The 52,562-nt window shown below is 40.8% G+C and carries 45 protein-coding genes; 25 read left to right on the top strand and 20 right to left on the bottom strand.

Annotated features, from left to right (window positions below; translation table 11 throughout):
* Positions 1 to 265 precede the first annotated feature (265 nt).
* The 5 genes from AAC000_RS21670 to AAC000_RS21650 all read right to left on the bottom strand — a co-directional run bounded on the left by AAC000_RS21670 (position 266) and on the right by AAC000_RS21650 (position 7,510).
* Positions 266 to 3,361, bottom strand: a complete 3,096-nt coding sequence (locus tag AAC000_RS21670) for an error-prone DNA polymerase (RefSeq protein WP_339725819.1) — start codon at positions 3,359 to 3,361, stop codon at positions 266 to 268.
* Positions 3,361 to 4,779: a DNA polymerase Y family protein gene (locus AAC000_RS21665; protein ID WP_339725818.1), complete on the bottom strand. Its 1,419-nt coding sequence runs from the start codon at positions 4,777 to 4,779 to the stop codon at positions 3,361 to 3,363. Before AAC000_RS21665 ends, AAC000_RS21670 begins: the two co-directional genes overlap by 1 nt.
* A 20-nt stretch (positions 4,780 to 4,799) precedes the next feature.
* A complete protein-coding gene (gene imuA / locus AAC000_RS21660) occupies positions 4,800 to 5,489 on the bottom strand; it encodes a translesion DNA synthesis-associated protein ImuA (RefSeq protein WP_339725816.1) in 690 nt (229 codons plus the stop codon).
* A gap of 87 nt (positions 5,490 to 5,576) precedes the next feature.
* On the bottom strand, positions 5,577 to 6,590 hold the full coding sequence (locus AAC000_RS21655) for an AraC family transcriptional regulator ligand-binding domain-containing protein (RefSeq protein WP_339725815.1): 1,014 nt from the start codon (positions 6,588 to 6,590) through the stop codon (positions 5,577 to 5,579).
* Positions 6,587 to 7,510, bottom strand: coding sequence for a diguanylate cyclase (locus tag AAC000_RS21650; RefSeq protein WP_339725814.1), 924 nt, complete (start codon positions 7,508 to 7,510; stop codon positions 6,587 to 6,589). Before AAC000_RS21650 ends, AAC000_RS21655 begins: the two co-directional genes overlap by 4 nt.
* 334 nt (positions 7,511 to 7,844) lie before the next feature.
* On the opposite strand from AAC000_RS21650, the gene AAC000_RS21645 reads away from it, so the two are divergent.
* From AAC000_RS21645 to AAC000_RS21620, 6 genes are all read left to right on the top strand, one after another.
* Positions 7,845 to 10,538 (top strand): TonB-dependent receptor, encoded by a 2,694-nt coding sequence (locus tag AAC000_RS21645; protein WP_339725812.1) that lies wholly within the window; start codon positions 7,845 to 7,847, stop codon positions 10,536 to 10,538.
* Positions 10,539 to 10,625: 87 nt separating this feature from the next.
* A complete protein-coding gene (locus AAC000_RS21640) occupies positions 10,626 to 11,585 on the top strand; it encodes a metallophosphoesterase (RefSeq protein ID WP_339725826.1) in 960 nt (319 codons plus the stop codon).
* Between the two features lie 2 nt (positions 11,586 to 11,587).
* Positions 11,588 to 13,537, top strand: coding sequence for a phytase (locus AAC000_RS21635; protein ID WP_339725811.1), 1,950 nt, complete (start codon positions 11,588 to 11,590; stop codon positions 13,535 to 13,537).
* A 316-nt stretch (positions 13,538 to 13,853) separates the two neighbouring features.
* Positions 13,854 to 15,395: a glucan biosynthesis protein G gene (locus AAC000_RS21630; protein ID WP_339725809.1), complete on the top strand. Its 1,542-nt coding sequence runs from the start codon at positions 13,854 to 13,856 to the stop codon at positions 15,393 to 15,395.
* Positions 15,371 to 17,476 (top strand): glucans biosynthesis glucosyltransferase MdoH, encoded by a 2,106-nt coding sequence (gene mdoH, locus AAC000_RS21625; protein WP_339725808.1) that lies wholly within the window; start codon positions 15,371 to 15,373, stop codon positions 17,474 to 17,476. Before AAC000_RS21630 ends, mdoH begins: the two co-directional genes overlap by 25 nt.
* Before the next feature lie 83 nt (positions 17,477 to 17,559).
* Positions 17,560 to 18,030: an EVE domain-containing protein gene (locus AAC000_RS21620; RefSeq protein ID WP_339725807.1), complete on the top strand. Its 471-nt coding sequence runs from the start codon at positions 17,560 to 17,562 to the stop codon at positions 18,028 to 18,030.
* 70 nt (positions 18,031 to 18,100) lie between these two features.
* Here the strand turns inward: AAC000_RS21620 and AAC000_RS21615 are convergent, their stop codons facing one another.
* The 3 genes from AAC000_RS21615 to AAC000_RS21605 all read right to left on the bottom strand — a co-directional run bounded on the left by AAC000_RS21615 (position 18,101) and on the right by AAC000_RS21605 (position 20,958).
* Entirely contained in the window at positions 18,101 to 19,849 is a 1,749-nt protein-coding gene (locus AAC000_RS21615; RefSeq protein ID WP_339725806.1) for a DUF885 domain-containing protein, read from the bottom strand.
* A gap of 25 nt (positions 19,850 to 19,874) precedes the next feature.
* Positions 19,875 to 20,207 carry a DUF1820 family protein gene (locus AAC000_RS21610; protein ID WP_339725805.1) on the bottom strand — a complete coding sequence of 111 codons (333 nt, stop codon included), beginning with the start codon at positions 20,205 to 20,207 and terminating at the stop codon, positions 19,875 to 19,877.
* 175 nt (positions 20,208 to 20,382) lie between these two features.
* Complete coding sequence (locus AAC000_RS21605; RefSeq protein ID WP_339725804.1) at positions 20,383 to 20,958, bottom strand: TetR/AcrR family transcriptional regulator; 576 nt, start codon at positions 20,956 to 20,958, stop codon at positions 20,383 to 20,385.
* 178 nt (positions 20,959 to 21,136) lie between these two features.
* On the opposite strand from AAC000_RS21605, the gene AAC000_RS21600 reads away from it, so the two are divergent.
* Positions 21,137 to 22,735, top strand: coding sequence for a M28 family metallopeptidase (locus AAC000_RS21600; RefSeq protein WP_339725824.1), 1,599 nt, complete (start codon positions 21,137 to 21,139; stop codon positions 22,733 to 22,735).
* Between the two features lie 78 nt (positions 22,736 to 22,813).
* Here AAC000_RS21600 and slmA read toward each other — a convergent pair whose 3' ends face one another.
* Together slmA and coaBC are read right to left on the bottom strand one after the other, a co-directional pair.
* Complete coding sequence (gene slmA, locus AAC000_RS21595) at positions 22,814 to 23,404, bottom strand: nucleoid occlusion factor SlmA (RefSeq protein ID WP_339725803.1); 591 nt, start codon at positions 23,402 to 23,404, stop codon at positions 22,814 to 22,816.
* A gap of 9 nt (positions 23,405 to 23,413) precedes the next feature.
* Entirely contained in the window at positions 23,414 to 24,628 is a 1,215-nt protein-coding gene (gene coaBC, locus AAC000_RS21590) for a bifunctional phosphopantothenoylcysteine decarboxylase/phosphopantothenate--cysteine ligase CoaBC (protein WP_339725801.1), read from the bottom strand.
* Positions 24,629 to 24,747: 119 nt separating this feature from the next.
* On the opposite strand from coaBC, the gene radC reads away from it, so the two are divergent.
* The 5 genes from radC to mutM all read left to right on the top strand — a co-directional run bounded on the left by radC (position 24,748) and on the right by mutM (position 27,545).
* On the top strand, positions 24,748 to 25,422 hold the full coding sequence (gene radC, locus AAC000_RS21585) for a DNA repair protein RadC (protein WP_339725799.1): 675 nt from the start codon (positions 24,748 to 24,750) through the stop codon (positions 25,420 to 25,422).
* Positions 25,423 to 25,696: 274 nt separating this feature from the next.
* Complete coding sequence (rpmB, locus tag AAC000_RS21580; protein ID WP_007625404.1) at positions 25,697 to 25,933, top strand: 50S ribosomal protein L28; 237 nt, start codon at positions 25,697 to 25,699, stop codon at positions 25,931 to 25,933.
* 11 nt (positions 25,934 to 25,944) lie between these two features.
* On the top strand, positions 25,945 to 26,100 hold the full coding sequence (gene rpmG, locus AAC000_RS21575; protein ID WP_158972543.1) for a 50S ribosomal protein L33: 156 nt from the start codon (positions 25,945 to 25,947) through the stop codon (positions 26,098 to 26,100).
* A gap of 155 nt (positions 26,101 to 26,255) precedes the next feature.
* On the top strand, positions 26,256 to 26,729 hold the full coding sequence (locus tag AAC000_RS21570; protein WP_339725791.1) for a hypothetical protein: 474 nt from the start codon (positions 26,256 to 26,258) through the stop codon (positions 26,727 to 26,729).
* A 3-nt stretch (positions 26,730 to 26,732) separates the two neighbouring features.
* Entirely contained in the window at positions 26,733 to 27,545 is an 813-nt protein-coding gene (gene mutM / locus AAC000_RS21565; protein WP_339725789.1) for a bifunctional DNA-formamidopyrimidine glycosylase/DNA-(apurinic or apyrimidinic site) lyase, read from the top strand.
* A gap of 19 nt (positions 27,546 to 27,564) precedes the next feature.
* On the opposite strand, the gene coaD is transcribed toward mutM, so the two are convergent.
* The 4 genes from coaD to AAC000_RS21545 all read right to left on the bottom strand — a co-directional run bounded on the left by coaD (position 27,565) and on the right by AAC000_RS21545 (position 30,500).
* Entirely contained in the window at positions 27,565 to 28,050 is a 486-nt protein-coding gene (gene coaD, locus AAC000_RS21560) for a pantetheine-phosphate adenylyltransferase (protein WP_339725787.1), read from the bottom strand.
* A gap of 81 nt (positions 28,051 to 28,131) precedes the next feature.
* Positions 28,132 to 29,163, bottom strand: coding sequence for a CDP-glycerol glycerophosphotransferase family protein (locus tag AAC000_RS21555; RefSeq protein ID WP_339725785.1), 1,032 nt, complete (start codon positions 29,161 to 29,163; stop codon positions 28,132 to 28,134).
* On the bottom strand, positions 29,160 to 29,555 hold the full coding sequence (locus tag AAC000_RS21550; RefSeq protein ID WP_339725822.1) for an adenylyltransferase/cytidyltransferase family protein: 396 nt from the start codon (positions 29,553 to 29,555) through the stop codon (positions 29,160 to 29,162). The genes AAC000_RS21555 and AAC000_RS21550 overlap by 4 nt, the downstream gene beginning before the upstream one ends.
* A 204-nt stretch (positions 29,556 to 29,759) precedes the next feature.
* A complete protein-coding gene (locus AAC000_RS21545; RefSeq protein WP_339725784.1) occupies positions 29,760 to 30,500 on the bottom strand; it encodes a 3-deoxy-D-manno-octulosonic acid kinase in 741 nt (246 codons plus the stop codon).
* 108 nt (positions 30,501 to 30,608) lie between these two features.
* Between AAC000_RS21545 and AAC000_RS21540 the strand changes: the two genes are divergently transcribed.
* Entirely contained in the window at positions 30,609 to 31,685 is a 1,077-nt protein-coding gene (locus AAC000_RS21540; RefSeq protein WP_339725783.1) for a glycosyltransferase family 4 protein, read from the top strand.
* 8 nt (positions 31,686 to 31,693) lie between these two features.
* On the opposite strand, the gene waaA is transcribed toward AAC000_RS21540, so the two are convergent.
* A complete protein-coding gene (gene waaA, locus AAC000_RS21535; RefSeq protein WP_339725781.1) occupies positions 31,694 to 33,004 on the bottom strand; it encodes a lipid IV(A) 3-deoxy-D-manno-octulosonic acid transferase in 1,311 nt (436 codons plus the stop codon).
* Positions 33,005 to 33,203: 199 nt separating this feature from the next.
* Between waaA and AAC000_RS21530 the strand changes: the two genes are divergently transcribed.
* The 7 genes from AAC000_RS21530 (at position 33,204) to glpG (ending at position 40,891) form a co-directional block, all read left to right on the top strand.
* Positions 33,204 to 33,659 (top strand): substrate-binding domain-containing protein, encoded by a 456-nt coding sequence (locus AAC000_RS21530; protein ID WP_339725780.1) that lies wholly within the window; start codon positions 33,204 to 33,206, stop codon positions 33,657 to 33,659.
* Positions 33,660 to 33,665: 6 nt separating this feature from the next.
* Positions 33,666 to 34,841 (top strand): TonB-dependent receptor, encoded by a 1,176-nt coding sequence (locus AAC000_RS21525; RefSeq protein WP_339725778.1) that lies wholly within the window; start codon positions 33,666 to 33,668, stop codon positions 34,839 to 34,841.
* A 3-nt stretch (positions 34,842 to 34,844) separates the two neighbouring features.
* Positions 34,845 to 37,310, top strand: a complete 2,466-nt coding sequence (locus tag AAC000_RS21520; RefSeq protein WP_339725776.1) for an EAL domain-containing protein — start codon at positions 34,845 to 34,847, stop codon at positions 37,308 to 37,310.
* Positions 37,311 to 37,424: 114 nt separating this feature from the next.
* Complete coding sequence (locus AAC000_RS21515) at positions 37,425 to 38,618, top strand: glycine C-acetyltransferase (RefSeq protein WP_339725774.1); 1,194 nt, start codon at positions 37,425 to 37,427, stop codon at positions 38,616 to 38,618.
* Complete coding sequence (tdh, locus tag AAC000_RS21510) at positions 38,618 to 39,640, top strand: L-threonine 3-dehydrogenase (RefSeq protein ID WP_339725773.1); 1,023 nt, start codon at positions 38,618 to 38,620, stop codon at positions 39,638 to 39,640. Before AAC000_RS21515 ends, tdh begins: the two co-directional genes overlap by 1 nt.
* 37 nt (positions 39,641 to 39,677) lie before the next feature.
* A complete protein-coding gene (glpE, locus tag AAC000_RS21505) occupies positions 39,678 to 40,007 on the top strand; it encodes a thiosulfate sulfurtransferase GlpE (protein WP_339725771.1) in 330 nt (109 codons plus the stop codon).
* A 23-nt stretch (positions 40,008 to 40,030) separates the two neighbouring features.
* Positions 40,031 to 40,891 carry a rhomboid family intramembrane serine protease GlpG gene (gene glpG / locus AAC000_RS21500; RefSeq protein ID WP_339725769.1) on the top strand — a complete coding sequence of 287 codons (861 nt, stop codon included), beginning with the start codon at positions 40,031 to 40,033 and terminating at the stop codon, positions 40,889 to 40,891.
* A gap of 10 nt (positions 40,892 to 40,901) precedes the next feature.
* Here the strand turns inward: glpG and AAC000_RS21495 are convergent, their stop codons facing one another.
* The gene (locus AAC000_RS21495) at positions 40,902 to 41,318 is read right to left on the bottom strand and encodes a flagellar basal body-associated protein FliL (RefSeq protein ID WP_339725768.1); all 417 of its coding nucleotides are present in this window, start codon (positions 41,316 to 41,318) and stop codon (positions 40,902 to 40,904) included.
* A 154-nt stretch (positions 41,319 to 41,472) separates the two neighbouring features.
* Between AAC000_RS21495 and AAC000_RS21490 the strand changes: the two genes are divergently transcribed.
* Both AAC000_RS21490 and ubiA read left to right on the top strand, forming a co-directional pair.
* Positions 41,473 to 42,054, top strand: a complete 582-nt coding sequence (locus AAC000_RS21490) for a chorismate lyase (protein ID WP_339725767.1) — start codon at positions 41,473 to 41,475, stop codon at positions 42,052 to 42,054.
* The gene (gene ubiA / locus AAC000_RS21485; protein ID WP_339725766.1) at positions 42,047 to 42,931 is read left to right on the top strand and encodes a 4-hydroxybenzoate octaprenyltransferase; all 885 of its coding nucleotides are present in this window, start codon (positions 42,047 to 42,049) and stop codon (positions 42,929 to 42,931) included. Before AAC000_RS21490 ends, ubiA begins: the two co-directional genes overlap by 8 nt.
* Before the next feature lie 65 nt (positions 42,932 to 42,996).
* Here the strand turns inward: ubiA and AAC000_RS21480 are convergent, their stop codons facing one another.
* Complete coding sequence (locus AAC000_RS21480; protein WP_339725765.1) at positions 42,997 to 43,242, bottom strand: accessory factor UbiK family protein; 246 nt, start codon at positions 43,240 to 43,242, stop codon at positions 42,997 to 42,999.
* Between the two features lie 147 nt (positions 43,243 to 43,389).
* Between AAC000_RS21480 and rep the strand changes: the two genes are divergently transcribed.
* Positions 43,390 to 45,405, top strand: coding sequence for a DNA helicase Rep (rep, locus tag AAC000_RS21475; RefSeq protein ID WP_339725764.1), 2,016 nt, complete (start codon positions 43,390 to 43,392; stop codon positions 45,403 to 45,405).
* Positions 45,406 to 45,421: 16 nt separating this feature from the next.
* Here the strand turns inward: rep and AAC000_RS21470 are convergent, their stop codons facing one another.
* Both AAC000_RS21470 and AAC000_RS21465 read right to left on the bottom strand, forming a co-directional pair.
* On the bottom strand, positions 45,422 to 48,040 hold the full coding sequence (locus AAC000_RS21470) for an EAL domain-containing protein (RefSeq protein WP_339725820.1): 2,619 nt from the start codon (positions 48,038 to 48,040) through the stop codon (positions 45,422 to 45,424).
* A 132-nt stretch (positions 48,041 to 48,172) separates the two neighbouring features.
* Positions 48,173 to 48,568, bottom strand: a complete 396-nt coding sequence (locus AAC000_RS21465; protein ID WP_339725762.1) for a c-type cytochrome — start codon at positions 48,566 to 48,568, stop codon at positions 48,173 to 48,175.
* 231 nt (positions 48,569 to 48,799) lie between these two features.
* Between AAC000_RS21465 and AAC000_RS21460 the strand changes: the two genes are divergently transcribed.
* Together AAC000_RS21460 and AAC000_RS21455 are read left to right on the top strand one after the other, a co-directional pair.
* A complete protein-coding gene (locus AAC000_RS21460) occupies positions 48,800 to 49,930 on the top strand; it encodes a PQQ-dependent sugar dehydrogenase (RefSeq protein WP_339725760.1) in 1,131 nt (376 codons plus the stop codon).
* Positions 49,931 to 49,965: 35 nt separating this feature from the next.
* Positions 49,966 to 50,982, top strand: a complete 1,017-nt coding sequence (locus AAC000_RS21455) for a pirin family protein (protein ID WP_339725758.1) — start codon at positions 49,966 to 49,968, stop codon at positions 50,980 to 50,982.
* 118 nt (positions 50,983 to 51,100) lie between these two features.
* Here the strand turns inward: AAC000_RS21455 and AAC000_RS21450 are convergent, their stop codons facing one another.
* Entirely contained in the window at positions 51,101 to 52,195 is a 1,095-nt protein-coding gene (locus AAC000_RS21450; RefSeq protein WP_339725756.1) for a mechanosensitive ion channel family protein, read from the bottom strand.
* Positions 52,196 to 52,562: the final 367 nt, after the last annotated feature.

Below are 52,562 nucleotides of genomic sequence, written 5' to 3'. Positions count from 1 at the left end.
TTTTGTCTGACGACCATAGCGATGCGGTCCCACCTGACTGGACGGCCAGCCCCGCATTCGATGCCCGGCCCATTCCGAACTCAGACCAGTAACTGGAAAGATAAAACACATCGGATGCCGCGTATTAGCGGCGACCGGTGACCGGCGCGGGGATAGTTTGGGGTTTCCCCATGCGAGAGTAGCACATTGCTGGAAGGCCAGCCCCGCAGCCACCCATTCTAAGAAAGGGCTATCCGTAAGGGTGGCCCTTTTTTTATGTGTTGGATTAATGAAAATTACGAGATTTTGTATTCAGCTCTGCCAATAGATGACTTAAGTCTATTAGTTTACCTGCAATTATGTGTAAAACGTCGCCGTCTCCTCGCTCTAATATTCCTTTTACCTGCAATATGGTTGATTTTAAGTAGGCCTGTTTTTGAGCTCTTGAAGTGGATAACCAAACGACTACATTGATATTTCCTGTGTTATCTTCAAGCGTTACAAAAGTAACACCTTTGGATGTGCCAGGCCGTTGTTTGCCTATGACTAACCCAATTACGCAAACATGAGTTTGGTGTGCTTTGAGGTGTAGCTGGTTTGCTTGAGTATGTTTAGGTAATAAGTTGGCCTTGTGTAATAACTCAATAGGATGTGTAGATAAACTCAAACTGGTTGCCACATAGTCTTCTAAAAGGATTTCTGTGGCGCTTGGGCAGGGAATATTAGTTGTTGGGTTTGAAGTTTGTTGATTGAATAGAGGTAAATCACTCTCTGCGTCCATTAATAACCAACGTGTGGCATAACGATTATCACAAATTGTATGAAAGGCGTTTGCGCTGGCAAGTGCTTCAACAATATGTCTAGGTAGTGTTAGTCGTTTTATGTGATTGATATCGGTATAACCAGTCTTTGGCCGCAGTTGGATAAGCGGTTGTATACTTGGTTCATTAATACCTTTTACTAAGCGTAGTCCCAATCTTATTGCCCAATCTCTATTTTGGTATTCTAAAGTATGGTCGTATTGCGAGGCATTGATGCATATGGGTAATACTCTAATTTTATGTCGCTTCGCATCTTGGATAAGCTGAGCCGGTGAATAAAAACCCATAGGCCAGCTATTTAATAAACCGACATAAAATGCGGCGGGAAAATAGTGTTTTAGCCATGACGAAACATAAGCTAATACCGCAAAAGATGCAGAATGAGACTCGGGAAAGCCATATTCGCCAAAGCCGCATATTTGTTTGTATATACGTTCTGCATATTCAAGGGAGTATCCCCTCTGTGACATGCCATTTATGAGCTTATCTTTAAAGTGTGTGAGTTCTCCGGTCTTCTTCCAACTACCCATTGCTCTGCGTAATTTGTCGGCTTCTCCGCCTGTAAAGCCGGCGGCTACCATGGCAATCTTAATCACTTGTTCCTGAAAAATAGGCACGCCTGAAGTTCGATCTAATACTTCTTTTAGTGCTTCTGATGGATGTTCAATTAGCGTTGGGTTCGCGCGGTGTTTTAAGAAGGGGTGTACCATTCCACCTTGAATGGGCCCGGGTCGTACAATGGCGATTTGGATCACTAGGTCATAAAAGGTGGTAGGTTTTAATCTAGGCAACATGCTCATTTGCGCGCGAGATTCTATTTGGAATACGCCTACTGTGTCTGCTTGTTGGATCATCCTATAAACTTGTTTATCGTCACCTAATGCGGTGATCTGAGCAATGTTAAAATCATGCTGATAATGCTTTTTGATTAAAGAAAATGACTTACGAATGGCGGTTAACATCCCTAATGCCAGCACATCAACTTTCAAAAGGCCTAGGCTTTCAAGGTCGTCCTTATCCCATTGGATTACGCTTCTATCTTGCATCGCTGCATTTTCGATGGGCACTAAGTGGTAGAGCGGTCCTTGGGATATGACAAAGCCTCCCACATGTTGTGATAGATGGCGGGGAAAGCCTTTTATTTCATTCACCAGACTGACAAATTGTTTACCTTGGGGTGATGAGGGATCGAAACCCAGTTCTGCAATTTGCGCTTGCCAGCCTAATTCCATATCACGGTGATTCATGTTTTTTATGAAAAAATCTAACTGACTTTCATTTATAGCAAATGCTCTGCCTATTTCTCGGATAGCGCTTTTATTGCGGTAAGTAGTGACGGTTGCCGCTATGGCGGTGCGCTCTCGTCCATACTTCTTATAGATATACTGAATGACTTCTTCGCGCCTTTCATGCTCAAAATCTACATCAATATCCGGCTCCTCTTGACGTTCTTTAGAAATAAAACGTTCAAACAGTACCGATATTTGCCTTGGATCGACGGCTGTGATTTGTAAGCAGTAACAAACGATGGAGTTGGCTGCTGACCCTCTGCCTTGATACAAAATTTGCTGTTGTTGTGCGAATTGCACCACATCGTAAATAGTGAGAAAGAAGTATTCATATTCTAACTCTTTGATTAACCTTAATTCTTTAACAATAATTCGCTTGATAGCAAAGGTTAAACTACCGCCTGTGGCAAAACGTAAATGCAGACCTGTGATAACCAGTTCTCGGAGATACTCTGAAGCCGTTTTTCCCTCAGGCACCAACTCACTAGGGTATTCATAACGCAAACTCCCCAGGCAAAAAGTACATAAGTTGGCTATGGTGAGTGTTTCTTCTAGCCATGCTGAGTTATATAAAGTAGTTAATTTATTGATTGGTCGCAGATAACGTTCGCTGTTAGGCAATAATTGACGGCCTAAAGCTGATATGGGTTTGCCTTTATGAATAGCGGTGAGGGCATGTTGCAAAGGTAAACGTTGTTGATGGTGCATCAATACTCCACCACAGGCGCAGATGGTTATTTGATGGTTGCTGCTAAGCTGTTCTACATGTTCTAAGTAGCGATGTTCGTTAGCCAGTAGATGCCGCTGATAACCTAGCCATACTTTGTGTTTATAATGTTTTTTAAGCCAAGCTCCCCAATAGTTATCTATCTCTTGAGTGCCTTTGGGTAACCAAATAGCCAAACAATGTTTGATCCCCAGTAAGTCCCACTTATTGATCTGGTATTCACCTTTGGGCGCTCGTTTGCGGGCATTAGTAATAGTTCGGCATAGCTCAGCATAAGCCTTTCTGTCGGGGCACAATAAAACTAATTCTAACTCTTGCTCAAATCGAAATAGACTGCCAATGATGAGTTTGATGTTTAGGTTCTGCTCTTTTATGGCAGTGTAGGCTCTTGCGACCCCAGCCACGGAACACTCATCGGTAATCGCAAGGGCTTGATATCCTAAAAAACTAGCTTGCTTCACTAACTCTTGTGGGTGGGATGCACCATATAAGAAGCTAAAATTACTTTGGCAAAACAATTCTGCATAATGCTGTTTTGTTGTCATTAACTAAACACCCCATGTAAATACCAATCACCCTCTGGCGTTTTAAATACCCAGTACCACCGACCCAATTGATTGCGGGCTATGAAGTAATCACGGGTGATAGGTTTAGCGTCCCACCAACCTGTTTCTATACGCTCTGGGCCATAAGCAATAGAGACTTTTTCTTGTAAACGTTGCGCAGGGGTTAATAAAAAGCTCGGCCGTAAGGGATAAAGTTGCAAAGGTTGTATCGGTTTCGCTAATGGTTTGGCATGTTGAATGGCCTGCTCAGGTCGATAATCATTGCTTAATGCTGGAGTGGATACGGCTTCTTCACCCAACTTTGCCTGGAGCAGTGATATCAACTGTAAACGCGACAGCCTCCCTTGCTTACCAGCAAACAAATCACTTTTGTCGGGGGTCCTGATATAGGTGTTTTCTGCTATTAATCGAATCGCAAAAACAGGCGCGCTGAGTGTGATGTTTTCTAATTTCAAAGAGATCAATACCGCCCAAGACTTAGCCAAATATTCGCCTTGCTGGGAATGAATTGTTAACTCAATAGATTTTTCATCCCTTTGCCTAAGGGTGAACACCAAGGTTTGGGTTAACAAGTCTCGCGCTTTTAAAAACTGCTGCAGACTTTGTAATAGTTGTTCTAATGGAGCCTGCAATACCTGAATGTTTTCTATGTCGTATAACAACTCAATATAGCGCTCAAAAGATTTCTTGGGATGAAAAAAACTCACGGGATGGGTTATCTGCGCAGTGAGTCTGCCAATATAAGTCGCGACTTCCATATCAAATCGTTTGGCAATATCGGCAAGAGGAATTTTCAGTAGTGCTTGTATAGTATGTACACCTACTCTTTGTAATTTTTCAACTGCCTTAGGCGTAAGATCTGTGTGCTGCAAAGCTGTATTATGAATGGCTTTTTTGATTGTATCTTCGTTATCGGTTACCTGATCCCAAGCCGTGATAGCCAGTAATCTAGCGGCTAGGGGAGAATGTCCTGTGGCGTAATGAAAACGTACCTGCTGTAGTGACAGTTGCTGCTGCACAACTTGCCAATAAGCGCTTAAATTTCCATATAGATTAAGCATATTATGCACCCGTAGTAACAAGCCATTTTTGTCAAAAAAGCTGATATCACTTGTGACTAAATATAAGCTTTGAGCTATGTCATTGAGTCTGCTTTTAGTGATTTCTGGTTGGTAAGCGATGACCTGCAAATCTCCACTTAACATGGCTGCGGTACCTAAGCCCATCTCTAAACGTATGCCTGCCAGATAAGCTGCGTGATTGAGCTGACATATCTGATTACTCTGTTCATCTAGGATCACATAAGCCTGTGAATGTATGTTTGCTTCGGGGTTTTGTTGCAATAGCGCATCTAATTGCAAATTCGGGAAATACAGATATAGCCAAATGTTTTGCATAATATAAGTGCTATAAGTGATTATCCCGCGCGAGATGCACGAGAGGGAAATGTCAGTATATTAGTGTCTTCTGCTTGACTGAGTTCAGGCCAATAAGCCCCCATATAGATGTTAAATGAAGTATTAGACCAACTGCCTTTGCGTTTGGTTATTTGCGCCTTGATACCCACCCTAGAAGGGCTGAGCCGTATTCCCAATGTGACGGGTAAAGAGATATGTTCTTGCCTAGGCTGACGTATGATAAAAAGTAAACAATGGCCTTTTTCTGCGGCGAGTTGTAGGCGTTTCACTTGCGTGACTGACAACGAAGCATGCCACAAAATAACGCTATGACAGCAGCCACTTTTAAGACTTTGCTCGGCGCTCCATAATACCTGCTGAGTTAATGCAGGTTGTACTACCATCACTTGATCAAGGGCAAAGCCAAACTCCGCTAACATTTCGCTATTAATAGACATAGGTGGTGCGATAAGTGTGACCAACTCGGTCTGTCTTTGTTGTTGTCTAGTAAGGATGCTAGGCAATAATAAACGCAACTCGCCAATGCCTAGTAAGCTGCGGATATCGATGACGCCATACTCAGGAAATCCTCCTTGCAAGGCGTTATCTAATTCCTTAAATCCGGTGTGCTGTCCGTTGTCACTCTGTTGAGTATGATGAGCTTGCCAAAGTAAATTTTTATGTTTGAGATAAGAAATAGTTGGGTGCATAAGATCACAAATATACTGTATTTATGTACAGTATATTTGTGATCTCTAAAGATGCAAGTTTTACTGATAAATCAGCTGTGAATAGCTTTATTCAATTAACCTCAATTGGCTTGGTGTTAAGCCTGTCCAGCGCTTGACTGAGCGCCGAAAATTAGGAATGTCGTTAAACTGCATAAGGTGGGCGCTTTGCTCATTACTAAATTGTTGAATTTGTAATAGGTAAGTCGCTTGTTGTTTTCCTAGCTCATCCTGTAATTGTTTAAAGTGAGTGTTATGTAATTTTAACTTACGTTTAAAGGTGGCAGGGCTGATGGAAAATTGTCTGGCAATGTTGTCTAAACTGGCTTGTCTGTCTTTGTTGATTTCACTACGCACAGCTTGCAAAAAACCTTGCTTAGGGATGTTGTGCATTTGGGCTTGTTTGATTGCATAACGTCTCAAACCGTCACTTCTTTGTAGACAGGGCGTTGTCAGCCACTTTTTTTCAAAACTAATACTGAACATAGGTTGCGAAAACGACAGTCTATATCCAAGGTTGCCTTCGTATTCTTGGATGTATTTTGGCTTTTGAAAAGGAAAACTAAAATACATGGGAATACGCTGACCAAAAAGTAACTTAGTTGCAGAAATCAAAGCGCTGCAATAAATTTCAGATAAAAACTGTACCTGTGTATGACAGCCTAATGCCGGATTGATAAGTAAATATTGTCTTTGGCTAGTTTGATAACTGGTGCTATCAAAAAATGGACAGATTTGCATACGCAATAAACCGAGGATCTTTAGGGCTTGAGCAAAGTCCCGACTATGTAATAACGCATTAGATACAGCCCCATAATTGCTAGGAAATAAGCGCCTACCAATTTGAAACGCACAATCATAGCCAGGGGTTAGGGTTCTAACATTGCTGAGCAATTGTAATAATTGTCCCAAACTGATTTTTTTGTTGGACTTGAGATCCTCACTGAAAATACGCGTGCCTCTCAATAGTTTGTGTATATTGACACCTCGAGACACCGCATAATCAACTAAACTCGCGGCTAACTGATGGGCCGGAATGTATTTATCTTCTAAGCATAGAAATGTGTTGGCAGAAACCTTCATAACGCCACTTCACTTGGATAAAGTAATTGCTTAGATGCATCAAGATTTCGATTGACTCGGTCAATAATATTGTCAGTTGTGTCTCCTGGTCTGACTGAGTCGATGGCAAAAGTTAAATTGTGGTATATGGCCTGAGGGTGTTGATCAGGTTTGTAAGCCAAATGGAATATGGCTTGACGTACTTGTTCTGCTAATTCTAATGCCAAAGTTTGGCTTGTATTGGGTAATAACAGCACAAAACGGTCGCCAGCATAACGACAGGCTAAGTCGGATGAACGTAAGTTCATAATGATTAATTCAGATATCTGCCGCAGCAATCTATCTCCCTCTGCATGTCCAAACTTACGATTAAATTGGTCAAAGTTGTCAATGTCTAACATGACAATAGAAAAGTCAGAGTGAGGGGGGGCTGTAAGTTTATTGTGGATTTGGCCACGCATATAATCGGCACCATATAACTTGGTAATATAATCAATCTGATCATGTTGCCGCAAATCATGTTCGCGCCTACGTAATTGTTGATTGAGCACCAGCTGTTCTTGATGCCATTGATATAATGCATAGCTCATAATAAGCATACCAATGGCCGCAGGAATTGACTCAATCATACTCAAACCCGTGGCCACATCTTGGTAGGTTAAAAATTCATCAAAAAAATCCAGAGAAGCTGAAAAAAGAAAACAACATAATCCTATTACTAAGGCTGAAGTCACTTTGCCCGGGGGACGGCTAATCAGTAAAAAGAATACCCAAACAATTGAGAGCAATCCCAAGCTACCTTCTCCCAGCACATCCAGCCAAGATATGTCAGATAGATTTTTTAATTGCCCTAAGCCAATACTCAGGCTGCTAGACACTGCCAACGTACCGCACAACACCGAAAAAAGTGTTGGATGGCGAGCCAACAAAGACAAGTTCATTGTTCATCCTCTTACTGAAAATAGTGGGTTTTAATATGAAAAAACATAGCAGGGTCATTTTGGCTCAACTAAATGACAGATAGATGAAGGTCTTTTGCAATATCCGCCATTAAAACCACTCAAACTCAGAGTTTTTGGGCGCTCAATAGGGGGTCAAATTAGCTCAATCAACTGGCAACAATATGCTCAATCGCCAGTGAATAAGCCTTATCAAGGGATTTATCAGTGATGTCGTCATAAAAATGTCATGGCTCTTCTTTAGCGTGTCTGACCCAACAAGATTAACCAGTCCCTACACGACTATTAAAAAAGATGACAGGAACGAGAACCTATTATGAAAATGATTAAATCTACCTTAGCCATAGCTTGTTTAACCGCATTGGTCGGTACATCTGCACTAGGGCAAGAAGTGGGCGCTTTACAAGGCGTATTAATGGACAAAAGCCAAACCAGTTATTTTGCAGGGGCTGATATTCAAATCAAAGAGCTAGGCGCTAGTGCGGTATCTCGTCGTGATGGGTCGTTTCGGTTTACTAATTTACCCCAAGGTAACTATACCTTAGTGGTTCAGTACTTAGGGGCAGAAACAGTTGAATTGCCTATTCAAATCAGCGCAGGGCAAACCTTGCAACAAGCTGTGGTATTAGCCGCTGCTAATACCTCATTGGAAAGCATTATTGTGTATGGACAACGAGCGGGTAAAGCCAGTGCACTGAATCAAAAAAGAATGTCTGACAGTATTAAATCTATAGTGTCGGCCGATTCTATTGGTCAATTTGCCGACCAAAATGCCGCGGAAGCATTACAACGTTTACCAGGGTTATCTATTGAAAGAGATCAAGGTGAAGGGCGCTTTGTAGGTATCCGAGGTATCGATCCTAACTTGAATAATGTCACCATTAACGGCGTGAATGTGCCTTCACCTGAAAGTGGGGTACGCTCTGTTGCACTTGATGTGATTCCCTCAGAGCTGATTCAAAGCTTGGAAGTCTCAAAGTCAGTCACACCAGACATGGACGGAGATGCTATTGGTGGTTCAATAGAAGTGAAAAGCCTCAGTGCCTTTGACAAAAATGGCACCTCTGCAAGTGTGACTGTACAAGCGAGTCAAAATCAATTGCGGGATGAAACCAGCCCTAAAGTTTCAGCTAGCTTCACCTCAATGTTGACTGACACAGTGGGTGTTGCTGCGGCCTTATCCTATTTCGATCGTAGTTTTGGTTCAGACAACATTGAATCAAATGGCGATGATGAAGTAGAGCAACGTTATTATTCAATTAATCGCGAGCGTATTGGTGGTGCCGTTAACTTAGATTTTCGTCCAGACATGAATAACCAATACTATTTACGTACTTTATACAGCAGCTTTGCTGACGATGAATTTAGACTCTCGAATACCTTTGTGTTTGATGGTGAAGATTCTGAAATTGAGCGTGGTAGTAAAGATCGTGAAGAAACCCAGAGTGTTTTATCTATCACTGCAGGTGGTGAACACCAACTTGAAGATTGGTTAATAGAATATCAACTCGGTTACTCCAAAGCAGATGAAGATGAACCAGATGCTTTGTACTACACCTTAGTGGGTGAAGGCATGGAAATCGATTCAGATATGGCAGGGCCCATTCCCGCTGTGACTCAAGAAGCCGCTGTTATGGACTTAAGCAATTATGAGTTAGATGAAGTCAGCTTTGAAAAAAATCGAGCAGAAGATACTGAAACTATGGTTAAAGCCGATTTTACTCGTTACTTTGATTGGCAAGACAATCAGCTTGAATTTAAGTTTGGTGGTAAATACCGTAGCCGTGAGAAATCGGCAGATGCCAACATCAGCATTTATGATGGTGACTTTGATGATATTGATCCTAGTATTTTTGCGTCATCTACTCCTGATTGGGGCTTGGGGGATTTTGGTCCAGGTTTAGATCGTGCCTTTATGCGTGAATATTATGGACAGCAAAGTAATGCTTTCGAGATAGCAGAGCTTGATTCAGAAGTTGAATCAAACGGAGCGTCATTTGTAAATCAAGAAGATATTCTCGCGCTGTATTTTATGGGCAAGATTGAGTTAGAGAATTTACGTATAGTCGCCGGTTTGCGCTACGAAGGCACTGACTTTAGCACTTCTGGTATGCGAGTTGAATTAGTCGAAAATGAAGAAACCGATGTAGAAGAAGTCGTCAATACGCTATGGGAAAGCGACAAAAACTATTCTTATCTGTTACCTAGTGTCAATTTGCGCTATGAATTCAATGATAAACTCATAGGGCGCGCAGCCTTTACCCAAACCATTTCTCGTCCAAAGTTTGAAGACTCAGCGGCATTTCAAATTATTGAATCTAAAACAGAAGAAGATGACGGTGAATTTGTCACTGAGCGAGAAGCAGAAGTTGGCAACCCTGAACTCGACCCTTATGAAGCAGACAACTTCGACTTAGCAATAGAATACTACCCAGGTGATATCGGTATTTTGTCTGCGGGGTATTTTTATAAGAACATCGATAACTTTATTATCATTACTGATGTTGCCGGCACAGCTGGTTGGGAAGGTTTTGAAGAAGTCATGCAGCCCATCAATGGTGAATCGGCAAGTGTGAGTGGTATTGAAGTATCTTGGATAAAAGGTTTCGATAATGGCCTATTGCTAAGTGCCAATGGTACCTTCTCTAGTTCAGAAGCGGTCACCATTTTAGACGGTGAACGTTATGAAACATCTTTGCCAAACCAATCTGACCGAATAGGAAATTTAACTGTAGGATACGAAACTAAAGATATTAGTGTCAGATTAACTATGACCTACAAAAGTGAAAATCTTGAAGAAGTAGATGGTGACTTAATCAGAATGGAAGATAAGCACCAGCAAATGGATTTCATGGGTAAATACTTTATCAATCCCAATATGCATGTGTATTTTAACGCAATTAACTTAACAGATGAGCCGTTTTATCACTACTTTGATCGACCTAGTGTCAACGCTCAATTTGAAGAGTACGGTCGTACCTTTGAATTAGGGTTTAACTGGAAGTTGTAATCCACTAAAGCTAAACATTTTGGTCACAACAAACACGCGTCTATCTATGAGACGCGTGAGTTTATTTGGAGAAAAAAAGTGCGATTAATCAATATCTGTTTTGTTATAGCCAGCATCACAATTTTCCACAGCTATGCAAAACCTGTACATGACGAATCTTATTATCAGACCCAACAGATCCAAGGTTTGACTGTACCAGCAGAGAGTCTTAATTTTTTGGTCTTGGGTGACTGGGGTAGGAATGGTCATTATCAGCAAATACCTGTTGCGGAGATGATGGACGTGGCCATGTGGCAACTTGACGCTGATTTTATTGTCACCACAGGGGACAATTTTTATTCTAATGGTGTGGCATCGGTGGACGATCCGTATTGGAAAACGTCTTTTGAAGATATCTATCATGGGCCGCATTTGTTTGAAAATTGGTATCCTACCTTAGGGAATCACGACTACAGGGGAAATTGGCAAGCGCAAATTGACTACTCTGATGTTAGCCGTCGTTGGGTATTTCCTAGTAGTTATTACGCCAAACGCTTTGAGCTTGATAGTGGTGAAGCCGTGCTTATTTTATTTATTGATACTAGCCCCCTAAATCCGGGATATAAAAATGAAGCAAAATATGCCGAAACCCAAAAGCAAGATAGTGCTAAACAACTCGCTTGGATAGAAGCTCAATTAACTACATCTACCGCTAAGTGGAAAATCGTAATTGGTCATCACCCTTTGTACTCAAGTGGTAAACGTTATGGTAAAACCGCTGGAATACGTGACGTACTAGAACCTATTTTCGAAAACCACAAGATTGATGCTTATTTCGCAGGTCACGAACATGACTTGCAACACAATCAACCTCAAGGCACAACAGTGCAGCATTTTGTCTCTGGCGCGGGCTCTGAATTAAGAAAGGTTGCGCAACGACCATTTACCCGTTTTGCACAGGCTACAGCAGGTATTGCTTCAGTATCGGTAAGTAACAATGAGTTATTAGTGCAGTTTATTTCTGACGCTAGCAAGGTGCTGTATCAATATAGTATTAATAAGGATTAACTGTGAAATCTATTTTATCTCCCATTTTATTTAGTGTGTTTTTGGCTCTGTTAAGTGCCTGCCAAACACCTATTCACTCAGCCAAAAAGATAGTGCCTGCGCCATTAAAAATGCTCGAAAAAAACAACGATATTGGCGGCAAAGTAGCTAAACCTATTCGTAACCAACAACAAGAATATTGGTTACTCACTAGCGAAACGTTAGGGCTGTTGTTAACCGATAAACAAGGTAATCAACTGAGTAGCATTGAAGGTCATATTGAACTGCTGGACTGGCGAGACAATATACAAATTGGTGAGCAAAGCTTTGGATTAATCGCCGCCTTAGACAGCAATTTGGGGCAAGTGTTAATTGTTAAGCTAGATTGGCAAAAGCAACAATTGTCAGAATTAACCCGATTTAAAAAGCCATCTGCACAAATAGAAAGTCTATGCTGGTATCAAATGCCAGAAGGGCACTTATCCTTATTTACCACAGATGCGCTAGGGCAAGTTGCGCAACGAATTGTGGTTGATGCATCACAACATGTGTTAACCGACGTCTTAGTGCAAAACTTTATTGGTGCCCCTCAAACCAAGTCTTGCGCGGTAGACGATCACTCTCAATCACTTTATATAGTCGAAGAAAACATTGGGGTTTGGCGTTATTTTGCCGATCACGAATCTGAGTTAGCGCGGGAGTTGGTGATAGCGACTCAGCCCCACGGACCAATTGCTAGTGAAGTAACACATATTGAGGTGTTGGAATCAGGCGACTTACTCGTCAGCGCGCCAGAGCAGCAAGGATTTTGGTTCGTTGACACCCAACACAATGAATCCCCCCAATTTATGCATTTTGAAGGCAAAAACAGTCCAGAAAGTGTCAGTGGCCTGCAACAGGGCGATCAGCTTACATTAGGTATATTTGATGATGAAACTGCAAGGTATTTCACATCAGAGCTTTTTCTTCCTAAAAAGCAGTCACCAAAAGTTCCGCCAGCTATGCCAATTTTGCAACCTTATGCACAAAGTGCCGCCATGGCAGCCTATGGTGATGCAGCCGATGATCCCGCTATTTGGATAAATTTTGCTGATAGTGCTAAAAGTCGAGTGTTAGGTACCAATAAAAAACAAGGTTTAAAACAGTACGATTTGCAAGGTGACTTACTACAAGAGCTGAATATAGGTCGAGTAAATAATGTAGATATTCGTTATGGCATGGAGTTAGACGGTAAGCGTGTTGATATTGCTACCGCGAGCAACCGTAGTACTAAATCTATTAGTGTTTTTACTATCGAACCCAATACAGGTTACATGACACACATCTCAGATATTCCAACCAGTATCGATGATGTTTATGGATTGTGTATGTATGCTAGTGGTAGCCAGTATTATGTGTTTATTAATGGCACAGATGGGCATTTTCAGCAGTACTTGTTACAGCAAGATGCTGGAGAGATTTCAGGTCAATTAGTTAGAGAGTTTTATGCTCCCAGTCAACCAGAAGGCTGTGTGGTAGACGATCAAAACCAACAACTTTACTACGGCGAAGAAGCCGTTGGTGTGTGGCAAGTTTCCGCAGAGCCTATTGAAGAAACAAGTAAACTCATCATTCAAACCAACCAAACTTTTGTGGCAGATGTGGAAGGTTTAGGGATCTATCGTTACAAAGAACAGCGTTTCTTGTTTGCTTCTAGTCAAGGCAATGATAGTTACGGTGTGTTTGCTTTAGATAAAAACAACCACTACCTTGGCAGCTTTAAAATAGGGTTGAACCTGAGTTTAGGGTTAGATGGTGCATCTGAAACTGATGGTTTAGCTATCACCTCATACCCATTGGGCGAAAACCTGCCTGCAGGACTGTTGGTGGTGCAAGACGGCCGAAATCGTTTACCTATGGCGCCGCAAAATTTTAAGCTGGTGGATGGTCGAGCAATACAACTCTTATTAGACAAATGGCTTTTAAGTGAATAGGGCCTAACCCTAGGCCAAGGGTTAAGAATTAATAAAGCCCACTGCTTTTTGTGTGAATGGAATCGGCGCGTTATTTTTACCTTGTTTAGTGAAGATTAGCGCCGAGTTTACTTGTTTATTCTCAGAACAATATCCACCTTATTTTTACTCACCTACATCGTCACATGGTAATTTTTGCCACTTGGCCTAATTACTGCATTTCCCTTGTTTTATCCAATCGCTTCTGTGCTTAACCTTTTTTATAGCAACTTTAGGTTAGCGTAAATTTAAGTACAACAAAGGCTTTTTAAGTAGGTAAATAACAAGGAGTTCCATTTTGTACAAGTATTACATCTTCGCTCTAGTGTTAAGTGTTAGTTTAATTCCGTATCAGTCGTCAACCAAGGCACAGCAACCTTTAGCTGCGGACAGTGAGCCAGATGGCAAAGATAGATTAACTCAGCCATTTGATAGGAAATGGTTGGAATCTAAAGCAATGGATCTCGCCACTCGAGAATATCAGGTAAAACAATTACCAGCAGATAATCCCCTTAGCCAAATGAGCTACGATGACTACAAAAAGATACAGCTTGAAAGAGGCGCGACTATTTGGTCGAAAGAGAATAGAAATTTTCGAGTCAACCCTCTACACCCAGGCTTTTTGTTCAAAATTCCAGTGAAGCTAAACTTAGTTGTAGGTGGTGTGGCGAGACGAATTTTCTACACCACTAAAATTTTTAACTACGACTCCGAGCAAGAAGCGCTTAAAAATACCGATGCGCAAGGGTATTCGGGCTTCAGCGTCACTCATCCTATTAATACAGAAGATAAGTGGGATGAGTTTATGGTTTTCCAAGGAGGCTCATATTTTAGAGCGGTTGGTCAGACAAATTGGTATGGACTTTCTGCTAGGGGGCTGGCAATCAATACCGCTAAGCCATCGGGAGAAGAGTTTCCAGTATTCACTGAGTTCTGGCTCGAGCGCCCTAATAAGAAGAACGACAAATTGATAGTCCATGCATTGATGGAAAGTGAATCATTAACTGGGGCATTTACATTTACTGTGAAGCCAGAGAAGAATACAGAAATCCTGGTTAAAAGCACTCTGTATCCAAGAAGAGACATTGAATCTTTTGGTGTGGCACCTCTAACTTCAATGTTTTTATTCAATGCTATGAACAGATCTCGCTTTGATGATTTCCGACCAGCAGTTCATGATTCAGATGGTCTGTTAATGGTAAAGGCGAATAACGAAAAAATTTGGCGCTCACTTGCGAACCCCAAAAGATTAGAAGTCTCAGCGTTTAAAGATGATGGAATTAAAGGTTTTGGATTAATGCAACGTAGCAGAAAGTTCAACGATTTTAAGGATATGGAAGCCCATTATCATAAACGCCCTTCAGCTTGGGTTACACCAATAAATGATTGGGGACCTGGTCATGTTGAATTAATCGAAATTCCTACTAAGGCGGAAATTCACGATAACATTGTCGCTTTTTGGCAACCAAATCAAATGTTAAAGGCAGGTGAACCACGAGAGTTTAGTTATAAAATATCTTGGGGCAGTGATGCGCCGATAAAAAATATTAGTGGAAAAATAGTGTCAACTGCGGCTGGAAAATCTCTAGGCTCAGAAACCACTCGTGAATTTGTGATTGAATATGCGGGGCAAACTATTCCATCTGACTTAAGTATTAACGCAATCAGTAGCTCCGGTCATATTGTTGGTGTCACCAGTAAGGTTATTCCTGAAACGAATAACCTTCGTGTTGTTGTCAAATTTGAACCGGGCGCAAAAAACGTATCTGAACTTCGAGTATCACTGTCTAAGGAAGATAAACAATGGGGCGAGACATGGCTATACCGATGGACCAGATAATGATCGAAAAATTAGGGGTGCCGCCAGAATCACCATTACATATGCCTGCTCAGGATTTTTCTAAAAAACCTCAGGTAAAACATGCGAAACAGGGATGGACTCAGCTGTTTGCCAGACTCATCACTTTTGGTGGTGCGTTGGCATTAACGGCTTATGCTACTCATCAAATGGTACTTATTGTATCCCAAGATACTGTCACTGCCTTGCAGTGGGTAATGGTTGGATTGTTTTGTTTAACTTTTGTTTGGATTGCTTTGGCTGCCAGCGCAGCTTGTGCAGGATTTATATTTGCTGGTCATGGCGCAGATTCTTCTGCAACGGATATCACTCATAAAAAAACGGCCTTACTTATGCCCGTATATAATGAAGAGCCAAGCGAAACCTGTGCGGCACTTTATAGTATGGGCAAAGATTTGATTGCCAATAAGCTTGCTGAGCAATTTGAAATTTTTATTATTTCAGACTCCAATGACCCTGATGTATGGGTTAAGGAAACCGCTGCAGTGGGGCAACTCAAAGAGGCACTTTCAGGTGAGATTAATGTCTGGTATCGACGCAGACATAATAATAAAGCCAAGAAAGCCGGGAATGTACATGAATTTGTCAGTCGCTGGGGCGCCCGCTATGACTATATGATAGTGCTTGATGCAGATAGTTTGTTGTCGGCCAATACTTTGAAGACTCTCATGCAAGAAATGGCCAGTGATGACCATGCAGGTATTATTCAAACCTTACCCACTCTATATCGTGGCGATACACTATTTGCTAGGTTGCAACAATTTGCAGGAACTGTGTATGGGCCGATAGTCGCTCGTGGTATTACCGCATGGCAAGGCAATGATGGTAACTATTGGGGACATAATGCCATTATTAGAGTGAACGCTTTTGCTGAATCGGCAGGACTACCTACTCTCGGTGGTATTAAACCATTTAAAGGGGATATTTTATCTCATGATTTTGTAGAGGCGGCGTTAATGAGAAGGGCAGGCTGGTCAGTGCGCATGTTGCCAGCATTGAAAGGGTCTTGGGAAGAAAGTCCGCCTAGTTTATCTGATGTTGCCACCCGTGATAGGCGTTGGGCACAAGGCAATATCCAGCATCTTGCGGTGCTTAAAGCCAAAGGTTTGCGTTGGCCTAACAGGTTCCACATGTTAACTGGGGTTATTGGGTATATGGCCTCGCCTATTTGGTTCGCGTTAATACTCATTGGTATTGTGATGGCCATTCAGATTCATTATGTCAATATCGAATACTTCTCAGATCAACCTTCACTGTTCCCACAATGGCCTGTATTTGATTCTGAACGTATGGTGGCGTTGTTTGTGTTTACTATGGGCATTTTACTCGTACCTAAAGTGTTAGGGTTAATTCGGGCGATTTTTCACAGCCCATTAAGAAAACCTTTAGGTGTCATTAGGATGATTCTGGGCGCAATAGTCGAAACATTCTTCTCTGTGTTGTATGCGCCTATTTTTATGTTGATCCACAGTCGCCATATCTTCGATATATTTCGTGGCCGTGATTCAGGGTGGGCCACTCAGCAAAGATTACACAGCGGCACGCCTTGGTTGCAATTGCTTAGACAACATTTCTGGCACACTATGATAGGGATTGGGATGACAGTATTACTTTACCATTATTCCCCTACTTTGCTGATTTGGTTGTCTCCTACATTAATTGGATTAATGTTTGCTATCCCATTGTCAGCCATTAGTGGTAGTAAAAGTGTAGCTAAATGTTTGGGTTTCTTTGGTATTTTGAATATTCCAGAAGAAGTTGTCACGCTCGATATTATTACCCAACGAGACAGGTTTGCGGCGCAACTTAAAGAATATTTGCAAGATGTTTCTATTTCATCTTTGCTTGAAAAAGATACTTATCAACATAATCATTTTAATTTGTTATCTAAACCTCCGGTGCCGACTCGAGGCGAACCTCATGTCAGTTGCATCATTGCAAAATATAAAATCAAAGATGCAACTCATCCCCAAGAAGCGTTAGATTGGATGACTAAACTGGAAAAATTGGCTGTGCTTAGTGATAGCGCTTTGTTTAATAAACTGATTAAAATTCCGGGTTAAAAAGTATGAAATTCGTCGCGCTACTTGCTTGCAAGAGAATGTTTTAAAATATATTGTTTTAAGCTCATCCATAAGGAAAGTTAATGCAATATTGGTTATTTAAAACTGAGCCCGATGCCTTCAGTATTGATGACTTGGCGAACATGCCAAATCAAACTGAGCATTGGGACGGTATTCGTAATTATCAGGCCCGCAACTTTTTGCGTGATCAAATCAAACAAGGTGATCAGGTTTTTATCTATCACTCTAGTTGCAAGGATGTGGGCATTGTTGGCTTAGCCGAGGTGGTTAAAGAAGCTTACCCAGATCACACACAGTTCAATCCAGAAACTAAGTATTATGACCCTAAGTCAACCCAAGACAAGCCCCGATGGTATATGGTGGATATTAAATTCAAACAAAAATTTGATCACTTGTTATCACTCAAAGCCATCAAACAGATGGCCGATATCAGCGAAGTTGGCCTAGTCAAAAAAGGTGGCCGTTTATCAGTGATGCCTGTACCTGAGCACGAATTCAGGGTATTGCTCAAGCAGGCTACGCAGAGTCAGTAAGCCTACATGTGAGTCATATTGACTGACCTGCCTATAGACAAGTACCAGAATTGATATGTTTAGTTAGTCCCTAGCTCTGAGTTTGTTCTTGAATAAACAACTGAATACTGTCTTCTAAAATGGAAAGTGGCACTGAACCGTGTTCTAAAATGGCATGGTGAAATGCGCGAACATCAAATTTATCACCTAGGGCATGTTCGGCTTTATGTCGTAATTTTTTAATGGTGATTTCGCCAATTTTGTAGGATAAGGCTTGTGCTGGCCAAGAGATATAACGGTCAATCTCTGTGGTGACATTGTGTTCAGAAAGGGCAGTATTCTCCAGCATAAAATCTATGGCTTGTTGTCTTGACCAACCTTTTATGTGCATGCCGGTATCTACCACTAAACGACAAGCTCGCCACATTTCATAACTTAAGCGGCCAAATTCATCATAGGGATCTTGGTACATACCTACTTCTTTACCTAAAAACTCGGAGTATAAACCCCAACCTTCACCGAATGCTGAGATATAGGTATAGCGCCTGACTTCTGGTAAGTCTTGCATTTCTCTCGCTAGGGATATTTGTAAATGATGCCCCGGCACAGCTTCGTGTAATGTTAATGCAGTAAGCGCGTATAAAGGTCTTTTGTCTAAGGCGTAGGTATTCACCCAGTAATATCCAGGTTGGTCATCTCTGTTAGGCGAAATATAACGGCCAGTTGTATATTTAGGTGCAATGTTTTCAGGAACAGCTTCTACGCCGTAGGGAGTGCGAGGTAAATAATTAAATAGTTGCGGTAGCTTGGCGTCCATTTTTTTTGCTATATAGGCCGCTTGTTTGATTAGCTCGTCGGCTGTTTGTGCATAAAATTGTTTGTCATTCCGCAAAAACTCAATGAATTGGTAGATATCGCCATCGAATTCAAGTTGCTCGATAACGCTCTGCATTTCGCCACGAATGCGCTTAACCTCTTGTAAACCTAGAGTATGAATATCCTCCACCGACATCTTAGTGGTGGTATAGAAATCACTACGATTTTGATAAAATGTAACGCCCTTTGGTAAAGATTTGGCGGCGATATTAGCTTTGCTGTTTTGAAAATACTCAGTGGTGAAAAAGTCATAAAACGTTTGGTAAGCACTAAACACTTGGTTACTGATAACTAAACTGGCTTGTTCACGTAAGTTTTGTTGTTGAATAGGGTCAACGCTGCTGCCCTGAAAATCAGTAAATGGTGTGTAAAATACACTGTCTTCAGGAGACTGATGGATAAAGGATTTAATTGAATCTTCAAAGCCATGAAGCACTACTTTAGGTTGTACCATGCCGGTTTGAATACCTTTTTTCATCCACTTAATCTGTTGTTCAAAATAACTAGGAAATTGTTCAAGGCGTGTTAAGTAATTTTGATAATCAACTAAGGTTTTAAAACGGCTAGAGCGGGGTAAAAAAGCCAAATCATTATGAAAACCTGATTCTGAAGTAAGTGGCATATAATGAGCGTTAAAGCGGTATTGGTCGATATGGTTTTGTAACTTTCTTTGTTGAATCAACAGGCTGATTTGTTGTGTTCTGCTTAGCTCCGCTGAATCTATATGAGTCAATTTTTTAAGATATTCGCGAAATTGAGTGTCTCGTTCGGCCAAGGCTTTAGGCGAAATATCCGTCAATTTATCATCAAATTCATGTCTACCTTGCTGGCTTGCTTGGATCGGGCTTACAGACAATTCATACTGCCAAATTTTATCAAGCAGTGTCTGTAACTTGGCGGTCTCTGTAGCTAAACACATATATGAAAAAAGGCTGAATACCAATAAGCTAGATAACTTTTTCATATTACAATCCTTGGCTGAATGAATGTTATTTAGGCGTGTGCCTAGGCGTATAAATTGGTGTTGGAAAAGCGGTGACTTTATCCGACAGCGTGGTGATTTTTGAGGTGCCTTGTTTTTTTACTTCATCGATACGTAACACGCTATGCATAGGCAGATATGTACGCGTGACGTCAGCAAATTCATCTTTAAGTTTTTCATGGCTTGGATCCAATACTAAACTAGTATGGGTATCCCAAACAAAGTCACCAATTTCAATAAACCCAAACATACTTCCCTGGCAAACTTCTCGTACATATAGTTCGTAGCGCTCGCCATTGGCGACAAATTGGATGCGAAATAAATGTTTTTCATTGGTCATATTCACTACTCAATATATTAGGTTAATTCCCCCGTTCAAAACAGGGTTGTCTATAGGATGTTACAGCTTCCCTATCAATGGAGATAACCTCAACAATAGCAAGGTTAACTAAGGGGCGTTTGAGGAAATTTTTTTCGATTGGAGCCTTTTATAAGGTAATAGTGAAAAACCGGCATTATTGATTTACAGCAAGGGGACCTAATAGAGCTCGGGTGGCTAATTGTAATTCATCCGTATCTCCAGCCAAAATAGCATTAACGGCAAAACCTTGCACGTAACTGGTCAGCTGCAGTGCAGTTGATTCTACATTAATATGGGTATGTACTTGTCCTAAACTTTGGGCTTTTTCTAGGCAGCCAATAAAATCAATTTGTAATCGGTCAAGATAGTGGCGGCCAATTTCTTGCACCTTTTGATCATCAAAACCCAATTCAGTAATACAGTTGATTAACAGACATCCTTTACCTTTGATGTGGGCCACATAATCGGCAAAAAATGCATGAATGGAGTCAAGTCCTTGGCTAGATTCTAAATGTTTCATTAATTTGTTTAGATGAAGGCTTTGATAGTGCTTTAACACCATGTAGAGAAACGTTTGTTTACTGCCAAATTCGATATAAAAGCCTCTTCTATTGAAGTCGGTTCTAGCAATAATTTCGTCCATAATGGCACCGTGATAGCCGTGCTCTAAAAATACATCAATTGCTTGGCTTAATACATCATCAACCTTGTACTGGGCTTTACGTGGCATGAAATCAACTAGTGTTGGCAGAATATATGTTCTTCACAGATTAGCCGAGTTATATTATCTGTCAAGGTTGTAGTTGTTATACATCTCGCTTAATCTGAGAAATTAAAACAATTAAAATAAATGTGGGGAAATAAAAATGAAGTTAAGTTCTGGCTTTGGGGTCATTTTGACGGCAGCAATGTTAGTTGCGTGTCAAGCTGAGAAGGCCCAACCAACAGCAGAAGTCTCTGCTGATGCATCACGCATTAAATCGCATCTTAGGTTTTTGTCTGATGATTTATTAGAGGGGAGAGATACGGGAGCCAGAGGGCACGAAATTGCTTCCCTTTATATTGCTGCCGAATTTGAAAAATACGGCTTAACACCAGCAGGTGACGATGGCAGTTATATGCAGCGGGTGAATTTTGTTCAGGCCAATATTGATCAATCGTCCATTAAATTGTCATTGACCGGTGCACAAGGCGAAATGGCGCTGAGTTATCCTAAACAATTTCTTACTTCCCCTAATCCTCTGGAAGAATTGACTCAGATGGCAGGCAAGTTAGTGTTTGTTGGTTACGGTATTGTCGCCCCTGAGTTACAGCACAATGATTATCATGATATGGATGTAAAGGATAAGGTAGTGGTTGTGTTGTCAGGCAAACCTAAGTCTTTTCCTAGTGAAGAAGGCGCGCACTTTGGTTCAAGTCGAGAAAAGTTACGTCATGCTTCGGAAAATGGTGCTGTAGGTTTTATCACTATTAGTACGCCAACGGGTGAAAAAGTCCGACCTTATCAAAATTTATTGAATTATTTGCATACTCCATCTGTGCGTTGGTTGGACCAAGCTGGCGTGCCGTCAGGGGTATTTCCGCAAATTAAAGGTTCGGCATATTTTAGTAAAGAAGCGGCAGAACTGTTATTTGCTGATGCAGAACAAAATTTAGAACAAATCTACGCCATGTTAGAAAAAGATGAGTCGCCTAAAGGATTTGATTTACCTTTAGAGGTCCAACTTGAATCTCAAAGTACTCACACGCCTATCTCTAGCCCTAACGTCGCTGCGATTCTAGAGGGTTCAGACCCTCAACTTAAGAACGAATATGTGGTGTATTCTGCACACTCTGATCACATTGGTTTTGCTAAAACGGTGAAGAAAGACAAAATTAATAATGGCGCCATGGACAATGCCACTGGGACTTCAGTGTTGTTAGAAACGGCGCGTTTATTTAGTGAGCTTGATGAACGTCCTAAGCGTTCAATTTTGTTTGTTGCTGTGACCGGTGAAGAAAAGGGCTTGTTGGGTTCAGACTATTTTGCTCAAAATCCTACAGTACCAATGGGCTCAATGGTAGCCAACGTTAATCTAGATATGCCAATACTGATCTACGAATTTGCAGATGTGATAGCCTTTGGTGCTGACCACAGTGATATGAAAAGTTCAGTGGCAAAAGCTGCGGAGAAAATTGGATTAGAGTTAAGCCCTGACCCTATGCCGGACCAAGCGTTATTTACTCGTTCTGACCATTATAGCTTTGTAAAACAAGGCATTCCTTCAGTATTTTTAGTGCCTGGTTTTAAATCGGCAGATCCTGAGGTTGATGGGAGTAAACAGTTTAGCAATTTCCTTAAAACAAACTATCACAAACCCGGTGATGATTTTAGCCAAGCATTTAATTGGAAAGCTGCGACTAAGTTTGCCGAGGTGAATTACCACATAGGCATGACATTGGCTAACCAAGCACAACGTTCTAGCTGGAATGAAGGTGACTTTTTTGGTGATAACTTTTCAAAATAGCTTTATTAGTATTTGAACTCGATCAAAAAAGCGGACTCAATTGAGTCCGCTTTTTTTTTAACCTGAATTTATGCAAACTTAATTAAAAAATTGCCTATTAATTAATTGCCATTGTTCATTAAAATTTTCAGTAGGTCTTTTAGTAAATTCGCTGCGAATAAATTGATTAATACGCCCATCTGCAAAACAAATGAGTATATTTGCGATGATGCCTTCTTCAGCGGGTAATGTTTTGCCTTCACGTAATTTACGTTCCCGCAATACTTGCTTCAATTGTGTTTCTAAACGTTCGAACAATTGCGCAATGCGCTCTCTTAATCTGTCTTGTTCACCCATTAAAGCATCGCCATTTAGAATACGGGTGATCCCCGGATTTTTTTCAGCAAAACCTAAAATAAGGTGCAATATAAGCTGACAGCGAGTAGCAGTGTCTTTCTCTTCATTAATTATTTTATTAATACGCGAGAACAAGGTTTCTTCAATGAACTCAATCAATCCCTCAAACATTCGTGCTTTGCTTGGGAAGTGACGGTATAAAGCCGCTTCAGATACACCAACATGTGCCGCTAGCTTGGCTGTGGTGATCCGTTGTCCTGGGCTGGTTTGTAACATGCTCGCCAATGCTTGAAGAATTTGTGCACGGCGATTAGGGCGTTTTGTAGCTGGCATTTTGGGTTCCTAGGCGAATGTGGCGTCAGTGTCTTCTGTGTATCTTTGGGCTACTAGTTGCATTAACTGCCTAGCAAGTAATTGCTTATCGGCAAGATCTAGTTTTTTTTCACCCTTTGACCAAAATACGCTAAGTGCATTTTGCTCACTGTTAAAACCAATTGTATTATCAGATACATCATTTGCAGCAATCATATTAAGCTTTTTACGTCTTAACTTATCTAAGGCATACTGTCGCAAGTTTTGTGTTTCTGCGGCAAAACCTAAGGTAAAAGGCGCGTTAGTTAAATGTGCTACATCACTAAGAATATCAGGGTTTTTAATAAAAGTAAGTGTTAACTCACTATCTGACTTCTTAATCTTTTGGTTGGTTTTTTGTTGTACTCGATAGTCAGCCACTGCAGCACAACCGATAAAAATATCGCAATTGTGGGTCGTTTGCATCACTGCATCATGCATCTGCTGTGCGCTGGATACTGAGACTGTTTGAACCATTGCTGGTGGCAATAAATTCACCGGGCCACTGATTAATGTCACTGTTGCCCCTAGCTCTTGGGCTGCAATTGCCAAGGCATAACCCATTTTTCCGGAGCTATGATTAGACAGATAACGTACCGGGTCAATGTCTTCTCGAGTTGGCCCCGCGGTAATAGTAATGCGTTTGCCAGCTAATACTTGGTCGAGTGTTTGCTGTGCTAATAAATCTGCAATCTCTTGTGGTTCAAGCATACGTCCTGGACCCACATCGCCACAGGCTTGCTCGCCTTGAGCTGGCCCCAAAAACTGTATTTTACGTTGTTCTAAAATTTTTAAATTAGCTTGAGTCGCAGCAGCGAACCACATTTGTTGATTCATTGCCGGTGCAATATAGATCGGAGCCGCTGTGGCTAGGCAGAGGGTAGACAATAAATCATCTGCCAAACCATAAGTGAGCTTCGCTATAAAGTTAGCTGTGGCTGGCGCTATCACTAACTTATCTGCCCAACGTGCTAATTCAATATGCCCCATAGCGGCTTCAGCATCTTTGTCTAATAAATTATCAGACACTGGATTGCCAGATACAGCTTGTAACGCCAAAGGACTTACAAATTCGTTAGCTGATTGAGTCATGACTACGCGCACGTTTGCGCCCTTAGCGACAAGTTTACGCACTAAGTCAGGGGTTTTATAAGCCGCGATACCACCTGTAATGCCTAGAATAATATTAGAGTTTTCGAGTTGCATTGTATCTGTTGTGTTGTTTTATTGTGCTCGATAGGCACATTATTGGCTGGAATTGCCTCTATTTGCTAGGCTTATTTTGAAGTTAATCATTATCAACATCAAGATTAAGGCACGGAAGCATGAAGATCACGGATTGGCCCAAACATGAACGCCCCAGAGAAAAACTGCTAGGGCAAGGCGCTGCAGCACTATCTGATTCCGAACTTTTAGCTATTTTTTTGCGCACCGGTACTAAGGGTTATAGCGCTATTGATCTGGCCAGAAACTCACTGACAAAATTTGGTGGTTTGCGCGGCTTATTAAGTGCTTCTGAACATGATTTTTGTGAAACTAAAGGCTTTGGTCAGGCAAAGTTTGTGCAGCTACAAGCCTGTTTAGAAATGAGCCAACGTTATATGGCTGAAACCTTAGACAAATCCGATGCGTTCAATTCAGTGGAACAAACTCAAGCGTATTTAATCGCCAAACTACGAGACCAACCCCATGAGGTTTTTGCGATGTTATTACTCGACAGTCAACATCGACTGATAAAATATCGCCCTATGTTTTATGGCACCATTGACAGCGCCTCAGTTTACCCTCGTGTTTTAGTGCAACAAGCTCTATTGGATAACGCTGCTGCGGTGATCCTCGCCCATAATCACCCATCGGGTATTGCAGAGCCAAGCCAAGCAGACAAAAGCATCACCAAGCGAGTCATAGATGCCTTTAATCTAATGGATATCAAAGTGCTTGACCATTTTGTGATTGGCGATGGAGTAGCGGTGTCATTTGCACAGAGAGGTTTGCTTTAGATCATGTAGGTTATATGTAGTGTTGAGACTAAAATGAATATTCAATTTTTATCACCACAACAAACCAATAATAGAGCTAAAAACTTGTCTTAGACAGGTTATTATGTCAACAAGCGACAAAAGAGTTGTTTTTCTACACATTATTCTTGAACTCAACCCTAGTTTACTGTATAAAATGCGCCCTCTTGTTAATAGCGTTAGCTGACTCGTAGATTGATTACGATTAAACGTGAGTCAGAGCTAAATTTTTTTAGATTGTTTGGAGACAAAGGCCATGGCCAAAGTATGTCAAGTTACAGGCAAGCGTCCAGCGGTAGGTAACAACCGTTCTCACGCTAAAAATTCGACTCGTCGTCGTTTTTTGCCAAACCTTCAATCCCACCGTTTTTGGGTTGAAAGTGAAAACCGCTTCGTGAAATTGCGTTTATCTGTTAAAGGTATGCGTATTATTGATAAAAAAGGTATAGATACAGTATTGTCTGATATGCGTGCCAACGGTGTTAAAGTTTAAGGAAGCAGATTATGCGCGATAAAATTAAATTAGTGTCTAGTGCTGGTACAGGCTTTTATTACACTACAGATAAAAACAAACGTAATATGCCTGGCAAAATGGAGATCAAAAAGTTTGATCCTAAAATTCGTCAGCACGTTTTGTTCAAAGAAGCCAAAATCAAGTAGATTTATTAATTTTGTCTCCTGAAGAACCCGGCCTTTGCCGGGTTTTTTGCTTTCTCTAATAAAGACGTGACCTTTGAGTGAACACTTCTTTGTTGGGACTGGTATTACACCTTATGTCATAATCCCCCTAAGCTAATTATTCGGTTGACTTTTAGATGCTCAAGTTATCTCAGCGGGCTTGGAACAATGTCATTATTGTCAGTATGTTAATACTGATCATGTTATTCAATTTCAGTGGCAATTTTTTAAATGACGGCAGCGAAGATGTGTCTACTTCCCTCACTTTGGTGCCTGCAAATATGACCATCACCACTATTGAGTTTGAACAAGAAAAGGTAGAACGAATTGGTCAAGGCTGGCGTACTCTATCTGAGAAACACGCTAAAACCTACAGTAATGAAAGGCTTGCCAACTTAGTGCAAAATTGGGTTAATGCTGAGGTTCGCTTGTTTGACCAAGACCTGAATTGGAATTCACCTACCTCTACAGTAGAACTCTGGTTTGTTGGCCAAGCTTTGCCCACTGAGTATCAGTTTATGCAACTGGCAGACAGCACGCTGGTCAAAATAGATCAAAAAACCTACCAATTAATCAGTCCCAATTACCACTTTTTAACCCTGCAAGAGTAAAACATGCCTGAATTACCAGAAGTAGAAGTGAGTCGTTTGGGCATTAGTCCACACCTTGAAAATCAAATTATTTCAAAAATCATAGTGCGTAAACGTCAATTACGCTGGCCTATTCCAGAGGAAATTCATCAAGCGGAAGGTCTAGTCATCACCGCAATTCGCCGTAGGGCTAAGTATTTATTATTAGATACCAGTAAAGGTAGCATTGTATTGCATCTAGGTATGTCGGGAAAGTTATGCGTGGTGGATACCAATACCGAAGTGAAAAAACATGATCATTTGGATATCGTTATGCAAAATGGCGTGTGTTTGCGCTTTAATGACGCGAGAAGATTCGGTTCGTGTTTGTGGCAGGGATGTAATGAACCAAGGTTAAGTTTATTGGAATCACTTGGCCCTGAACCATTAACTGATGATTTTGATGGTGAAAGGTTGTTTGAGTTGTCTCGTGGAAAGTCAGTAGCCGTGAAAAAGTTTATTATGGACAATAAGGTAGTAGTGGGAGTGGGTAATATTTACGCTAATGAATCACTCTTTATAGCTGGTATTGACCCTCGAAAGCCTGCTACTAAAGTGACAAAAAAGCGCTACATGCAACTTGCTGATATCATCAAAAAAGTTCTAGCTAGTGCCATTGAACAGGGGGGCACCACTCTTAAAGATTTTATGCAAGCCGATGGAAAACCGGGCTATTTTGCGCAACAGCTGCTCGTTTACGGCCGAGCAGGGGAGAACTGCGATGCCTGCCTTTCACCTATAAAGTCTGTGACTATAGGGCAACGCAATACTTTTTATTGTGAAACCTGCCAACGCTAAGAGAACTGCCTTAGCCTTGTTATTTGTTGTGTAACTTCTGTTGCAAGGCATCAATTACCGCTGGGTGGCAAAATTCATTCACCCGCCCCCGGTGTAAAGCTACTTCTTTGACTAAGGTGGAGGAAATAAATGAATTTTCTTCAGAGGGAGTCATAAACACACTTTCAAGGTCAGGGTTGAGCCTTCTATTCATATTCGCCAGTTGAAACTCGTATTCAAAATCGGATACTGCTCGAAGCCCACGAACTAATACACTGGCACCTTGGCTCTCAGCAAAATCAGCGAGTAACCCTGTAAAACCAATTACCACGACATTATCTAAATGCGCCGTCACTTGCTTAATAAGTTCGACTCGTTCTTCTAGGCTAAACAAAGGCTTCTTATTGGGATTTGACGCAACACCAACAATTACACTGGTAAACATTTTGGCCGCGCGCTCAATTAAGTCTGCATGTCCGTTAGTAACAGGATCGAACGTACCTGGGTATATCGCTTTTCTATGCATAATAGGCTTTATCGCTTTATTTCTTTTAGGCTAACCCGATTAGGTAATATTTTACTAATTTATTTGTGTTAATGATATGTATCATAATTTCCAATAACCGAGTTTTTTTCGTGTCTTAAGTTTTCGTAACCAATTACTTGGCTTGGCTTTCAAGTCTTTAAGCGGTGATTGAATGACTTTTTCTGTTGCATCTAAAACTCTTGCTGAGGAATTACCATCGATATAGGGGTGCATCACACTAGTATTATATTTAATTTTTTCTAGCAATGAGGTTTCTGCTTTTAGCGCTTGATCAATGGCTGAAAATAAGTCTTTGGCCTCAGATATATCTAATAAATGGGCTTCAGGTTCTTTGTTTCTGTAGGTGACAATAGGTTTATTAAGTAAACCAAATTCAGTAATGATTGATGAAGTGTCAGATACAATTACATCTGCGGCTTGTAAGATAGGTGCGAGTTCAGCGGTGTCAATCACATGCAGATTGTCACTGCTTAAACTTTGATATTGTTGAACCATATCTTTCGCCATTTTGGGATGGAATTTAATAATCCATTGCCAATCATGGTGGATCTTAGCTAATTGCGCAATCTCAGCAAACAAAGCACTTGCCGAACTTAATGCGGGAGAAAACGTAGGTGCATAAAGTATAGTTTTTACATCGCGTTTTCCGGGCCACTCATAAGCTTTGACGTTGAATAAGGTATCTGTCTTAGGCCAACCTGTTTCTATTACTGTGAAATGTGGATGGGCGGCACGTATCTGCTCAAAGCGCGCCGTAAAAAAAGGCCCTTGGGTGCAATATAAATCAAAACAGCCTCGTTCACGAAAATGACCTTTTTTCTTCCATTCAAAGCCATGAAAAACTTGTACTTTTAAACCGGGAATAAAATCAGGTACTAAATTTCCGGGTACGAATACCGCTCTAGGATTGTATTCCACAACCTGTTCCACAGTCCCTAGTAGTTTTTCATCCGCTTGAAAATAACTAGAGTTTATTTCTTTTCCTTCGATAAACCATGCAACATCATCGCCCCGCGAGCGAATTTCTTGTTGCAGTGGGCGTAGGATTTCGAAAGAGTAGTTGTGAGCGATATAAAATAAATATTGCTTCACTTTGTTTCCTTAATAATTTCAATGACTTCAGTTGTTGAAATAGAGGGCGTTCTAGGTAAATAAACTACTTCACAATATTTGTTTAGATGGTCAAACCGACCCAGCCAATCATCTCCCATAACTAAAATGTCGGCATTTTTTGAAGTGATATATTCAGCCTTTAGCTCCAATGAGTCTTCTACGAATACTTCGTCAACAAATCGTAGAGAAGAAATGATTTCCAATCGACTTTTTAGTGGGTATACAGGGTCTCGTCCTTTTTTGTCTCTATTAAGCTCATCAGATGATACTCCTACTATTAGATGGTTTCCTAGTGATCTCGCGCGTTTGAGCAACTTTATGTGACCTATATGTAATACATCATATGTACCAAATGTTATGATTCTACTCATTGCTCGCCCATTTTTTAAAATCCTAAATTCGATTAAAGCCATTAAGAAGGCATTATGTTGTTAGCATATCATCTGATATTGAGGCATATGATATCGGTTAGTTGGAGATTAGTAAAAGTCGTAATTGGGTAATTACAGATATGATTTATATAGGGGAAGAAATGTGTTTAAAGTTACACTCGGTAGTATTTATCCAAGGGTAACTTAGGTTTTGACTATTATTCTAAATATAGCAACTTCGTTATAGCCAGACAGCAACATCTGCCAATCAGCCAATTGCCAATCAATTTTACTTAATCGCTTTTCTTTCTCAAAGGAACGCTTTAAGCGAGCCATATTCGATGCTTTCCAACTATTTCCTTGTTTTATCTCACATTTATCAAAATCTATTAACCAAACGTTATGGTCAGCATCTAACATAATGTTGTGAATGTTTAGATCATGGTGATAAACCTGATGGTTATGAAATGCAGCAATCGTTTGACCTATTTTTTTCCAATTCTCTGTGCTTAAGTTTGTATCTAATAAAATGTGGTGCAGATCTTGAGCACTAGGTATTTTTGTGGAAATAATATCGGCTTGATAAAACCCCTTGTTTTTGTTCAAAATAGCGGCAATGGGCGTGGGGCAAGGTAAGTTCAAGGTTTGCATATGTTGCAATAACCTAAACTCTTGCCATGGGCGAGATTGCTCCAGTCCAGTATACAAATAGTGATCATTCAGTACTTTGCCAATCAAGCCACCTCGATGATAATGACGTAATACATATTCATTTTGTCGATGTTGAAAAAAATTGGTGATGCCACGGCCTATGGCTTGCCCAGTAATCGCATTTTTGGCTTGCCAATATAGACCAGTAAACATTTCAGGAGTGGGCTCAGGGAAATGTTCTTTATCAAATAACATCACATGTGAGTTAATAGTTTTTTGCTGGATAATAGCCATGTTACAATTTTGACACAGAAGTAATAGTCGTATTGTATACGTAATACTTAGGTAAGTGCAGGCTCAGATAGCTGTTTTATCTATCTACAAATTGAGTAATCCCCATCTATGAAGAAGCACGTTGCGAGTGAATCACAGTCAGACGAAGTTGAATTAATTATTGGTAACTCAAATTCAAATTTTTCTGGTGTGACTTCCACTATGTTGCAGGTCATGTCCTATCAAAAAAATATGCTTAACTTACGTATAATGGGCTCTCATTTCTTGCCTGACCAGACACTGGCCATCAGTTTTTGGGAAACCGCAAAGATGTGTCGTAGGCCACTTAAAAATGGTAAATGGCGTATTTTTCATGCTCGTCGTGTAGACGAAATGATCCAAGGATTGCTGCTTAAGTATTTGTTCAGAGCAAAAATTAAATTGGTATTTAGTTCAGCTGCACAGCGAACACGTTCTGCATCAACTGTGTGGTTAACCAGAAAAATGGATGCGGTTATTGCAGTCAGTAAAAGGTCGGCAGGGTTTCTATGTGATCCTCCTGATTTAATTAACCCCCACGGTGTGCAAGTGAATGACTATCTACCCGCTAAGGATAAACAGCAGGCGTGGGCAGAGTTAGGATACGGTGGTAAATATGGAATTGGTATTTTAGGCCGTGTTAGAAAACAAAAAGGTGTGCATCTCTTAGTGAATGCATGTATTGAATTGTTTGATAAATACCCTGAGTACCATTGTGTGGTGGTTGGCGCAATCTCATCTAGCAATAAAGAGTTTGTAGAACAATTAAAAAGTAAAGCTGCTCAAGCCAATATGACTGACCGAATTACCTTTACAGGTGAGTTGCCATTTGAGCAAATACCTAGAATATTTAGCGCCTTGTCGTTGGTTTCAGCATTAAGTGATAATGAAGGGTTTGGGTTAACTGTATTAGAGGCGATGAGCAGTGGTGCTGCAGTTTTAGCAACTGAAGCGGGTGCTTGGGAAGAAATTGTGCGTCCAGCTATTGACGGATATATTGTGCCGGTCAATAACCAGCAAGCTGTTACTGAAAAAATGGACTTGATGTTATCCAATCCAGAAAAATTAGCGCAAATGGGAATTGAAGGCCGAAAACGAGTCGAGAGTCATTATCGTGTTGAAGATGAAGCTACACGTCTAATTGAGTTTTTCCGCAGCTTACAATAACACCATTGTTAATGGGAATTGTCGTTTAGGACTTCCAAGGTTTTTTGGATGGCACCACTATTTTGAGTTAACACTTGTTTACCCGCTTCTCCGGCCCGTTTTCTTTGTTCAGGGTTGTCGAACCAAATTTTACAGGCGGATTCAATTTGTGGCGCATCTGTCACCGTTAACAATGCACCGCTAGCTGCCAAAGCTTGGCAAATAGCGGGATTGTTATATGTCGATTCACCCATTAAGACAGGTACACCTACAGCGGCAGGCTCTAATGCATTGTGTCCGCCTTTATCAGTTAAACTGCCACCTACAAAACTAATATCTGCCAATGCATAAATAGCACGTAACTTGCCCATTTGATCGCATAGCAGCACCTGGGTACTAGGTTGACAGGCTTTTTTTTCACTCATCAAAAGGGTGTCAATCTTTTGTCTTTGCAGAAGTTGATGAACCTTTTCAAAGCGTTGAGGGTGACGGGGTACAATAATTAACAACAATTGTGGGTAGACTGAGGCTAATGCCAAATAGGCATTCAACAAAATTTGTTCTTCAGGTTCATGAGTACTTCCGGCCACTATTATTAGTCGCTCCTCAAGGGAAAAGTCGGTTTTGATAGCGTGACTTAACTCGATGTCTGCAACAGAAATACTAAGGTCAAACTTAATGTTATTGGTTAAAGTGAGTTTTTTAGGGTCCACCCCAAGGGTTAAGTAGTTCTGGTAATCTCTTTGATCTTGAGCGCAGATTGCCGTTATTTTTTGAAACATAGGTTGAAATAAAGAAGGAAACTTTTGATAGGTTCGGGTTGATTTTTCACTCATTCTACCATTGACAATAATGACAGGGATATTCAAACTCCAACATTGATCACACAAATTTGGCCAAAGTTCCATTTCATTTATGAGCACTTGAGAAGGCCGTTTCGTTTTTAGAAACAACTTTAAAAAGAGTGGGAAATCATAAGGCAAATAAGCGTGACTAACACGATCTGAAAACAACAGCTGCACCCTATCAGCACCTGTGGTGGTATTAGTAGTGATGGTGATATGTTGATTAGGCTTTTGAACTAAAAGCTGTTCAACCAAATTCTGTATGGCCACCACCTCTCCTACTGAGGCGCAATGGATTATTAATGACTCCATTTGTGTATTATGATTAGTGGTTAAACCAAAACGAGATAATCGTGCTTTAGTGTACCCGGGTTTGCGCCTGAGCAATTGATAACTAAAATGACACATACTAAAAGGAATAATTAGTAGCCAAAATAATGAATACCCGAGTAACACAATGTTTTGCTTGATACTGGGTTTAAAAGGTTGAGTCATGGCTAATGGATATATATGAGAGTAGATAAAAGCACAGCTAACTGTAACAGATTTTACCGATTGAACAGATATTTTTAGTTTAAACTAAGTCCGAATCTAGTCAATCATAACAGTTTGAATAGTAATTAATTTCTATTAAGTTATGGCTTTTTTTCTAAACTCATTTAGTATAAAAATTCACCCTGAATGGAGTTCGTTTTTGAACCAAACTCGTCTACATTTTTTCCTAGCAATATTTATTTGTTTGGGTTGTCTTTTATCTGTCGCATTTTCTGTTAGTAGTCAGGTGCCTGAAGTAAAAGTGGTGGTGAATCCATCTGTTGAGTCCAAAGAAATGAGCGTCGAACAAATTCGAAGAATTTTTTCAATGCGGCAAACGAATTGGCCAAATGACCAATCAATCACAGTTTATGTCCTAGCAAATCAACACCAAACACACCAAGTTTTCAGTACTAAGGTGCTCGGTATGTTTCCCTACCAGTTGGAACGTATTTGGAACAAGTTGGTGTATTCTGGATTGGGGGAAGAGCCTATTAAATTGCAAAGTGAGCAAGAGATGCTTGAACGTGTCAGCGAGGTGCCTGGCGCTATTGGTTATGTAATACAGCAGGTTGAAAGTCATAATGTCAATGTTATCAAAGTGTTGGAGAATTAAGTCGCTATGAAATTTTCAACACATATTATTTTTTTAGGGTTAGTCTTCCAGTCATTTTTTCTTAATGCTAATTCATTAAAAATCAATGGATTCGTGGCACAAGGTGTTATTCAAGCAAATGACTCTAATTTTGTAACGGATAAAGGCGATGTATCGATTGAATTAACGGAAGTGGGAGTGAATAGCGCTTACCGAATTAACCATTCGTTCCGTGTAGCAGGTCAGGCAGTATATTTGGATGGTGGTAATCGCTATCCAGATGGTTTTAGAGTCGATTATTTATTTTTAGAATGGCAGTTTCTTAACAGCACTAATTGGCAGATTAAAACTCAGCTTGGACGAAACAAAAATTATCATTGGTTATATTCATCTACCCGAGACGTGCCCCATACACGTCCTTCGATCGTCTTGCCGCAATCTCTATATTTTGATGCGTTTCGCGATGTGGCTTTGGGGGTCGATGGTGTGGTGTTGATTGCTCAAACACATAATATGTTAGGTGAATGGGATATCAATGTGAGTTATGGGGATTCGCAGCTCAGTGAACAGCAGAAAAAAAACTTATTGGGGCCAAACGCCACAGGTAAACTGAAACACGACTTAGATAAACAATTTAGCCTGTATTGGCGACCAACACTCTCAAACTTTCAATTTGGTTTTTCACTATTGGACGCTGATTTCAGTTACAAACGTGGTGCCAACGATACCTTTTTTGATGGTGATGAAACATCTCAAAGAATTATGTTCAATTTTTTGTACCAAGGACAAAATTGGGAAATCGCGTCTGAGGTAATGCGTGAACGAGTAATTGGAAACGATGTACTCTTTCCTGGATTTAGTAGTGATGTCACGGCAGAAGGTGGGTATTTGCAAGCTAGGTACTTTTTATCTAACGAATTGACCCTCCTTGGTAGGCTGGATATATACGACCGAGATAGACAAGACAGAAACGGTAAGAATGTTGAAACATTAAGCCAAGGTTTGGTGCCTGGTTACTTCGGTCTAATGGATCAAGCAACGGCAGGAGTGACATGGAAATTTGCCAAAAATCTTCAGATACAAGCTGAATACCATAAAGTTAAAGGTACAGGCAGATTGGCACCTATATTCACGCCAAATACCATTCTAAATGACAGTAAATATTGGGATATGTGGGCAGTACAGCTTATGTATTGGTTTTAACTGATGCGTAAATTTGTCAGTTTACCCACTAAAATCATGGGGCTCTTAATGGCCTTTTTGTTGATTGCGAGTGCTTTATTAACTTATCTTTGGGTAAATAAAAATAATCAGGATTATTTCGTTCAACAACAAACGTTGCGGGAGCAAGATAAAAAACAATTTGAATTGATCCGCGACTTATTGCGAACCAGAGTCGAATCTTGGTTTGAGTCATTTATTCACTTCCAAGCAAATTATGCTGACAATATCGAAGCTACAGCGTTTTTCTTTGAACACGAGTTTGATTTTTTACAACTTAACTGGCAAATCAATGATTTATGGTTGTTTAATAACAAACTTGATTTACGTTTTAGTACCTCTAAAACCGAAAAAAAATACGTTTTAGATGATGTAGAACAAGTCATAAACACCCAGTCTTCAGTTTCCCATATCCGCTGTGCAGAAGAGTGTCAGCAGCAAATTAGTATGCCAATTTTATCTACTTCTGGAGAGATGGTCATATTATCCATTAGCAGTTCGTTGCTGGAAGCGTTGGCGACAGTTAATCGTTCAACTTTTGCTAAATTAGCGGTATTAGGCCCTGATGACACTAGTTCTAAAGCGATAACGCTACAGAGTTTAGCCTTAAAGCCACCTATTAGTTTTGCAAATAAAGAATTTATGCAGGGGATTCTTGCAGCGCTGCCCAAAAACCTGCTGCTCTCAGAAATGCATGATTCAGGTTATCGATTAGCAATTGGAGATAACATGTATTTGTTGAATCTATTGCCTATCGATCCACACTTAGAAAACTCTATTTACTTACTGTTTGTACATGATATTAGTGAGTCGTCTTTGGCCCATACCGAATATCAAGATAAAGTATTAACAATATCCATAGTGGTGGTTGTACTCTGTGTTTTTGCGCTGTTTTTACTGACTTGGCGAATTCGACGTCGCCTGTTGCTGTTGGCTGAGCAGCTACCTCTTTTGGCACAAAAAAAGTATCAAGAATTTCGCATTCATAAATTCGTAAATAGTAGATTTTTTGTAGATGAAATAGAATTATTGCAAGACTCTGCATGTTTACTTAGTGACGAATTGGAATCCCTCGATCAAAAAATTGAACAAAATACCCGTGAATTAGAAAATATCGCTATGTATGACCGATTAACGGGTCTACCTAATCGTAATATGTTGAATCATCAGTTGAAAAAACTATTGGCAACTATGAAGCGGGAGTCAAACAAATTAACGGTAATGTTTGTTGATTTTGATAAGTTTCGTAAGATAAATGATACCCACGGTCACGATGTAGGTGATGCATTCTTAGTCAATGCAGCCCAGAGAATACGTGGATGTTTACGTGATTCAGATATGTTATTCCGCTTTGGCGCTGATGAATTTGTGGTAGTGTTTTTAGAAAAAAGTCTAAGCCAAGGCGCACCTAAATTAGCAACAAAATTAATCGAATCATTTAGAGAGCCAATTGCCGTTGATGAGCTGCTCTTTTACACCTCTAGCAGTATCGGTATTGCTAGTTCCGAAGACACTTCCATATTGATGGACGATTTGGTGAGGCAGTCAGATATGGCTATGTACGCCTCAAAGGATGCTGGGGGCAATAAATACAGTACCTTTAGTGAGGTGATGCAAAAGGCCGTCATACGTAAAGTAGAGTTAGAAAACGAAGTGCGAGATGCCCTTGAAAATGGCGAGTTTAGCTTTGCTCTACAACCCCAAGTAGAGATTGCAACAGGGCAGCTATTTGGGTTTGAAGCGTTAATTCGTTGGATCCATCCAGAACGTGGCTTTATCCCACCAGATGAATTTATTCCGTTGATTGAAAATACCGAAAACATGCTTAAAATTGGCTATTGGGGCCTAAAAAGAGCATTCGAAATACTGCAAAAATTAGATGAATTGGGCTTTTCTGATCTCAAAATTGCAGTGAACTTATCCGCCAGTCAATTTTTAGATCCAGACCTATTACCTTTCTTACGCGAGCAGATTAGAGTGTTTAATCGCAATCCTTCACAAATTGAACTAGAGCTAACAGAAAGAACCGTGGTCGCTGATATCGAACAAACCTTAGATACCATGCTACAACTTAAGGCAATGGGGTTTATATTTTCAATTGATGACTTTGGTACAGGGTATTCGTCTTTAGCCTACCTAAAACAAATGCCAGTAGATATTATCAAAATCGACCGCAGCTTTGTTTCCGGGATGAGTGACAATAGTGCTGATATGCAAATTGTTGCTTCCACTATTGCAATGGTGCAAAAACTAGGCATGCAAGTAGTGGCAGAAGGTGTTGAAACTTCGGCTCAGATGAAATTGTTGCGAGGTATGCACTGCGAAATAGGACAAGGGTATTTTATCTCTCGCCCAATAGCCGAGAGCGACCTATATCCGCTATTACCAGAAAAACTAAAACTCGGTGTGTGGGATAAGTTAGACAAACTGAATAATCCACCTGAAGGGTAAAACTGTACAAAATATTTGCCACTTGACTATAAGTGTCTACTCTGAAAAATATCATTCAGCATATTGAATATATATGATCTGCCTCTTCGCCATTTCATTACTAGGATTTCCCCCATGAAACATGATTTTTATATGCGTTTGTCTCAGCAAATTGAAGACACTAAGGCTCAGGGACTTTTCAAAAACGAACGCATCATAACCTCAAGTCAACAAGCGAATATTGAAGTCAATAAGGACCAACATGTTCTCAATTTTTGTGCTAATAACTACTTGGGATTGGCCAATCACCCAGAACTAATAGCAGCTGCAAAAGCCGGGTTGGATAGCCACGGTTTTGGTATGGCTTCAGTGCGGTTTATTTGTGGGACTCAAGATATACATAAGCAGTTAGAAACAACCATTAGTGATTTTCTAGGCACCCAAGAGACCATCCTTTACCCTTCATGTTTTGATGCTAACGGTGGGTTGTTTGAAACCATTTTGGACGCTGAAGATGCCATCATTTCTGATTCGCTAAATCATGCAAGTATCATCGATGGGGTAAGACTTTCCAAAGCAAAGCGGTATCGATACGCAAATAATGATATGCAAGCCTTAGAAGCACAACTTATTCAAGCTGACGCTGATGGCGCCCGAACCAAGCTGATTGCCACCGATGGAGTGTTCTCTATGGATGGTGTGATTGCCGACTTAGCGGCTATCTGTGACCTAGCAGATAAGTATCATGCGCTAGTTATGGTAGACGATTGCCATGCCACTGGGTTTGTTGGAGCCAATGGTAAGGGAAGCCATGAATATTGTAATGTAATGGGACGAGTTGATATATTAACCGGTACCTTAGGTAAAGCTTTAGGTGGTGCATCCGGTGGCTATACTTCTGGTAAAAAAGAAGTGATCACTTGGTTACGTCAACGGTCTCGCCCCTATTTGTTTTCAAACTCTGTGGCACCGCCGATAGTTGCGGCCTCCTTAAAAGTGTTTGAAATGATGCAAAACGGCGCTGCATTACGTCATCAGTTGATTACCAATGCTGCTCATTTTCGTCAAAGAATGTCAGAAGCAGGTTTTACGCTTTCTGGTAAAGATCACGCCATCATTCCAGTGATGTTAGGGGATGCGCAGTTAGCCAGCGACATGGCTGATAAGATGCTTCAAAGAGGGGTGTACGTTGTAGGGTTTTCGTTCCCAGTAGTACCCAAAGGACAAGCACGTATTCGCACCCAAATGTCTGCGGCTCACAGCCTTGAACAAATTGATTTTGCCGTTGCTGCCTTTATTGAAGTCGGAAAAGAGTTGGGGGTAATTTGATGAAAGCGTTAGCTAAGTTACATTCCCAAAAAGGCATATGGATGACCGAGTGTGAAAAACCCACTGTTGGTCACAATGATTTATTAATCAAAATTCATAAAACCGCAATTTGTGGTACTGATATGCATATTTACCAATGGGATGAATGGGCACAAAAAACCATTCCAGTGCCTATGGTGGTCGGCCACGAATACGTTGGTGAAGTGGTCGAAATGGGCCAAGAAGTACTCGGCTTTGCACTAGGTGATAGGGTGTCTGGTGAAGGACATATTACTTGCGGACATTGCCGAAATTGCCGGGCAGGACGACGCCATCTATGCAGAAATACTACTGGAGTAGGGGTCAACAGGCAGGGCGCGTTTGCAGAGTATTTGGTGATACCTGCCTTTAACGCCTTTAAAATCCCACACAACATCTCTAGTGATCTGGCTGCTATTTTTGACCCTTTTGGAAATGCTGTACATACCGCCCTATCTTTTGATTTAGTTGGCGAAGATGTGTTGATCACCGGCGCCGGACCTATCGGTATTATGGCAGCCGCTGTGGCTAGACATGTAGGGGCAAGAAATGTGGTTATCACCGACTTAAATGAGTATCGCCTTAAACTAGCAACTAAAATGGGTGCCACTCGCGCGGTAAATGTGGCAACAACTCAGCTAAAAGATGTCATGAAGGAATTAGGAATGACAGAAGGGTTTGATGTTGGCCTAGAGATGTCTGGGGTGCCGGCAGCGCTGCGTGATATGCTCGATAAAATGAATAATGGTGGTAAAATTGCTATGTTAGGTATTCCACCTAACGATGTTGCGATAGACTGGAATCAAGTGATTTTTAAAGGTTTGATGATAAAAGGCATTTATGGCCGTGAAATGTTTGAAACATGGTATAAAATGGCCAGCCTGATCCAAGGAGGATTAGATTTAACACCTATGATTACCCATCAATTTGAAATTGATGATTTTCAACAAGGTTTCGATATTATGGGGTCGGGTCAATCTGGTAAAGTGATCCTAAATTGGTAACAGTATGAAGTTTGAACTTCAAAGGGGAGTGAACTAGATGGAGCAATTTGCCCATATATCAGTGCAAGAAACACAACAAAAACTGTCTGAAGGTGTAGTGCGAATTGTGGATATTCGTGATGATGCGGCATTCGCGGCTGGGCATATTAAAGATTCCACCCACTTAACTAATGGTTCGCTACACAGTTTTATGTCTGAAGTAGAATTTGATACGCCTGTGATTGTCTGTTGTTATCATGGTAATAGTAGTCAACAAGCTGCACAGTTTTTAATTCATCAAGGTTTTGAAGAAGTCTATAGCTTAGATGGAGGGTTTGAAGCTTGGCGCCAGAACCAACCTTTTGAAGTTTCACAGCCTGATGTCTAAAAATTATAGGAAATTTAATTCACTTGTCTACACCGCTTAAGTTAGTCGCCTTTTCTAAAGAACAACCGGCAAGATTACTCACTATTTACCTTATTGAGCAAGGTATTCAAGCAGAGTATCAATATTCCGAAAATGAGTACGCTCATAGGGTGATGTTGCAGGAGCCGTCAGATCAAATCAAAGCCAAAGAACTGGCAGAAGAATTTGTGCTCAACCCGAATAACACCAAGTATCAAACGGCTGCTTGGCAGTCTGGCGAAACGGTAAAGCTCATTCCTGAAAAATCTTATTCTGCAGCGAAAACACTTTATGACTTAAAGCAGGCACCGTTTACGTCCAGTATATTGGCTATTTGTGTGCTTATTTATCTATTGGCAATGATAGGCGTTTCAGGTCCCTATTTTTGGCTGAAGATTCAACCGATTGAAATGTTAGTGGAGTCAGGACAGTGGTGGCGATTATTAGGACCTGCGTTGATTCACTTCTCGGTTTTGCATATCGCATTTAACCTTTTGTGGTGGTGGAGCTTGGGTAAACAGATTGAAATCACCTTCGGCCTCAGCAGTTTGTTAATGCTATTTGTGTTTTCTGCTGTGGTGTCTAATGTTGCACAACTGTTGGTCAGTGGCCCTAATTTTGGTGGTCTCTCGGGTGTAGTGTATGCCTTGGTTGGTTGTGTGTGGTGGTTAGGCTGGCTAAAACCCGACTGGGGCTTAGCCCTGCCTAAACCCATAATTGGATTTTTATTAGTGTGGTTAGTGGTAGGATATCTAGATGTTCTACCTATACATATGGCCAATACAGCACATACAGTGGGGTTGATTTGTGGCTGTTTGTTTGCATGGTTTTTGGCTGCAGGGGCAAAAAACACACACACTCAATAGATGTTGATCTTTAACTCTGGAAATACAGATATTTAGTAAAAATAACGTCTTTTATCATCTCCGAGCCCGTTTCTCTGAGCATGAGTTCCCTTAGCTTTTCCAAACAGTTTCGCCTAATGTCTTCGCGTCCTGTAAGGGATTTTACTTTTTCTGCTGGTTGGCTTCCGAACGCTTCAATTGTCGCTGCTCTTAGTAATGGCGAATGATGTTCTGCGGCTTCAAGGAAGTCTGCATCTTCTAACATTAACTCAATAGATACTCGTACAAAACCTAATTTTCTAGCGCTAGAGCCTAAATAATTGGTGACTATTTCTGGCTCAAGACTGAAATAGGCATAGTTTTTTCTAGCAGATTCCTGTCCGTTTATCACACTGTGATAACTTAAAAGAGTCAGTAAACTAGCAAGTACCCATATAGTTTTATTCATCGTCAGTTTCTTTTGTTTGTTATCATTACAGTTAGCATCAGCTTACCAATTTTTGCGAGTGTCACAAAACTAAATTCATCCTAAAGGTATTTAACTTTAGTCTAGCTCACGCTCTTGTTATTATTCACTTTTGTTAATGACTAACGTTGTAAAATTGAACTCATCATATACTTTCCCTGTCGGCATCCCATCACTATGGGCAGATCCTGAGCAGTTTACTATTCCCAGTGCGTGTTTAAAAAACTGGTTATTAAACACGGGGTCGTTGACCGAAAGGCTACAATCACAATGCCAGTCATTTCATCTAACTTTGTTAGGTCAACGGCAGTCAGAGATAACTCTTGAGGAGTTTCAACGAGTGCGCAATCCTCAGCAACAGTTAAACCCACAAGAATGGCAAGTGAGAGAGGTGTTATTGTGGGGAGATAATCAACCTTGGGTTTTTGCGCGTTCGATTATCCCACAAAAATTATGTGAAAGTGATTTTGTTAATCTGAATACTAAACCTTTAGGTCAGCTGATTTTTAATGATAAACGATTCAAGCGACTGCCATTTGAATTGACAACTATGTGTTCTAGCAAAGCTTTTCTATCACAGTTACATATCTCATCTGAGATGAATTTATGGGGCCGTCGATCTGCATTTAGTTTTGAAGGCCTCAAAATGACGGTCAGTGAGGTGTTTCTACCTCATTCACCTGCTTACAAAGAGATGAAAATAGATAATCATGAATAATTCAGGGCAATTATCAGCTGCAAAGTTAAACGCTTATTGGCGCTTAATGCGTGCCGACAAACCTATTGGTATCTATTTATTATTGTGGCCCTGTGTTTGGGCGTTGTGGATAGCTTCAGCAGGCATGCCAGACCTACATCTACTCATTGTGTTTGTATGTGGTGTAGTGGTGATGCGTTCGGCTGGCTGTGTCATTAATGATTATGCTGACCGTAAGGTAGATGGTTTAGTTGAACGATCTTCAACTCGCCCTTTGGTGACCGGAGAGGTCACTGAAAAAGAGGCCTTAGGATTATTCTTTCTACTGCTACTTTGTGCATTATTGTTGGTTTTAACGTTATCGTGGCAAACCGTACTTATGTCTGTGGGTGGTGTGATTTTGGCTACCATTTATCCCTTCATGAAGCGCTATACCCACTTACCTCAAGTGGTACTTGGTGCCGCTTTCGGGTGGTCTATTCCGATGGTATTTGTGGCGACAGGTCAACCCCTCAACTGGGTCGTATGGGCGTTGTATTTTGCTAATTTAGCTTGGACAGTGGCCTACGATACAGAATATGCCATGGTCGATAAAAATGATGATATTAAAGTGGGGGTGAAATCCACCGCCATTTTATTTGCTCAATACGATAAGTTAATCATAATGTTGCTGCAAATAACTTGTTTAGCCTTGCTTATGATTGTGGCAATGTGGCTGGAGCTATCTTGGACTTTTTACCTGGCGATGGTGGCCAGCGTGGGCTTGTTTTTGTATCAGCAGCAACTGATTAAAGACCGTGATAGAAGCTTGTGTTTTAAAGCTTTTTTGCATAACCACTATGTGGGCTTAGTGATTGCCATAGGCATAATAGTGCATTACACCTTTTTCACTCGCTAAGGCGTATTAAGGAGAAAATGAAGCCACGCAATTTGTTTGAGTGGCGCAACGGCAAATATTATGGGTTACCCATCTGGCTGCTCTAATTTAGCAAGACGTGCTTCTAGCGCCGCTAATTTTTCTCGAGTGCGCATTAATACTTGGCTTTGAATATCAAATTCCTCGCGACTCACAAAATCTAAGCGGCTGATTTGTGATTGCAATACTTGCTTCACTTTGGCCTCTGCGCCTTCCGCCATGTTTTTTACGCCAGGAGGCAGGGCATCAGAGATTTGTTTCGCGATTTCTTCTAGTTTTTTAGGATTTAGCATTAGAGTCTAGTTACCTTTTGAGTTCAAATGAGTGACTTAAATGAAGTTTGGATTCAGTTTAAAAGTTATAGCTTGTTAATCTACTTGGACTCACCCGCGTATTCTCTTACAATCACCGACCCATCATCATAGGCTGTTTAATTTAGCATGAAACTTAATCCTGGTCAGAACCAAGCTGTAACTTTTATTTCTGGGCCATGCTTAGTGTTAGCCGGTGCAGGCAGTGGAAAAACTCGCGTTATCATTAATAAAATTGCCTATTTAGTAAGGGAGTGTGAGCTTCCTGCCCGTTATATAGCCGCAGTGACCTTTACCAATAAAGCTGCGCGGGAAATGAAAGAACGTGTGGCGCAATCTTTGGGTAAGAAAGAAGCGCGGGGGTTAAAAATATCCACTTTTCACACCCTAGGTTTAAATATCATTAAATCAGAAGTTAAAACCTTGGGGTTAAAACCCGGTTTTTCTTTATTTGACGATAAAGACAGTATGTCGCTACTCAAAGATTTGACAGAGGTAGAGTTTGATGGTGACAAAGAGCTATTATCTGCGCTGCAAAATTGTATCTCAAAATGGAAAAACGACCTTGTTTTGCCTGAAGATTTAAAGCATCAAACTTTGTCTCCTGCCGACCAAGAGCATGCTGAATTTTATCAACGCTACCACAATCATTTACGTGCTTATAATGCCCTAGACTTTGATGACTTGATTTTATTGCCTACTTTATTGCTTAAAAATAACCAGACTGTTAGGCAAAAATGGCAAAACAAAATTCGTTATTTGCTGGTGGATGAATATCAAGATACCAATACCAGTCAATATGAATTGGTGAGACTACTAGTGGGTGAGCGATCTAGGTTTACTGTGGTAGGAGACGACGACCAATCTATTTATTCCTGGCGCGGAGCGAGGCCACAGAACTTAGTCTTATTGCAGACAGACTTTCCTAAACTGAGAGTGATTAAGTTAGAACAAAACTATCGGTCTTCTGAGCGAATTTTACATTGTGCCAATATTCTAATTCAGAACAATCCCCATGTGTTTGAAAAGAAGCTATTTTCTGAGTTGGGGTACGGTGAGCCACTGCAAGTGATTACTGCCAAAAATGAAGAGCATGAAGCTGAGCGTGTAGTCGCCGAATTGATGGCCCATAAGTTTATGGGGGCTACCAAATTTAAAGACTATGCCATTTTGTATCGAGGCAACTTCCAGTCTCGGGTGTTCGAAAAGGTGCTGATGAGCAATCGTATCCCTTATAAAATTAGTGGTGGCATGTCGTTCTTTGGCCGCACTGAAGTCAAAGACATCATGGCCTATTTGCGTTTATTGGTGAATCAGGATGATGACAATGCCTTATTGCGAGTGATCAATACACCCACCCGTGGTATTGGACGAGTGAGTTTAGAAAAGCTAGGTAATTTAGCCAATCAAAATCGTACTTCTATGTTTGAAGCCGCTTTTGATCCCAATTTACAAGAAGTATTAAGTGGCAAGGCCTTGGTTTCTGTTGAGCAATTTAGCCGTTGGATTGTAGAGTTATCGGATCGAGCCATGCGAGGGGATGGTATAGCAACCATTCGTGAAATGATTAAAGCTATGGGTTACGAAGAATGGCTGTATGAGTCCAGCACTAGTCCTAAAGCCGCTGAAATGGGAATGGCGAATATCAGTACTTTGTTTGGCTGGATAAGCGACATGCTAGAGGGCAGTGAACTTGACCCACCCATGACATTACAAGAAGTGGTCAATCGCCTTATTTTGCGGGATATGATGGAGCGTGGCGAAGATGATGAAGAATCTGACCAAGTACAGTTGATGACCCTACATGCCTCAAAAGGATTGGAGTTCCCCTATGTATTTATGGTGGGTATGGAAGAGGGGTTGTTGCCCCATCAAAGCAGCATAGACGAAGACAATATCGATGAGGAAAGGCGTTTAGCCTATGTAGGCATAACCCGAGCGCAAAAAATATTGTTTATGACCTTAGTGAAAGAAAGACGTCAATATGGTGAGGTGATCAACCCCGAACCTAGTCGATTTTTACATGAGTTACCCCAAGACGACTTAGTGTGGGAGCATAAAAAACCCAAAGTGTCAGCACAAGAACGTCAGCAAAAATCGCAGGTGGGGATCGCAAATCTACGTAATATGATGAATAAGAGTTAACGGAATCGAATGCCGTTTAGCTATTGACCGCTTTATTTTCAATTGGGTGAAATTCAATTTTTTCAGCTTTTTGTAAATATTTACCTTGGCCAAATTCACAACCTAGATCTATTAAAGCCTGATACTGTTCTTTAGTATCTATGCCTTCGGCAATCAACTTAAACTTCAAATGCCCAGAAATGGATAACACAGACTGAATTAACTTTAAGTTTCGCTCAGAACGAGGCAGGGTTTTAACAAAATAGTGATCCACTTTGACGTAATCAAAAGGGTAAGAATACAAATAGCTTAAAGAGGCCAAGCCACTGCCGAAGTTATCCAACACTAAGGTAATACCTGCGCGTTTTAAGATTTTAATCGCAGGTAAGAAAAACTGAGAGCGGCGATTTAATGCATTTTCGTCGAATTCAATCACTAATTGTTTTGGATCAACTCCCGCTTCTTGTACCTGCTGAATCAATTGTTTCGCTAAAGACGTTTGAGTTAGGTGGTGAATGGATAAATTGATAGAGATTTGTTTATGGCTCGAGGTTGCGTCTAATTGCCAATGTTGCAGAATTTCGCAAGCTTTGGTCAGCATGAATTTATCCATTTCTACGGTTAAGCCACACTGCTCGGCAATTTGCCAGTACTGATCTCGTTTGATTTTACCTATTCTGGGATGCTCCCAACGTACATAACATTCTCGGTATATGTGTTCGCTGCTGGATAAATTGAGTACTGGTTGGGAATAACTTTCAAAGGCTTTAGCTTTGAGTACCTTCCTAAACTCACTTTCGATTTCCATTTCTTCCAGTAGTTTGTCTCGCATGGTTTTATCAAAAACAATATAGCGTCCGCGCCCTAATGATTTGGCTTGATACATAGCTGCATCTGCATCTCGTAGCACCTCGTCAGCCGTTTGGTAGCCACTTTCAATATAGGCGATCCCTATACTGGCACCGGAATACATGTCTTTGTTTTCTATATTAAAGGGCTTAGCAATGGAGTTGATAATACGAGAAGATATCTCTTCAACATCTATGGGGGAATCATAATTGTCAAACAAGACTACAAATTCGTCTCCACCTAAGCGAGCAAGCAAATCATGACCGCGAATACAGGAGCTAATTCTTGTGGCGACCTCTTTTAAAAACAGATCTCCAGCCATGTGGCCTAAGGAATCATTAATTTGCTTAAATCTGTCTAGATCAATAAAGATCACCGCAAAATTGCTTTCTCTATAACGTTGTTTGCTTGCTAGGGCTAGTTCCAGTCGACTATTGAATAAAACCCTGTTTGCTAAGCCTGTTAAAGAGTCGTGTTGGGCGTCGTACTCCAACTGTTGTTGGGCTTGTAAGCGTTCTTCAATTTGTTTCTGTAAAAATAGATTTGTACTGTTTAACTCTTCAGTTCGCTCTTTTACTTCCTCTGCAAGTCTTTGGTTATAGGCTTGAATAGCGTCTGACGATTGTTTACGGCCTAACGCCACGGCTATGTGATGGGAAACGAAACGTAAAAACTCTAAATCTTTATGGGTGTACTGTTTTTTCTTGCCGTAACTTTGTACTGCAATCACGCCACAAATATCACCGTCTATAATGAGTGGAGAGCCCATCCATGAGTTCATTTTTTCACGAACACTTTCCCTTAATTCTAAAGACAGCTCATTCGCTTCAAATAACTGTTGGACATTAGTCACGTCTATCAATTCAGCGCGACCGCGCCTAATAACATACTCAGTCAAACCTAAACCCATAGGGCGGGGTTCAATTCGTGATTGTACTTCGTCTTTGTAATAGGGGAATTGCAGTGTTTGTTTTTGATTGTCTATAGTGGCGACATAACAGTTAGGCGCACCAATTAAACGTGACAAAATGTCATGTATAGCAGAATAAAAATCATCCATATTTCCTTCAACTGACGCTGAAAGCTCGGATATTTCGAATAAAGCTTGCTGTAGGGATTCAACTTTTTGTCTTTCGCTAATTTCTTCTTGTAATTCTTCGTTGATTTGGCGTAACTGCTTTGTACTTTGACGAATCGATTTTTCAGTTAACTCGCGACTTTTGACTCTATCAACACAGTTAACTATATGCTGAGAAACAAACAGTAAGATTTCTAAGTCAGCATGACTATAACGAATCGACTCATCGTAACTTTGCACTACCATAGCACCAATTACTTGTGAGCCCCTTTTTAAGGGAACGCCTATCCAGTCAACTGGATCTGCCCCTATATCTTTGACAGATATTTCAGCTGTCTGTTGTCTATAGGTTTCTTTGGTTAGAAATAAATGATTGCCGGTGCGCAGAATGTAGCCAGTGAGGCTATTTTTTAAATCGTCCGCTGAAATCTGCGAAACCACTTGTTCATCGAATTCGTCCACAAAATAGACAAAATCAATAATTTCTTTTTCTTCATCATAAAAGGCTACAAAGAAATTTTGGGCTGACATAAAGCCGCCAACAATGTCATGAATTGCTGGGTAAAGACTAGATAACTCATTGATTGAGCTAGCTAATTCAGAAATATCAAAGAGCGATTTTTGAATAGACTCAGAACGCTTATACTTATGCGTAATCTGCTGCAATTGAGGAACCAGCTCTCGCAGTTCTTCTAAAGACAATTGATCGGCAGTATGTTTAGGCGTCATTGGCAAAGTATAGTGATCTTTTTAATTGAAGTAACTACTGTTATTAAGCCATCAAAAATAAACTATTCAGATCAAAAAGACCACCCTAAGAGTGGTCTTTTTTACAGCATGGCAGTGGTTAGTGATTTAAACCTAGATACCTTCTATCATATGTTCAATTGCTGCTTTGATTTCGTCATCTGAACAATCGCCACACGTCCCTTTTGGTGGCATGCCACCTATACCATTAATTGCATTCTTCCAAACTGTATCAAAGCCTTTCTCTAAACGAGGAGACCAATCTGCTGCATCTTGAAATTTAGGTGCATTTAAAACACCTACACTGTGGCATGCAACACAGGCTTTGGCGTAAATATCTGAACCTGCTCTGGGTCCTGAAGAAGCGGTTTCAGCCTTTGCACCTGCTATATGCACTTGACCAATAGGCTGAATACGAGCCTTAATATCATCTTCACTCATTTCTTGTGCTTGTACCGCTAAGACGGTAAAAACACCCATACAGATACATAATAAGGCTTTAAATTTCACAAAATTCTCCAAAACAAGCTTTGTTTACCTAAAAAAACTGGAACAGATTATAACTACTAATGTTGTGTGAACAACTATTTAACGCATAAATCTAGGTGAATTTGTATTTTTTGTTTAAACCCAGTGAATTTTTAATTGCTTAAAAGTGCTTCATTTTTATCCGCCTTATCCATTCTACTTATTCAATGGTATTCTTTGTATTAAGTGAAATTTTTTAATCAGGGTTCGACTATGCTCAAAATCACACCACTTTTAGGTTTTATACTCAGTATGACTTTAACTGGCACAGCTTGTGCTCAACAGCCAAATATTCCTAACTCAGATAGCAATCAGTCATACGAATATCAATTAGTCACTAAAGGGATTGATATTCCTTGGGGCATGGCGTGGTTAAATGCTACCGACATTCTTGTTACTGACCGAAAAGGTGAGCTAAGAATTATCCGCAATGGCGAGTTACTAAGCGAAAAAATTTCTGGGCTGCCAGCGTTAAGGGCTGAAGGTCAAGGAGGCCTATTAGATGTTGTAGTTGACCCTAATTATGCACAGAATCAACTCATCTATTTTTCGTATTCTGGCTTAGAAGGCGAAGGAGAAGGTGCCCATACCTCTGTTATGCGCGCGAAATTGCAAGATTTTAAACTGTCGCAGCAAAAGGTTATTTTTGGTGGAGGGCTGAATTCTACCAAAGGGCAACATTACGGCAGTCGTTTAACATTTGATAATCAAGGTTATTTGTATATTTCTAACGGTGACAGGGGAAATCGTGACGTTAATCCGCAACGTCTAGACCGAGACGCAGGCAAAATTCACAGAATTAACAGCGACGGTAGTATTCCTAAAGACAATCCCTTTATTGCTCAAAAAAATACCCATCCATCTATATACTCCTACGGGCATCGTAATCCTCAAGGGATGGCAAAACATCCGCAAACAGGCGACATTTGGACTCACGAACACGGCCCTAAAGGTGGCGATGAAATCAATATCATCCAACCAGGCGCAAATTATGGCTGGCCAGTCATTAGTTATGGCGTAAATTATAGCGGCACATCTTTTACTGATTTGACCGAAAAAGAAGGCATGCAACAACCCGCTTGGTATTGGGTACCTTCAATTGCACCATCAGGCATGACTTTTGTGACCAGTGATATCTACCCAGACTGGAAAGGTAAAATCATAGTGGGCTCATTAAAATTTGCCTATTTAGTGATACTTGAATTAGATGGCAACAAAGTCGTCAGTCAAGAAACCTTGTTCCCAGGAATAGGCCGAGTGCGTAACGTAAAACAGGGAGCGGATGGTTATCTTTATGTGGCAACCGATGGCGCAGGTATATTTAAAATAGTAGCAAGTCAGTAATGTGTATTCGGAATACGTAAAAGTGAGCTAACACTATGTCCTCTATTATTCAGCTGTTTAACTTAAGCACTCCCTGGCAAACACAAGATCCATTTTTATTTTGTGTCTATCACAAGGATGATTTTCCCAAAGGAAATGGAAATTTAGCGCCACAAGCATCACTAGCTGGGCGAAATATTGGTCAGGATTTTAACTCTCTTGATGGCTGGAATATGTATCACGGTGAGACTGTGCCGGGCTTTCCAGCACACCCTCATCGAGGATTCGAAACAATTACTGTGGTTAATCAAGGGGTAGTTGATCATGCCGATTCATTAAATGCAGCCGGTCGATACGGTGCAGGTGATACTCAGTGGCTTACCGCGGGTAAGGGAATCCAGCATTCTGAAATGTTTCCACTGAACAATGAAGAAGCAGAAAACCCGCTGGTGTTGTTTCAAATTTGGATTAACTTGCCAGCAAAAAGCAAAATGGTAGAGCCTCATTTCACTATGCTCTGGAATAAAGACATTCCAGTTGTGAATTGTTTAGATGCCAATAGCAAAGTGACTACCGTTAAAGTTATAGCGGGGCAGTTAAATGGCCAATGTCCACCTGCTCCTCCTCCAGAATCATGGGCTAATAACCCCAAAAATGAAGTCTGGGTGTGGAATATCAAAATGCCAGCCAATGCTCAGTTTACTTTGCCTGCAGCTAACTCAGAACTAAATCGCATGCTGTATTTTTATAAGGGCCAAGTAGCCACGGTAGACACAACTGAGCTCAAAGCACTGCAAGGTGTACAGTTAAAATCCGATACTGAAGTGAAATTGAGTTCTGGAAATGAAGCCTGTGAATTCTTGCTACTACAAGGTTGTCCCATCGGAGAGCCTGTTGTGCAGTATGGCCCCTTTGTAATGAACACCGAACAGGAAATTCAACAAGCTTTTGTCGATTATCGCCAAAATCAATTCGGCGGCTGGCCCTGGCCAACCAAAGACCCTGTACATGTTACAGCCAAAACACGATTTGCTAAACATGCAGACGGAACAGTAGAAACGCCTGACATCTAAAGGGATGAATTGGTATTTGTTACATAACCGAATGCTCGGTGATGTAGGCGATTAACATTACCTTATGCTACGCGTATCCTCACATTGATAGATCACTAGGCGCTGTGTGGCATCCGCCTTATATTTTTTTTAATGCTTCTTCACTTTTTTCCTGGCTAAGATTAACTGCCCGAATAGGGTAAGGGATGACAATACCCTCTTGTGCGTATCTTTTATGTAGGGCTTTAATGAATTCAGATTTAATAAAAAAACGATTAAAGTACTCTTGTGCTCGCAACATCACAGTTAAATTGATACTGGAATTGTCAAATCCAGTGAATATTACAAAGGTATCGTAGTCTGGAATGCCCCATTTATGGCTTTTTAGTACTTGCTTAGCGACCTCTAGCGTGACTTTTTCCACATGGTCTAAATCAGAATCGTAGTGCACGCCAAGGTCGACCGGGACTGATAGTTGTTTTTCTGGATAATAAAAGTTAATAATCTTTGATTGCGCCAATTTACTGTTTGGCATAATCACTATGTTGTTAGGCAACATTTTTATCCATGTCGAGCGCCAGCCAATTTTTTCAACGAAGCCCTGTTCTCCTGAGTCGAGTTCAATGTAATCGCCTACTCGAATAGGTTTGTCGGCTAACATTTGAATGCCAGAGAAAAAGTTCTCCAAGGTGGGTTGTAATGCCAAAGCAACCGCAAGTGAGCCAATGCCTAATGAGGCCACAAGTGGTGTGATTGAAACCCCAATTGTACTTAATATAATCAGTATGCCAATAACTATAATTACGCCACGCAGAAGACCCCTTAAGAGTGTACCGCTGCTTCGTAGTCCACTGCCTTTAGAAATTATCCGCGTAATACTCATTCGGGCAAAGTGGTCTGCAAACACTAAGAGCGAAACAACAGTTAAAAGCATTGCAAGTAGGTTAAATTGCGTCACCCAAGTGTTAGTGGTCTGCGCATAAAATTCAATTAACTTTGCAGTCGCCGCTAAGCTTGTTGCCATAATTAACAGACTTAAGGGGCGTTTTGCCGCCCTTACTGCTATTCCAGACCAGTCGTAATTTGTTGGGTTGTTAAATCCCCGTAAGTAGATATACAAAAGGCGTTTTACCAGCCAAAGTGCAAAAAATATGGTTAAGAACAAGGTCGGCCCTATTGCCCAAAAAGGCACCCACTCAGTTACCCAGTTTGGAATGTTTTCGATGATTGCCAAGACGTTGTGCTCTCTATTAAAAAACTACTCACTTGCAAGCAAAGACCACACCATCGAAATTATCTGTGTATACCTAGGTAAGCATATGAAAATTAATACGAAATATAGATGACTCTAATGAGTGAGCAGTGATATCGCACTAAATAAAAACCACACTGCACTAAATTGATGCTAATCCGTCGCTAGAAAATAACCCGAAAGCTATGGGAAGGCATGAAAAACAGTGGCTATTGGCGAGTGAGTGGTGGTCGTAGAAAAGACAAGGTTTTAAAATAGCCTTTAATTTCTTGCAGAGCTTCTTAGAATAATGGCGCCCAGACTCGGAATCGCAACTTACGGTTACCGGCAAGGACAGGAGGATTTTCAA

Origin of the sequence: uncultured Paraglaciecola sp. (assembly GCF_963977085.1) — a bacterium.
In the GTDB taxonomy this organism is placed as follows: Bacteria; Pseudomonadota; Gammaproteobacteria; order Enterobacterales; family Alteromonadaceae; genus Paraglaciecola.
This window is presented reverse-complemented; position numbering and strand designations above follow the sequence as displayed.

Coding starts and splice junctions, on each gene's coding strand:
- AAC000_RS21495 (WP_339725768.1), bottom strand. CDS start 41,318: ATGAATAAAACTATATGGGTACTTGCTAGTTTACTGACTCTTTTAAGT.
- AAC000_RS21605 (WP_339725804.1), bottom strand. CDS start 20,958: ATGCCACGTAAAGCCCAGTACAAGGTTGATGATGTATTAAGCCAAGCA.
- mdoH (WP_339725808.1), top strand. CDS start 15,371: ATGGCTATACCGATGGACCAGATAATGATCGAAAAATTAGGGGTGCCG.
- AAC000_RS21655 (WP_339725815.1), bottom strand. CDS start 6,590: ATGAAGGTTTCTGCCAACACATTTCTATGCTTAGAAGATAAATACATT.
- AAC000_RS21545 (WP_339725784.1), bottom strand. CDS start 30,500: ATGGCTATTATCCAGCAAAAAACTATTAACTCACATGTGATGTTATTT.
- tdh (WP_339725773.1), top strand. CDS start 38,618: ATGAAAGCGTTAGCTAAGTTACATTCCCAAAAAGGCATATGGATGACC.
- AAC000_RS21550 (WP_339725822.1), bottom strand. CDS start 29,555: ATGAGTAGAATCATAACATTTGGTACATATGATGTATTACATATAGGT.
- AAC000_RS21620 (WP_339725807.1), top strand. CDS start 17,560: ATGCAATATTGGTTATTTAAAACTGAGCCCGATGCCTTCAGTATTGAT.
- AAC000_RS21520 (WP_339725776.1), top strand. CDS start 34,845: ATGCGTAAATTTGTCAGTTTACCCACTAAAATCATGGGGCTCTTAATG.
- AAC000_RS21460 (WP_339725760.1), top strand. CDS start 48,800: ATGCTCAAAATCACACCACTTTTAGGTTTTATACTCAGTATGACTTTA.
- mutM (WP_339725789.1), top strand. CDS start 26,733: ATGCCTGAATTACCAGAAGTAGAAGTGAGTCGTTTGGGCATTAGTCCA.
- AAC000_RS21470 (WP_339725820.1), bottom strand. CDS start 48,040: ATGACGCCTAAACATACTGCCGATCAATTGTCTTTAGAAGAACTGCGA.
- AAC000_RS21650 (WP_339725814.1), bottom strand. CDS start 7,510: ATGAACTTGTCTTTGTTGGCTCGCCATCCAACACTTTTTTCGGTGTTG.
- imuA (WP_339725816.1), bottom strand. CDS start 5,489: ATGCACCCAACTATTTCTTATCTCAAACATAAAAATTTACTTTGGCAA.
- AAC000_RS21645 (WP_339725812.1), top strand. CDS start 7,845: ATGAAAATGATTAAATCTACCTTAGCCATAGCTTGTTTAACCGCATTG.
- ubiA (WP_339725766.1), top strand. CDS start 42,047: ATGAATAATTCAGGGCAATTATCAGCTGCAAAGTTAAACGCTTATTGG.
- AAC000_RS21600 (WP_339725824.1), top strand. CDS start 21,137: ATGTTAGTTGCGTGTCAAGCTGAGAAGGCCCAACCAACAGCAGAAGTC.
- AAC000_RS21670 (WP_339725819.1), bottom strand. CDS start 3,361: ATGACAACAAAACAGCATTATGCAGAATTGTTTTGCCAAAGTAATTTT.
- AAC000_RS21665 (WP_339725818.1), bottom strand. CDS start 4,779: ATGCAAAACATTTGGCTATATCTGTATTTCCCGAATTTGCAATTAGAT.
- rpmB (WP_007625404.1), top strand. CDS start 25,697: ATGGCCAAAGTATGTCAAGTTACAGGCAAGCGTCCAGCGGTAGGTAAC.
- AAC000_RS21455 (WP_339725758.1), top strand. CDS start 49,966: ATGTCCTCTATTATTCAGCTGTTTAACTTAAGCACTCCCTGGCAAACA.
- coaBC (WP_339725801.1), bottom strand. CDS start 24,628: ATGCAACTCGAAAACTCTAATATTATTCTAGGCATTACAGGTGGTATC.
- AAC000_RS21615 (WP_339725806.1), bottom strand. CDS start 19,849: ATGAAAAAGTTATCTAGCTTATTGGTATTCAGCCTTTTTTCATATATG.
- AAC000_RS21610 (WP_339725805.1), bottom strand. CDS start 20,207: ATGACCAATGAAAAACATTTATTTCGCATCCAATTTGTCGCCAATGGC.
- AAC000_RS21525 (WP_339725778.1), top strand. CDS start 33,666: ATGAAATTTTCAACACATATTATTTTTTTAGGGTTAGTCTTCCAGTCA.
- AAC000_RS21480 (WP_339725765.1), bottom strand. CDS start 43,242: ATGCTAAATCCTAAAAAACTAGAAGAAATCGCGAAACAAATCTCTGAT.
- rpmG (WP_158972543.1), top strand. CDS start 25,945: ATGCGCGATAAAATTAAATTAGTGTCTAGTGCTGGTACAGGCTTTTAT.
- coaD (WP_339725787.1), bottom strand. CDS start 28,050: ATGCATAGAAAAGCGATATACCCAGGTACGTTCGATCCTGTTACTAAC.
- radC (WP_339725799.1), top strand. CDS start 24,748: ATGAAGATCACGGATTGGCCCAAACATGAACGCCCCAGAGAAAAACTG.
- glpE (WP_339725771.1), top strand. CDS start 39,678: ATGGAGCAATTTGCCCATATATCAGTGCAAGAAACACAACAAAAACTG.
- AAC000_RS21515 (WP_339725774.1), top strand. CDS start 37,425: ATGAAACATGATTTTTATATGCGTTTGTCTCAGCAAATTGAAGACACT.
- AAC000_RS21570 (WP_339725791.1), top strand. CDS start 26,256: ATGCTCAAGTTATCTCAGCGGGCTTGGAACAATGTCATTATTGTCAGT.
- waaA (WP_339725781.1), bottom strand. CDS start 33,004: ATGACTCAACCTTTTAAACCCAGTATCAAGCAAAACATTGTGTTACTC.
- rep (WP_339725764.1), top strand. CDS start 43,390: ATGAAACTTAATCCTGGTCAGAACCAAGCTGTAACTTTTATTTCTGGG.
- slmA (WP_339725803.1), bottom strand. CDS start 23,404: ATGCCAGCTACAAAACGCCCTAATCGCCGTGCACAAATTCTTCAAGCA.
- AAC000_RS21540 (WP_339725783.1), top strand. CDS start 30,609: ATGAAGAAGCACGTTGCGAGTGAATCACAGTCAGACGAAGTTGAATTA.